The organism is Bradyrhizobium sp. SZCCHNS1022, from assembly GCF_032484835.1.
GTDB lineage: Bacteria > Pseudomonadota > Alphaproteobacteria > Rhizobiales > Xanthobacteraceae > Bradyrhizobium.
The window spans coordinates 397,115-451,665 of record NZ_JAUETT010000003.1; the positions used below are offsets into that span (position 1 = coordinate 397,115).

Consider the following 54,551-nt stretch of genomic DNA (forward strand, 5'->3'; position numbering starts at 1 on the left):
CACCTGTCCGATCGTGAACTTGGCTTCGATGGCGCTCATGCCGAACTCGCTGATCTCAAGGCGCAGGCGTATGGGTCTGGCAGTTGGTCGGACAGACACGGGCGCAGGCGCCGCAGCCGATGCAGGCACCAGTGTCATTCATGACCATGATCTTCTTCTCGACCTCGTCGTCTTCATCGTCGTCGAGTTCGACGAACTCGCCTTCATCGTTGATCCCTTTCAAGGTCATGACCTCGCGGCCACAGACCTTGTAACAGCGGCCGCAGCCGATACACTTTTGGGCATCGATCGCGACCAGATAATCTGGCCGCCAGTCGCGGCCGTCGCGAGTTGCATTCGACATGACGCTCTGTCCTTCTTGAACCACGTGGAGCGGATCAGGCAGCCTCGAGCTTCTTCAGCTCGGCACGCTTCTTCTCCAGTTCGGAAAACGCCTCGTGCGCCTTCTGCGCGGTCGGGAGAATCTGATCCCAGTTGATCGGGAGCTCCTCCGACAGATCATGAAGGTTCATCTTGGCCTGCATCGCACGTGCGGAAAGCTTCTTGATTTCTGCTTTCAGCGTTTCCAGGTCGCTCATCGCTTCTCCTCGCCGTTCTCAGTAGTTTGCGACGTCTTTGAACTTTTCGATCATCTCGACGCCGGACTTGACGAACTTGTCCCCCTCGTCGGCGAGCTTGCCGAGATTGTCGAAGCCGAAACGATGCACGTCACGGAGCTGCTTGTTGACGACGATCAGGCGGCCCCCGATCAGCACCATGCGACCAAAACCTTCATGGCTCATCTTGAGCATCGGCGAGATCATCACGCCCGTCGCCCTCTCGATCGAGAGTGCAACCGCGTTGTAGAACAGCTCCATCCGCCAGATCGTTTCGGGATCTGGATCTCCGATGATCGGCAGCGCCCGCCGCTTCTCCTTGTCCAGGATGTAGGGATCGAGCAGATCGACGTCGCTCTTACCCTCCCAGGCGCCGTGGGTGTCCTGCGCCCGCCAGATCTTGATCAGTTCCTTGACGAAAGGCCGCTCCAGATCAGGCACGGCTTCGATTACGACCGCTGTATCAGACATGATTGATCCTCATTCCTCGAAATCGAGTACGCGCTCCTGGCCCTTGGCCAGCGCCTTGCGCAGCCAAGGCGGCGGGTTGCCCTTCAATACATCCTGCAACTTGCCGAGCAGATCGGTGATCTCTTCGGGCTGATTGACTTTCATCGGATGGATGTTGTTGGCGACGACACGCGCAGCCCCCGAGCCGCCGATCGCGGCGACGTAGAGGATGGCGCAATCCTTGATCGCGTCGATCTTCGGCGCGAGCTTATCCTCGTTGCCATCCTCCTTCAGGTCGCCGTCGAACTCGACAGCTTCAACGAAGCGATGTCCTTCCGGGTTCACATCGTAGATCGCGATGTTCTTGGCCCAGCCGAAATGCGCGTCGACCCTCTTCAAGTCCTGGGTAGCGAATGCGACCTTCATGCAAGCGTCCTTTCTCTTGAAGTGGGCGATCAGTGCAGCGGCGCGACGACTGGGGAGTCCGGCTGCGCTCCAGCCGTCTCGTGCCAGGCATCCCGCCAGGTATCCGGGGTCGGCTGACGATTGTCCTCGCGATCGGCGATCACGAGGTTGGCCAAGGTGAAGATCAGGTCGCGGGTGCCGCGATAGCCGATCGACATCAAATGGCCGGCGCCGAGCCGATCGAACATCGGAAAGCCGACGCGATAGAATGGGATTTTCAGGCGCGCTGCCGCCTGGCGCCCATGCGAATGCGTCATCATCAGCTCGCACGCGCGGTCCTTGGCCTGGTTCTCGAGATCCTCAAGGTCGCCGATCAGGACCTCCTCGCACGGCATGCGCTCGAGTACCGGCGATTGGGTCGTCGTGATCGCCACCGCGATCTTGGCGCCCATCTCGTGCAGCATGCTGGAGACATCGAACAACAGATCCGGCTCGGCGCCGATCGCGAGCTTGCGGCCGCCGATGTGGAAATGCGCATCGAGCATCGCATCGGCCAGCTGGCCGCGCTGCCTTCGATATTTCGCCGGCACCGGGCGTCCCGAGATCTCGCTCAGGAACGTCATGAACTCGTCGTTCGGCAGCAACCCGCAGAGACGCTCGAACAGCCGGTACGGCACGCCGGTCTTGGCCTGCATGGCTTCGGCCGCCCGCTTCATCTGCGCGCCGATCGCGATCGTCCAGGCCGACCGGCCCATGGTCGCAATCTCGTCGATGCCGATACCGCCGATCGTGGTCGGCACGAAATCGTCCGGGATATGACCGTCAAGGGAGCCGCCGAGATCGGGGAGGAAGGACGGCTCCAGCCCGAAATCCTCGAAGATAGTCCGCAGCTCCTCGATGTCGCCGGGCGTCAGATGGCAGCCCGGCAGCACGTTGACGCGCGCCGGATCGCGGCGGGTCGAGGTCGGAGTCTCGACCAGCACCTCGATCATCTTGGCCACGGTCTTGTCCCAGCCGTCCTGGAACGCATCCTTGAAATCCGGAGTCGAGACATAGACCAGCGGATAGTCGGCCAGCTGCGGATGCTTCTCGCGGATCAGCTTGATGTAGCCGTCGACGTCATCGCCCTTGGTCTCGGTGACGCCGGTGGAGCAGATGCCGATAATCTCGGGCTTCTGCCGCTTATGGATGTTCAAGATCGCCTGCTCGACGTTCTCATAGCCGCCGAGCACGGTCGCAACCTCGCTCATCGCTGTGGTCTGCATCGGCACCGCTTCCTTGAAATGGCGCACGAACAGCGTCAGCCCGAACGAGGTGCAGCCCTGCGAGCCGTGCAACAACGGCATCGCGCCGCGCAGCCCGAGAAAGGCGAAGGCGCCGCCGATCGGCTGGCTCATCTTGAGCGGATTGACCGCGCAGGCCTTCTTTCCGATGGTGACCTTGGCCATGGCGAGCGCCCTACTCCGCTGCCTGCAGCAGGTTTGTGGGCGCGTTCATCGCGGCCAGAATATCCTCGACCCGGACCGCGCAGGCGCCGCAGCCCCCCGAAGCGTTGGTATGCTGCTTGACGCCGGCGACGTCGGTCAGGCCATGGGCCTTGATCGCATCCTCGATCGTGCCGAGATCGACCGTCTTGCAGAAGCAGATCTTTTTGGCCCGCCGTGCGGCTTCGGCCGCGACCGGGTCGGCCGCGAGTGCGGCTGCTTCGGCATTGGCCTGGGCGATTGCCCTGGCCTGCCAGTTGCTATCCGCTTTCTCCCAGGGCGCCGGCTTGCGCAGCTGCTCCCACATCGGGTTATAGATCGCCTTGTCGATTTCCTCGACCAGCTTCACCATGCCGATATAGCCCATATAGGCATGGGAACGCTCCTGGTTGATGTCGAGCCAGGGCATCGCCGCCTTCAGCGCCACGAATTGCGATTTGCCGCCGGACAGCATGATGTCGGCCTTGGCGTCCTTGAGCATCTTGTACATTTCGCGGGGCGCCATATCGTCGATCATATGCGCATCCTGGCCCATCAGCTCCTTGATGCGCTCCTTGTCCTCCTTGGTCGACTTTTTGACCGATGTGCCGACCAGCTCCATGCCGGCCTCCTGCAGAGCCGCCACCACCGACCATGACTTCACGCCGCCGGTGATCAGCAGCACCTTCTTGCCGGTGAGCCGCTTCTTGAAGGGCTCGATCGCAGCCCACGCCTTGGCCTCTTCGCGCGCGATCACGGCTTCGGTCCGATCGAGCAGATCGGACGGTGCGCCGCGCTCGACCAGGAGCCGCGCGATCTCGCGCAGCGAGTCCGAGGAATCCTGGATGCCGTAGAACGAGCCTTCGAAGAACGGAATGCCGTAGCGCTCCTCCATCTTGCGGGCGACGTTGATCATCGCCTTGGAGCAGACCATCATCGCCGCACGCGCACGATGCGAGGACGCCACCTCCTTGTAGCGGCCGTCGCCCGAGATGCAGGCCGAGATGCGGATGCCGAGTTCGTCGAACAGCGGCTTCACCTGCCAGAGTTCACCCGACAGGTTGTATTCGCCGATGATGTTGAGGTCGTAGGGCGTGGTGATTTCCGGCTCGACCGTGCCGATCACGTGCTCCAGCAGCGCTTCGCCGGCGAGCTTGTTGCCGAGGTTCTTCGGTCCGACGAAGCCGGGCGAATTGACGGGAATGCACGGCTTGCCGAACTTGGCCGACGCCGCCTTGCACACGGCGTTGATGTCGTCGCCGGTCATCGCCGGCACGCAGGTCTGATAGACGAAGACGGCCGGCGGATCGTATTTCTCGATAATCTCCTTGATCGCCTTGTAGAGGCGCTTCTCGCCGCCGAACACCACGTCCGTCTCATTGATGTCGGTGGTGAATCCGGTGCGCCAGATCGAGGAACCGGATGATGCCGCGCCACGGTTGTCCCAGGAATTGCCCTCGCAGGCGATCGGACCATGCACCAGATGGGCAACGTCGGTGAGCGGCTGGAGCGCGATCTTGGCGCCGTCGAAGGCGCAGCCACCGGCCGCGCCGCCCGGCTGCAGCTGCTTGGTGCAGCCCTTCTTGCGCTCGGCTTCGGACTTGTTGGCGTTCTTACCGCAACCAGGCTCGTTGAAGACGTTCTGGATGGTGGCCGAAAGCGAGCTCATTGGCTTCTCCTGTTGACGGACCGTAGCGCCTTCGAGCACGGCTCAGACAATCAGCTGTCTTCCCCAAGAGCCCTGCCCTGGTCAGAGCCGGAGCGCGGCGGCCATGCCACCGCGCTCCGTCGCGTCTTAGCGGATGATGTCGAAGCTGTAGTCCGACTTCGCCGGCACGTTGGTGTTGCGATCGATCTCGTCGAAGATCTTGTCGAGGATCGTAACCAGCACGTTGAGGCCGCCCTGATAGCCCCACACCGGATAGCGATGCTTATGGTGGCGATCGAAGATCGGGAAGCCGATGCGGATCAGCGGCGTTCCGGTATCGCGCTCCAGATACTTGCCGTAGGTGTTGCCGATCAGAAAATCGACCGGCTCGGTGAACAGCAGCGAGCGCATGTGCCAGAGATCCTTGCCGGGATACACGTGGCAGTTCTTGCCGAACGGCGAGCTGTCGAAGACCGCCTGCACCTTCTCGGCCCAGTCCCTGTTGCCATTTGTGGCAAGCACGTGGGTCGGCTCGGCACCGAGTTCGAGCAGGAACGAGGCCAGCCCGAGGCAGAGATCGGGATCGCCGTAGATCGCGAACTTCTTGCCGTGGATGTGCGCGCTGGAGTCAGCGATTGCATCGACCAGGCGGCCGCGTTCGAGCGCGAGCTCTTCCGGGATTTCCTTGCCGGTAATGCGCGACAGCGCCATCACGAACGCATCGGTGCCGGTGACGCCGACCGGGTGGTTGAACGCAACGACCTCCTGGCCGTGCGCCTTGATGAGCGGCAGGGTCTTCTCGGTGCAATATTCCTGCATCGAGATGGTCGCCTTGGCGTGGATCGCGTTGGCGGCGTCTTCCAGCGTCGTGCCGCCGGCATACATGCGGAACTCGCCGTCGGTCGGGGTGTCGAACACATTCTCGTTGTCGCCGAGGATCGTGTAGTCGATACCCATCACCTTGAAGATGCGCTTGATCTCCCGGAGGTTGCCGACGGTGTAGCCGTCGAAGCCGCCGATGAAGTTGATCTTCTCGTTCGGCTGGCGCTCGAGCTTCGGCGCGGTGCCAGCCTTGCCGTCCCAGAAATGCTCGATGATGCCCTTGAGCGCATTGTCGTAGCCGGTGACATGGCTGCCGACGAAGGCGGGCGTGTGCGCGAACGGCACGTCGTATTCGGCCGGCACCGAGCCCTTCTCCTTGGAAGTCTTGATGAACGCGTTCAGGTCGTCGCCGATCACTTCCGCCATGCAGGTGGTGGAAACCGCGATCATCTTCGGCTTGTACATGTTGTAGGTGTTGGCAAGACCGTCGATCATGTTGTTGAGGCCGCCGAACACCGCCGCGTCCTCGGTCATCGACGACGACACGCAGGAGCTCGGCTCCTTGAAGTGGCGCGACAGATGGCTGCGGTAATAGGCCACGCATCCCTGCGAGCCATGGACGAACGGCATCGTGCCTTCGAAACCGACGGCGACGAACACGGCGCCGAGCGGTTGGCAGGCCTTGGCCGGGTTGACGGTCAGCGCCTCACGGGCGAAATTCTTCTCGCGATATTCGGGCGTCTTGGCCCATTCGCGCACCCGCTCGACCTCCGCAGGATCGCGCGGATTTTCGAACATCTTCTTCTTGTTGGCCAGCATCTGCTGGTATTCGGGACCACGGAAAAGCTCGAAGTGATCGAGCACATGTTCGGCACTTTGTGTCATGGGACAACCCTCTCAATTTCCTGTGTCGATCGGGAGCACCGGCCCTCCGCCGATGGAGGGCCGGGCCGTGGAGCTAGTTGCGGTTACTCGGCTGCCTGCAGGAACGGCTTCGGCGCCTGCTTCCAGGGAGCCTTGGCCATCTTCCAGATCGGCGAGTTGATGGCCATGTCCATGTCGCGGGCGAAGATCGCGAACCCGTCATAGCCGTGATAGGGACCCGAGTAGTCCCAGGAGTGCATCTGGCGGAACGGTACGCCCATCTTCTGGAATACGTACTTTTCCTTGATGCCCGAACCGACCAGATCCGGTTGGATCTTCTCGACGAACTTCTCGAACTCATAGCCGGTGACGTCGTCATAGATCAGCGTGCCGTCCTTGACGTAGTGCTGGGCGGTGCGCTGATAGTCGTCATTGTGCGCGAACTCGTAGCCGGTTCCGACGACCTCCATGCCGAGGTCCTCATAGGCCCCAATCACGTGACGCGGACGCAGGCCGCCGACGAACAGCATGACGGTCTTGCCTTCCAGGCGCGGCCGGTACTTCGCGATCACGGCGTCCATCAGCGGCTGATACTTGGCGATGACGCGCTCTGCACCTTCCTTGATCTTGTCGTCGAAATAGCTGGCGATCTTGCGCAGCGACTCCGCGATCTTGCTCGGCCCGAAGAAGTTGTACTCGCACCACGGAATACCGTACTTCTCTTCCATATGGCGCGAGATGTAGTTCATCGAGCGGTAGCAGTGCAGCACGTTGAGCTTCGCCTTCGGCGTCGCTTCCAGCTCGGCGAGCGAACCGTCGCCAGACCACTGGGCGATCACGCGCAGGCCCATCTCCTCGAGCAGGATGCGCGACGACCAGGCATCGCCGCCGATGTTGTAGTCGCCGATAATCGCGACGTCATAGGGCGACGGCTCGAAGCGCGCCGGGGCATCCGGGGCGATCTTGTCGAACACCCAGTCCCGGATCGCGTCGTTGGCGATATGGTGACCGAGCGACTGCGACACGCCGCGGAAGCCTTCGCAGCGGACCGGCACGATGGTCTTGCCGTCATACTCTTTCGACTTGCTCTTGGAGACCGCCTCGATGTCGTCGCCGATCAGGCCGATCGGACACTCAGACTGCACGGTGATGCCGTTGTTGAGCGGGAACAGCTCCTGGATCTCGTCCATGATCTTGGCAAGCTTCTTGTCGCCGCCGAAGACGATGTCCTTTTCCTGGAAATCGGAGGTGAACTGCATCGTCACGAAGGTGTCAATACCGGTCGTGCCAATATAGTAGTTGCGGCGGGCCGCCCAGGAGTACTGGCCGCAGCCGACCGGACCGTGGCTGATGTGGATCATGTCCTTGATCGGACCCCACACCACCCCCTTCGAACCGGCGTAAGCGCAGCCGCGGATGGTCATGACGCCGGGGATCGACTTGATGTTCGACTTGACGCCGCAGTCGGACTTGCCGGACTCATGCACGTTCAGGTGCTTGGCACGACGCTTGGCGGTCTTTTCCGGATAGACCTTCAAGACCTCTGCGATCAATTCCTTGTTGCGTGCCTTGATCTCGGCAACGCTTTGTTTCTCGATGACGCTCATCTGGCTTTCCTCGATGATACGATTTGCGGACATCCACCCGGCCCTCTCGCGAAGGGCCGGGCGGCCTGTTTGGATTTAAGCCGTTGCGGCGAGGTCGGCGGCAGTCTTTCCGATCTGAGACTCGTCGACCGCTTTCATGATGCCGTGCTCCATCAGCATGTCTTCGAGCTCGTCCATCGTGATCGGGGTCGGGATGATGCCCTTGCCGGCATTGTTGTGAATCCGGGTCGCGAGTTCCCGGTAGTGGCCGGCCTGAACCGAATCCGGCGCATATTCCAGCACGGTCATGCGGCGCAGCTCGGCGTGCTGCACGATGTTGTCGCGCGGCACGAAGTAGATCAGCTTGGTGCCGAGCTTCTTGGCCAGGGCTTCCGCCAGCTCCAGCTCCTTGTCGGTCTGGCGCTCGTTGCAGACCAGGCCGCCGAGGCGCACGCCGCCCGAATTGGCGTACTTCAGAATCCCCTTGGAGATGTTGTTGGCGGCATACATCGCCATCATCTCGCCGGACATCACGATGTAGATTTCCTGCGCCTTGTTCTCGCGGATCGGCATCGCAAAGCCGCCGCAGACCACGTCGCCGAGCACGTCGTAGGACACGTAGTCGATGTCCTCATAGGCGCCGTTCTCTTCCAGGAAGTTGATCGAGGTGATCACGCCGCGGCCGGCGCAGCCGACCCCCGGCTCCGGACCGCCGGACTCGACGCAGCGGATGTTCTGATAGCCGACCTTCATCACCTCTTCGATCTCGAGGTCCTCGACGCTGCCCGCCGCAGCCGCCAGGCTCAGGATCGTGTCCTGCGCCTTGGCGTGCAGGATCAGGCGGGTCGAATCCGCCTTCGGGTCGCAGCCGACGATCAGGATCCGGTGGCCCATCTGGGCCAGCGCCGCCAGCGTGTTTTGCGACGTCGTCGACTTGCCGATGCCGCCCTTGCCGTAAAATGCGATTTGTCGCAGTGACATTCTGCTCTCCATCAACCGATTGCCAATGTCCCGCATGCGCCTGGCATGACGAGACCGCGTCCTCTCTCTTCGAACCGGCAGACGGGTTATTGGGAAGGAGAGCATCGCTCGTCCGAAGCGTCGGCGTGCACTCAGCCCTCAACCTTTGCCTGGCAACCCGTTTTGCAACCGACGTGCCAGAGCGACTAAATCGTTAAAACACCCGCAGTTATAAGGAGATGCGAAATTACTTCGGGTGCGAAACAGGTTGTTGCAAACCCGACATCGAAGGCCCTCACCCGACGCGCCGGAAGCGCGCTGTCCGAAACGACACAACAGCGTCTGGCGGTGCGTTTGAGCCGTTTCGGCACCAGCCCGTCGAGAGCGGCCGCGCATCCAACCCGGTCTCGGCTCCGCACACGGTATGGAGTTTGCTTGCCTCGGCATGAAGCGATGACGAGGAGATTGCGATGCTCAAGATGGCCCAGACTGCCGCCGCCAGCCTGCCCGATATCGAGGACATCATCGAAAACTTCTCGCTGCTGGACGATTGGGACGATCGCTACCGCTACGTGATCGAGCTCGGCCGCGGGCTCATTCCGCTATCCGATGCCGAGCGCAGCGATGCCAACAAGGTGCAAGGCTGCACCAGCCAGGTGTGGCTTGCGACCGCCGTGCAGCGCAGCCCGGACGGACCGGTGCTCGATTTCGTCGGCGACAGCGATGCCCATATCGTCCGCGGGCTGGTCGCGATCCTGCTCGCGATGGTCTCGGGGCGCTCGGCGTCGGAGATCCTGAGCGCCGATCCGGTCGCGCTGTTCGAGAAGCTCGGCCTGCGCGAGCATCTGACCCCGCAGCGTTCCAACGGCTTCCGCTCGATGGTCTCCCGCATCAAGACCGACGCACAGGCGGCGCTGGCGGGGGCTTAGATCATACGAGGGTTCCGTCATTGCGAGGCGCTCTTGCGCCGAAGCAATCCAGGCATTTCCGGGTGGATAGACCGGATTGCTTCGCTTCGCTCGCAATGAGCCGCGGCGACTATCTCAGCTTGTCAAACGATACGTGCGCCGATCGCGCAAGTCGAAAGCGGCAGCCTTCATCATTCAGGAAAAGAATTCCTGCGCCTTCTTCAGCGCGCGCACCAGCGCGTCGACCTCATCGCGGGTGTTGTACATCGCAAACGACGCCCGGCACGTCGCGGTCACGCCGAACCGTTCCAGGAGCGGCATGGCGCAATGGGTGCCGGCGCGGACGGCCACACCCGAGCGATCGATCACGGTCGCAAAATCATGCGCATGCGCGCCCTGCATCTCGAATGAGACGATGGCGCCCTTGTCGGCTGCATTTCCGATGATGCGCAGCGAATTGATCTCGCGCAGCTGCTCGGTCGCGTAAGTGACGAGATCGCGCTCATGCGCTGCTATCCGCTGCTTGCCGATCGAGGCGACGTAGTCGATGGCAGCGCCGAGGCCTGCGGCCTCGACGATCGGCGGCGTGCCGGCCTCGAATCGATGCGGTGGGTCGCCATAGGTCACCCAGTCCCGGCTGACCTCACGGATCATCTCGCCACCGCCGTTGAACGGCGGCATTGCCGCCAAAAGCTCGCGTTTGCCGTAGAGCGCGCCGATTCCGGTCGGCCCGTAGATCTTGTGGCCGGTGATGCAGTAGAAATCCGCATCAAGATCGCGGACGTCGACCTCGAGATGCACGGCGCCCTGCGAGCCGTCGACCAGCACCGGGATGCCGCGCGCATGCGCGATCTGGATCACCTGCTTGACCGGCACCACCGTCCCCAGCACGTTCGACATCTGGGTGATCGCCACCATCTTGGTGCGCGGGGTCAACAGCTTCTCGAACTCATCGATCAGGAAGTTGCCGTCATCGTCGACGGGCGCCCATTTCAGCACCGCGCCCTGCCGTTCCCGCAGGAAATGCCAAGGGATGATGTTGGCATGGTGCTCCATGATCGAGAGCACGATCTCGTCGCCCGGGCCGATCCGCTCGCGTCCGAACGTCTGCGCGACCAGGTTCACCGCTTCGGTCGCCCCCCGGGTGAAGATGATCTCCTCGGGACTTGCGGCATTCAGAAACGCGGCGACCTTGGCACGCGCGCCTTCATAAGCCTCGGTCGCGGCGTTGGCGAGGTAATGCAGCCCGCGATGCACGTTGGCGTATTCTGACGTGTAGACCTGGTTCATCCGCTCAAGCACCGCCTTCGGCTTCTGCGCCGAAGCGGCATTGTCGAGATAGACGAGCGGCTTGCCGTGCACCTGCAGGCCTAAAATCGGAAAATCCTCGCGGATGCGGCTGATGTCGTAGCTGTCTCCGTTCACCGCCGCATGCATCGCCTACTCCCGTCGCCCAAGCCAGCCCAACATCACGTCGGTCAGGGCGTTCCGCACCTGCTCGTCGGCCGCCCCCTCGATGATTTCGCCGACGAAGGCCTGGATCAGCAGCGCCTCCGCCTCCTTCTCGGGGATGCCGCGCGCCATCAGATAGAAGCGCAGCTCCTCGTCGATGGCACCGGTCGTGGTGCCGTGGCCGCACTGCACGTCATCGGCGAAGATCTCGAGCTCCGGCTTGCTGTCGGCCTCGGCCTCATCGGACAGCAGCAACGCGCGCGACATCATCTTGGCATCGGTCTTCTGCGCACCCGGGCTGACCGTGATCTTGCCTTGGAACACGGCCCGCGCACGGTCGCCGACGACCGCCTTGAAAGTCTCACGGCTCTGGCACTCCGCCGCGGCATGGTCGATCGCCAAGGTCGTATCGGCGTGCTGCGTGCCTTTGAGCAGGCTCGCGCCCTTGATGTCGACGATCGTGCCCTCGCCCGCCAGCCGCAGGAACAGCTGATTGCGGACAACCGCGCCACCGAGCACGAAGCCGAGCTGGTTGAAGCATGCCCGCGCCCCGACATTCGCCAGCAGCGAAGCGACATGCAACGCGCCATCCCCCTCGCGCGTCACCTTGATATGGTCGACACGTGCCTCATCGCCGACGACGAGTTGCATCGCGGTGTTGACCTGGTAGTCCGAGCCATCCGGCCCCTGATGTGTCTCGACGATGGTCGCGCTGGCCCCGCTGCCGACATTGACCAGCGAGCGGGTAAACATCGAGGTCGCCACCCAATTGGTCGTCACGAACGCCACATGGATCGGCCGCGCCAGCGCAGCTCCGGGAGCAACACAGATCACGACGCCGTTGCCGGCCAGCGCCGCGTTCAACGCCAGCGCCGGATCGTCCTCGGGAACGACGGCGCCGAGCCGCTGCGACAGCAGCGGCTGGTCGGATGCCAAGGCATCCGCCATCGCGTGAATGGTGAGACCGGTTTCGAGATCGGCAAGATCGGATAGTTCCGGAACGAATGCGCCATCGACGATCATCAGGCGGCGGAAGCCCACACCGGCGAACAGGTCCTGCACCTCGCGAGCCTTGGCCTTGGCCGCGTCATCCGGGAGCGAGGCGAGCCGCTTGGCTTCCTTCATCTGCCCGCGCAGATCGGTATATTTCCAGGCCTCGATTCGCCGATGCGGCAGGCCGACGGCATTGAAGCGGTCGAAGGCGGCGGAGCGGACCGCGGTGATCTCCTCGCCACCCGGCAAAAACTTGCGCGCGGTCTGGTAGAGGTCGGCCAGTCCCAACTCGGCCTTGGTCTTGCGGATGGCAATGCCCATGGTCGTTATGCCGCTTCGCTCTGATATTGCGCATAGCCGGTCGCCTCGAGCTCCCGGGCCAGTTCCTTGTCACCGGTGCGGACGATGCGACCGGCTGCGAAAACGTGCACGATATCGGGCACGATGTAGTCGAGCAGCCGCTGATAATGGGTGATCACGATCATGCCGCGCTCGGCCGAGCGCAGCGCATTGACGCCGTTCGCCACCACCTTCAGCGCGTCGATGTCGAGGCCGGAATCGGTCTCGTCGAGCACGCAGAGCTGCGGCTGCAGCAGTGCCATCTGCAGCGTCTCGTTGCGCTTCTTCTCACCGCCGGAGAAGCCGACATTGAGCGGCCGCTTCAGCATATCGGCATCGATGTTGAGCGTCTTGGCGACCTCGCGCACCCGCTTGAGCAGATCGGGCGACGATAGCTCCTCCTCGCCGCGCGCCTTGCGCTGGGCATTGAAGGCCGCGCGCAGGAAGGTCAGCGTCGCCACACCGGGAATTTCCAGCGGATATTGGAATGCGAGGAAGACGCCCTTGGCGGCCCGCTCATCCGGCGCCATCGCCAGCAGGTCCTCGCCGTTGAGATATACCTCGCCCGCGGTCACCTCGTAGCCGGGCTTGCCGGCGAGCACATAAGAGAGCGTCGACTTGCCAGCGCCGTTCGGCCCCATGATGGCGTGGATCTCGCCCTTGTTCACGGTGAGATCCAGCCCCTGGATGATCTTCCGCCCACCGGCGATCTCGGCGTGGAGTCCCTTGATTTCGAGCAGGGCCGTCATCGAACACTCCTTCTTTTCACCTTGCCGCGTGGCGGCCTATCCGACCGAGCCTTCGAGCGAGATCGAGATCAGCTTCTGCGCTTCGACCGCGAACTCCATCGGGAGCTGCTGCAGCACGTCCTTGACGAAGCCGTTGACGACCAGCCCGACCGCCTCTTCCTGGCTCAAGCCGCGCTGGACGCAGTAGAACAGCACGTCCTCGGAGATCTTCGAGGTCGTCGCCTCGTGCTCGAACACGGCAGAGGAGTTCTTGGCTTCGATATAGGGAACGGTGTGCGCGCCGCATTTGTCGCCGATCAGCAGCGAATCGCAGGCGGTGAAGTTGCGCGCGCCGCTAGCCTTGCGATGGGCCGTCACCAGGCCGCGATAGGTGTTCTGCGACTTGCCCGCCGCGATGCCCTTGGAGATGATCCGGCTCGACGTGTTCTTGCCGAGATGGATCATCTTGGTGCCGCTATCGACCTGCTGGAAGCCGTTGGAAATCGCGATCGAGTAGAACTCGCCGCGCGAATTGTCGCCGCGCAAAATGCAGCTCGGATATTTCCAGGTGATCGCCGATCCGGTCTCGACCTGCGTCCAGGAAATCTTGGAATTCGGGCCACGGCAATCGCCGCGCTTGGTGACGAAATTATAGATGCCGCCGACGCCTTCGGCATTGCCCGGATACCAGTTCTGCACCGTCGAATATTTGATCTCGGCGTCGTCGAGCGCGACCAGCTCGACCACCGCCGCATGCAGCTGGTTCTCGTCGCGCTGCGGCGCAGTGCAGCCTTCGAGATAACTCACATACGCGCCCTTGTCGGCGATGATCAGCGTACGCTCGAACTGCCCGGTGTTGCGTTCGTTGATGCGGAAATAGGTCGAAAGCTCCATCGGGCAACGCACGCCCTCGGGCACGTAGACGAACGAGCCATCCGAAAACACCGCCGAATTGAGCGTGGCAAAATAATTGTCCGAGGTCGGCACCACGCTGCCGAGATACTTCTGCACCAGCTCGGGGTATTCGCGGATCGCTTCCGAGATCGGCATGAAGATCACGCCCGCCTTCTTCAGCTCTTCCTTGAAGGTCGTGGCCACGGAAACCGAATCGAAAACGGCATCGACCGCGATCTTGCTGCGCGGCGCCGCCGGCTCACTCTCACCATCGCCGGCGGCCGACGGCTGCACACCTTCGAGAATCTCGACCTCGCGCAAGGGAATGCCGAGCTTCTCATAGGTCTTCAGGATCTCCGGATCGATCTCGTCGAGGGAGGCGACCTGCTTCTTCGGCTTCGGCGCGGCGTAGTAATAGAGATCCTGATAGTCGATCTTGGGATAGCCGACGCGCGCCCAGGTCGGCTCCTCCATGGTCAGCCAGCGCCGATAGGCGTCCAGCCGCCATTGCAGCATCCACGCCGGCTCATTCTTCTTGCCCGAAATGAAGCGGATGGTGTCTTCCGAAAGCCCCTTGGGGGCCTTCTCCGACTCGATGACGGTCTCAAATCCGTACCGATACTGATCGACATCGATGTCCTTGACCCGATCGATCGTCTCCTGAACGGCTGCCATGCGTCACTCCGCCTCTTTTCCCTCGTCACTCCGCTTGCGTCAGGCCGGCACGCAGGTATCTGGGACCGGACAGACCGCGGCGCATTGCGGCGCGTCGAAGTGACCTTCGCATTCGGTGCACTTCTTGGGATCGATGATGTACATGTCGTTCTTCAGCCGGATGGCTGCGTTCGGACATTCGAACTCGCAGGCACCGCAGACCGTGCATTGCGACGCGATGATCTTGTAGGCCATGAACCGCTCTCCGCGATTTTGCGACATCGGACGACGTCATTCGCGAAGAGGTCTTTCAAGCCGCATGCCAGACGCCATACGTCTGATATCGCAAGGTTATTCCTGATTACTTCGGAGCCGCCAAGCTGTCGCGCTCCCGACATGTCGCAAGTCCGACAGCGCAGTCATTCGCGGCCAACAACTCTGGTACGATGTCGGATCTGCGTAACTTGGTGCGCAAAAAAATCACGCGCCAACGCAAGCTGGCGCGTGAATCTCTGGAGCAAGTCGGGAACGCCGACGACGCGCGTGGCACGCGCTCGTGCCAGCGCGGATCAGAACCGCTTGACCTCGATGTTGTGCTTCTTCAGCGCGTAGCCGATTTGGCGCGGCGTCAGGCCGAGCAACCGCGCGGCCTTCGCCTGCACCCAGCCCGAACGCTCCATCGCCTGGACGATGCGGTCGCGCTCGAGCCCCGCTCCTTCGCCCACCATCTCGATGGTCTCGCCATCGATGCCGTCCATGGGCACTGTCGGCGCCGTGACTTCGACCGGCGCGGTCGCACGCGGCAGAATCGGCAACGGCACCATCGGCTGCGCACGGGGCGGTGGCGGGGTCACGGTGTTGCCCTTCCACAGGATCGCCGACATGCATTCGTTTCGGCTGCAGGCGAAATCATCCATCACGATCGAAGGGCCTGCCGCCATGGTCGCGGTCCGCTGCACGCAGTTCTCGAGCTCGCGAACATTGCCGGGGAAGCCGCAATGCATCAGCACATCGATGGCGCTGACGTCGAAGTTCAGGTCGCGCTCGTTCTCGCAATTGAAGCGTCGCAGGAACTCGCGCGCCAGCTGGGGAATGTCGCTGCGCCGCTCGCGCAGGGGCGGCAGCTTGATCGGCACGACGCTGATCCGGTAATAGAGGTCGGCGCGAAATTCGTTGCGCGACACGGCCTCTTCCAGATTGCGGTTGGTCGCGGTGACGATGCGCACATCGACCTTGATGGTCTGGTTGCCGCCGACCCGCTCGAACTCCTGCTCCTGCAGCACGCGCAACAGCTTGGCCTGGAACGCCGGCGAGATCTCGCCGATTTCGTCGAGGAACAAGGTGCCCTTGTCGGCCAGCTCGAAGCGGCCTTTGCGTGAGTTGATCGCGCCGGTGAACGCGCCCTTCTCATGTCCGAACAATTCGGATTCCAGCACGGTCTCCGGCAGCGCCGCGCAATTGATCTTGATGAAGGGGCGCTTGGCTCGGCTCGACAGCTCATGAATGGCCTTCGCGACCAATTCCTTGCCGGTACCGGACTCGCCGCGCAGCAAGACCGGCGCGTTCGACTTGGCCACCACGTTGATCTTCTCGAGCAGGGCACGCAGCGCCGGACTGTCTCCGACGATCCCATCGACCAGGACCTTCTTGCGGTCCTTCGGCGCAGGCTTCAGTTCCGACAGCTCTTTCTGCAGCCGGTGGCTTTCAGCCATCAGCCGCTCGCGGTCGCGCGCCACCACGCAATGCAGCTTGATGGTCTGGCCGATCAGGTTCGCAACCATTGTCAGGAAGCGCACGTCGGCGTCGAGACGAAAGATCGATCGGCCGTCCCAGACCCGGTCGATGGTCAGCGTACCCACCACCTTCTGGTCGATCCGGATCGGAACACCGAGAAACGACACGCGCACGTCGGAGCCGGCCCCGAGGATGGTCACGTCGGCTTCGCCGAAGGCCGGATGGTCGGCGACGTTCTCGGCGATCAGCGGCACCGCCGTAGCGACGATTTGATCGAGGGCTTTCTGCGGCAGGCGTTCGCGGTAGCGCTGATCGCTGCCTTCGCTCCAGCCTGCCCCCACCGCGATGTCGGGGATACCGTCATCAGCCAGCAGCGACACCACACCATGACGCATCTGCATGAACGACTGCAGCAGGTTGACGACATTGGCGAGGGTGATTTCAAGCCGGGTCGGCGCGGCCAGGATTTTCGAGATCTCGAAGATGCCGGTCAGCGCGATCTCGCTCAGCGGGATGGGAGCTGCATTGGACCGCGCGTCTTGAGCTTCGACCTTAAGTGCTTCCGATTGGATCATGGTCGCATCTCTATCGTCACGGACGCTTCCTTCGGATCGCCCGATTTTGTAGATGTTCTAACATCCTCTCTCATCCGCAACTGATTGTCGTGCCTAACTTTGCTGCACTGCCGTAGAATGAGTGGGCAGATACCGACCAGAAAAGTCGCAAAGCTATCAGGGCATTAATAGTTCGAGCGGGCGCAGGGCTGCAGCCTCGGCCGCAGCGCATCATTGCCGAGCAATAAAGGCGGCCGATGGTCTCGATCGGATTGTCGTGCCGGTCCTTCGCGGAATTCAGAATGGTTCGCAGCTGCGACTAAAGATGCTGCCCCCCGTTGATCTGAATTTCCTCGCCGGTCACGTAGCTGGCGGCATCGGAACAGAGAAAGAAGATCACCTTGGCGACTTCGTCCGGCAGGCCGATCCGGCGCATCGGGATCAGCGGCGAAAACCGCGCCTCGGTCTCCGGCGACACCATCTCGGTCTTGATTTCTCCCGGCGCGATCGCGTTGACGCGAATGCCATGCGGCGCAAAGTCGTGAGCCATTTCGCGGGTGAGACAGGCGAGCGCCGCCTTCGAAGTGGCGTAGGCCGTGCCGGCGAAGGGGTGGACACGAGAGCCGACGATCGAGGTCACGTTGACCACCGCGCCCTGCCCGAGCTTGAGTTCCTCGAACAGCCCGCGGGCGAGCAAAATCGGCCCGAGAAAATTCACGTGAAAGACGGTCATCCAGGCCTCGACCGAGGTCGAAAGCGAATCGAGCCGGGAGCCGTCCGTCGCCTTGGGCGAGATCGCGGCATTGTTGATCAATGCATGCAACGAGGCACCCGCCAAGCGCGCCTTGATATCGGCGATGGCACGCGGCACCGCCTGGCGGTCACTCAGGTCGACCTGGACGTGATTGTCGGGGCCTGCATCCCACGGACAGCGCCCGCCGTCGAACGGCTGTCGCGAGCAGGTGATGATCCGCCAGCCGGCGTCCGAAAACAATTTCGCGGTGGCGTGCCCGATCCCGCGTGAGCCGCCGGTCAGCACCATCGTCTTCTGCTCTTGCGTCTTCTGCTCTTGCCGGGCCCCCGCGCCGACAGACGCGGCGCCATGGAACGGACATAGCAAAGCAGCCGAACCAGGCTCAGCTTCGGCTTGTCGTTCGCCTTGTTCGAGATCGAGACTCACACGCGCTCCCGGTTTTGCGCTCCAGGCGACCGATCCTCGCCCCTGAGAGGCTGCTCGGTGGTCTTGTGGTAGTGTTGCAGGATTTGGGCCAGCAAAAGACGAAGCTGGTGCGGTGAGCTTGAGCTTCGCGAACAGCCGCTGGAACTTCGAAAACGAACATCCAATCCTCAACACCTACTCATAACAGTCGCTTAGCTCCTGCGCTTTCGCGCCACCGAAGCGCAGCTCTGAGCACGAGTGAATGTCGGCGCCGGAACACGCGCGAGCAGCCATCGCTGTCGGATTCACGACAGCTTGGCCGGTTTCAGACATCAAGAGCGACGCCGTCGTGGCGGCAATTCGCATAACCCATTGACGTAAGGCACATTCTCCGAGCTCCACGGAGCTGGTCCAACTCTTGCTCTCATTCTGACAATCAAGTTCTCACAACCAACTTTCCAACAACACTGCCGCCGTCTGTCCGGCCGGCCAGACGCTGAACGCTGCAGGGCCTTTTTTCGATGGGATTGAGCGCCGTCAGGCTCGCCGTCATTCTCGGCACGAACGAAATTGCATCGGCGATCGCCGTCCATCTGCATCGCGCAGGCTACTGCGTGGTGCTCTCGCACGATCCCAATCCGCCCGTCATGCGCCGCAAGATGGCGTTCCACGATGCGCTGTTTGCGGATTTCGCGCGGGTCGAAAATGTGATCGGCGAGCGCATCGAGGGCAGCATGGATGTCTTCAAGGCACTGCGCGCGCCGCGGCACGTCCTCGTCACTTGGCTTGGTCTCCTCGACTTGCTCCCAGTGGGCGAGATCAACCTGCTCGTGGATGCGCGCATGCAGCGGCGCAACATCACTCCGGACCTCAGGGGGATCACCCGTTTCTCGATCGGATTGGGACCGGGGTTCTCGCCCTCGGCCAACTGCGATGTCGCGATTGAAACCAAGCCCGGGCAAAGCGGCCTGATCGTGCGTGAGGGCTGGACGGCCGCGGCCGACGGCGTGCCGCCGCGGTTGGGTGGCGTGGGCGCCGAGCGTTTCGTCTACTCGCCTTATGAAGGCCGCTGGCACACGCCGGTCGAAATCGGCACGCGCATCTACAAGGGTTTCGTCGTCGGCCACTTGTCCGGTACCGCCCTTGTCGCGCCGTATGACGGCGTTCTGCGCGGCATCGTCCGCGACGGCAGCGACGTGCCCGCAGGCATCAAGCTTCTGGAGATTGATCCGCGCGGCCGACATGCGCAATGGACCGGGATCGACGATCGCGGACAGGCGATCGCGGCAGCGACGCTCGCCGTCGCCCAGCAGCATGCGGCGGAGCACGCCGTCGACACAGCGCACGATCTCGCCGCGCCGGCCAAGACGGACTGATGCGGATCGCGCAGAGAACCACGTGGCGCTGAGGCGCGTCGCGATGAGGCCGGCAGAAGGTAACGCATCATTCTGGACTGCTCTCCGTTCGCTGCCAGGCAGTCGAAGACGAGGGCTTGGTTTGGGGCAAAAATGACAGCCCCTCATGGTGAGGAACGCCGCTTGCGGCACGTCTCGAACCATGAGGCCCGGTCCAGTTTGGGCCATAGGCGATCGTTCTGCCTGTCACTGCAAGGCACCTGATTGCATCGGAGCGAGACGTCTTCCTCCTGGCCACTGTTCCACCGCTTCTCCGATTGGCACCGTTGTTGCTTATGGCTTGCAGAAGCGAGCCAAGACACCATGATCATCTGCTCTTGCAATGTCATCAGCGACCGCGCGATCCGCGACATCGTGACCACGGCCGATGTCGCGTTCGGCTCACCGGCTCAGGTCTATGACTGTCTGGGATGCGTCGTCCAATGCGGACTCTGCTCGCGCTCGGTCAAGAGCATCCTTGAAGAAAGACAGGCGAAAACTGCACGCAGGACACAGAGTGGACAGCCGAACATGGTCGTTCCGCCGGCCCCTTGCACACAGCTTGCGATCTCATGAACCTTCAAGTTCCTTGAAGGCCTCGCGGGCATTGCGGAACGCGTCGATGCCGGCCGGCACCCCGCAATAGACTGCGACCTGCAGCAGCACTTCCTTGATTTCGTCCTTGGTCAGGCCGTTCTTGATTGCGCCCTTGACGTGAAGCTTGAGTTCGTGCGGACGGCCGAGCGCGCCAAGCATGGCCAGATTGATGATGCTGCGGGTGCGCCGGTCCAGTCCCGGGCGGGTCCACAATGCGCCCCAGCAGAACTCGGTCGACCATTCCGCCATGGTACGGGTGAACTCGTCCGCGCCGGCGATGGATTTGTTGACGTAGTCCTCTCCGAGCACCTCCTTGCGCACCTTGAGACCTTCTTCGAACAGCGGGCTCTTGCTCATGATGTATCCTTGTCATGGTTGAACGGAGATGACGCGCCTGCGCAGCGCGTAAGACATGGCGCATGTGCGAAATCCCACACTTGCAGGTTAGCCGACAATCTGGCCACTTCGCTACCTGCGCCAAACCAACAAGAACGCTCCCGCCGAACGACGCGGGGCAAAATAACGGGGAGTGAACGATGGCAGGCGATGCCGCGAGCCAGGTGATCGGATTTGTCGGAACCGGCCGCATGGGCGGCCCGATGGCGGGCAGACTGCTCGACGCCGGTTATAAGCTTTGCGTCTACGACACCCGGCCTGAGGCGATGGCGCCGCTGCTTGCGCGTGGCGCGCAAGGCGCAGCCTCTCCGGCGGAGGTCGCCTCCTCGGCGGATATCGTGCTGACCAGCCTGCCCACGCCCGACATCGTCAGGGCCGTCGCGCTGGGCCCGGACGGAGTAGTCGCGGGTACGCGGTCCCGCATCATGATCGATCTGTCGACCACCGGTCCCAGTGCGGCCAGGCAGATCGCCGAAGGGCTGCGGGCGAAGGCGATCACGCTCGTCGATGCACCCGTCAGCGGCGGCATCAAGGGCGCCGTGAACGGCACGCTCGCCGTCATGGTGTCCTGCCCGCGGCCCACCTACGATGTCATCGAACCGATCTTAGCGAATTTCGGCCGGCTGTTTCATGCCGGCGAGACGGCGGGACTCGGACAGACCGCGAAGCTCGCCAACAATCTGATGGCGGCGGCCGCGCTCGTGATCACGTCTGAAGCTGTGGCGATGGGCGTGAAGGGCGGGCTCGATGCCAAGGTGCTGATCGACATCATCAATGCCAGCACCGGCCGCAACAGCGCCTCCCAAGACAAGTTTCCGCGGTCGGTCCTGCCCGGCACGTTCGATTTCGGCTTCGCCACCGGACTGTCCTACAAGGACGTGCGGCTGTGCCTGGACGAAGCGGAAGCCATGGGCGTGCCGATGGTGTGCGGCGCGGTGGTCCGCCAGATGCTGGCGATCACCAACGCCAAATACGGCCCGACCTCCGACTTCACCTCGATCGCGCGCGTGGTCGAGGAATGGGCCGGCGTCGAGATGCGAGACAAGAGCGCGGCACTCAAATGAACGGCTTGCCGCCGGTCACCGCGACCGTCGTCCCCGAGGTGTAGCTGGAGAGCGGATCGGCGAGCATCACACAGGCGGTGGCGACCTCACCTCCGCCTTAGCCGGGCAGAATGGTCGGCGGCGGCGCCTCGGCCTGCTCGCGCAACTGCTCGGTCTCGCGCAATTCCTGCTCGGCCAGGTACCAGAACTCATCCTGTCGCCCCTCGGGCCGGCCGGCTTGTTCCCACAGCTGATGCGCGCGCTCGCGGATTCTCTCGTCTGTCGGCTGGTCCATGAGCACGATCTCACGCGAAACGAGGCGCACGGCCCCGCCCCTCCGGGGGCTGGCACAGCGAGGCAAGGCCGTGCAGGCACGTCCCTTGGACGCGACCTACGACGGCAATGCGCAACGTCCGATGAAGTTCCAGCACGTCGGCGGCGGGCAGCGGCTCGCTGTTGTGATCGAGATCGGTCATTCGTCCCTATTGTCGTTCTTCAACCGAGAGTTCCCGGCATGAAGCAGCGGATCGAGGTGCCGAGCGATCCCTTGATCGGCCACACCATGGTGCGCCCCGAGCGGTTGGGCTCGGTGATCACGGCATCGTCGGGCACGACGACCCACTCGCCATCGAGGCGAACGCGATAATGTGTGCCTTCCATATCCCAGTCGGGATCCGAGACGGCCAAGCCGTCGGCATCGGAGCAACACGGGCCGCGTCCGCTTTTCAAGCTGTCAAACCAGGCCTTCAGCGGCGAGTTGGCATAGCGGCCGTCATCGCGCGCCAGCGCAAGGTGCAGCGGCCACGCCGTCGACAGGAGGGCGAAGCTCAAAGCGATCAACCTCTTGGTCATTCGAGCACCGCAAGCATAGCAGTCACGGTCCCGTGAATACGGGTCACGTCTGTCGCATCGTGCTCATCAAATGCGCTGATCCCAAGATGGTTCCTGTCGGGATGATGCCTTCGGAATCAGCAAACGCCGTCGAACGCGATCATGAGCGAGAAATGCTCCCGATTTCAGAGGCAGGCTATGTCAGGCCGCGTCCGCAGGCACCATGGCTTCGACGACGACGCCGCTCCCGGCCGAGACCACCGTGAGACTGCCGCCCAGCGCGAGCAACCGCTCGCGCATGCCGGTCAAGCCAAAACCGAGTCTGTGGTCCGGCTGCAAGCCGCGGCCATCGTCACTGATCAGGACGCGCGTGTAGCTGCGGCCGCTGCGCGATTGCATCTCCTGCGCGGCCGGCTCGATGGTGACATCGACCAGGCTCGCCTCGGCGTGGCGAAACACGTTGGTGAGCGATTCCTGCACCACGCGGTAGATGGTGAGGTCGGCGGCCTCGCCATGCGCACCGAGCGCATCCGATATCCGGGTCTTGATCGCGATATCCGGGCGCGCCTCGCGCCACAGTCGCACCAAGGCGCCGACAGCTTCGCGCAAGCCAAGCTCGGCCAGGCCGACCGGGCGCAGCCGCTCCAGGATGCGGCGGTTGAACTGCTGCACGGCATTGACCTGATCGAGGATCGCCTGGCCATGCTTGCGCAGCGCGGCGACATCGATCGCGCCGGTGTCGGCGAGCCGCATCAAGGCGCTGGCATGTGCACGCAGCGCGAACAGGTGCGGACCGAACTCGTCATGCAGATCGCGGGCGATCTCCTTGCGTTCATGGTCCTGCAGCGACACCGTGCGCTCGGCGAGGCGCCGTTTTTCCTCCACGGCGTCCCCGAGCACTGCAGCGAGGTGGTTGAGCTTCTGGCAGATCGCAGCGAGCTCAGGCGAGCCGCCCGGCTTCACCCGCGCGTCGTAGGCGCCGCCTTCGATCTGCGCCATCGCGCGCGACAGGTCGCCCAGCGGCGAAAGCGCCCGGTCCACCACCAGCATGGTGATCAGGAACGAGGCGGCGGCGATCGCCGTGCCGACGATGAGCTGGGTCAGTATGCCATCCCAGATCTCGGCAATCTCGTCGTCCGGATGCGACGTGATCACCAGCGTGTCCGGCCGCCCCGCAACCATAACGGGAACCACGACCGATCGCTTCTCCGGATGCACCAGCGCGACGAACCAATCCGGCGCTGACCGCGTGCTGGCTCCGCCGGGCCGATCGGAAGTCTGCAAGACGGATGCGTTCCGACTCATGACGCTGACATGACGAAGCTGGCTCAGATCGCCCACGATCCGCCTCAGCTGCGCATCGGGGTCCGGCGCCTCGTTCAACCCGGCGACGATGGTCTCGACAAAGCCGCGCGCGAGCCGGATCACGCTCTGATCCTCGGCGCGCACGCGCGGACCGGCTTCCCAGACCAGCCGGCCGATATTGATGCCAAGTCCCAGCGCCAGCACCAACGCGAGCAGCAGGTTGATCCGGGCGCGTAGCGACAAATTCTGCCACATCTTATTGATCCGTGGTGCGTCTCATTCACATGTCCGCCGACATTGACAGGCAAATTGGCGGGCGATCTAATCCAACCATGAGATCGCGCGCGATGCATCTTTGATGCACTGCAACAAGCGATACGAGAATTGCGGGAACCCAGGGCATGCGCGTTCTGATCGTCGATGATCATCCCATTGTCGCATCGGGCTGCCGCGCCGTGCTCTCCGGCGAGGCGGATGTCGTGCTGCTCGAAGCCTCGGATGCCGAGAGTGGCGAGCAAACCTTTCTTGCCGAGCGCCCGGATGTCTCGGTCATCGACATCAACCTGCCGACCGTGTCGGGCTTCGAACTCGCGCGCCGCATCCTCGCCCATGAGGCAGGCGCCCGCCTGATCATGTTCAGCATGAACGACGACCCGGCCTTCGCGGCGCGTGCCATCGATATCGGGGCCAAGGGGTACGTCTCGAAAAGCGGCGACCCGAACGATCTGGTGGAGGCGATCCGTCAGGTCCGTCGCGGAGATACCTATCTGCCGCCGGCCATCGCCCGCAGCATTGCCTTTGCCGGCCCGGCCTTCGCCCAAAGCCCGCTGGCGAAGCTGAACCCGCGGGAGATGGAGATCTTGCGTCTGCTCAGCGCCGGCAAGAGCCTGTCGGAAATCGCCTGGCTCATTCAATCCTCCTACAAGACGGTCGCCAATACCGCCTCGATCATCCGTCACAAGCTTGGGGTGAAGACCTCCGGCGAACTGGTCCGTCTCGCCATTGCGCATGGCGTGAGCTGAAACACCCGGGCCGCACTCAACAGGATACGACATCATGACGCTCACCACCGTTTCGACCAACAAATCCCATGGCGGCACGCAGGGCGTCTATCGGCACGCCAGCGCCGAGACCAAGACCGACATGACCTTCTCGGTGTTCGTGCCGCCGCATGCGGAGGGCGCGAAATTGCCGGTGGTCTGGTATCTGTCTGGCCTGACCTGCACCCACGCCAATGTCACCGAGAAGGGCGAATTCCGCGCCGCCTGCGCCGAGCTTGGCCTGGTGTTCGTCGCGCCCGATACCAGCCCGCGCGGCGAGGGCGTTCCGGGCGATGCCAACAATGCCTATGATTTCGGCCTTGGCGCCGGCTTCTACGTCGATGCCAGCAAGGAGCCGTATGCGCGCAATTATCGCATGTGGAGCTATGTTACCGAGGAACTGCCGAGCGTGCTCGCCGCCAATTTTCCGATCGACCCGCGACGGCAATCGGTGATGGGCCATTCGATGGGCGGGCACGGCGCGCTGACGGTCGCCTTGCGCAATCCCGATCGCTATCGCGCGGCCAGCGCATTTTCGCCCATCGTTGCGCCGTCGCAGGTGCCCTGGGGCATCAAGGCGCTCGGCGGCTATCTCGGCGATGACAAGGCGGCATGGCGCAAGCACGATGCGGTGGCGCTGATCGAGGACGGCGCACACTTCTCCGACCTCCTGGTCGATTATGGCGATGCCGACCAGTTCCTCACCGAGCAGCTTCGCCCGCAGCTGTTGCAGGCCGCCTGCGAGAAGGCCAACATCCGTTTGCTGTTGCGTCGGCAGGAGGGGTACGACCACAGCTACTACTTCATCTCCACGTTCATGGCGGATCATCTGCGCTGGCACGCCGCGCGGCTCGGGAGCTGAGGAATAAGCCCGGAAACGGAAGCAGCCGTCGTCACCCGGACCGGTGTCGACAAGCTCGGCGTCATTGCGAGGAGCGTAAGCTCCGAAGCAATCCAGAATCCCCGTGCAGGCTGGATTGCTTAGCTGACGTACGCAATGACGTGGCAGGTCGCCATGGACGGAGGCCAGCCATTTTGCCCGTCGTGCCAATCTGTCGCAGGCATCAAACCTTGCCGTGTCGGGCAAATCAGAACGATCATTCCGCCCGTCTCGCGCTCACAAGAGGGGCGGATCGCGATCGTCACGGACGTCGAGCGCGGGATGCGATGGACGCGTCGGGGCCGCAGCATGATCGCTCATGCAGGCGAACGGCACCGATGCGGACGGCGAAATTGCGTGGTCCTGGCGCCCCGACGCTGGCGCTAAATCGGCAGGCGATGATTCCTGCCGGTGACGGTGGCTAACAAGCCCGGCACACCGAGGAGAGCGCGACATAAGCGTTAAAACCATCGCGCAGGGAAGGCCGGCGTGTCCGGCTCGTACCTGTGGTGACTGCCGCCTGCTTTTTTCTTGCAGGCGGGCCATGGGTGCGACCAGCACCCGGCCTTCCCGGCGCCCTCTCCTTCAGAGGGCCGCGCTAACGCAAAGCTCGGACGCGAATCGCGCCGCGAGAACGTGTTGTTGCGTTCGATCGTTGTCACGTGTCGATTTCAGATCACTTCATTGCTTCTGCGGCAGACCGTAGTTCGCCGCCAGCATGCGGTTGCGGATCAGCCAGGCCATGGTGCGCGACCAGGACTCGTCGGTATTGCCGCGCATGTCGGCGCTCATCGCCGCAACGGGCTGGCCGCTGCGCACGTCGCGCAGATAGAGGTTCATGTTGAGGATGAGGTTGGAGACCTTCTGCACGACGCCGGTGATCTCGAGATCGGCCCCGAGCTGCGCCGCCAGCTTGATGTCGCAGCCGCCGCAGGCCTGCAGATTGCTATTGTGCGCCGCACTCTTCACCGGTTCGATATCGAGAACGCGATATTGGCCCGACTCCTGCAATGCTTTGCGCAACTGTTCCGCAGCCCGCGCCAGCCGGGCCGCTTCGTCCTGCCGCGGTCCCTGCATCTCGCCCTGCAGGCTGCTATCGATCAGTTCGAAGTCGAACACCGCGACCTTCGGCGGTTCGGCACGCAACGGGGCTGCAACAAGCAGCATCATCGCGGTCAGCAGAAGAACAGATTTCACGGTCGTGATCCGAAATGGCGTAGTGCGAACAAAAGTGGGGTTGCAAGCTAGGCCAATTCGGTCATGTTGCAAGGGCAAACGCTCAGTGAGAAGCGGAGGCAGGACCATTGGGAGGACATATGATCCGGTCGCTGATCGGTGCGATCAGCCTTGTCGCCTTCGCTGCAGTTGCCTTCGCCGTAGGCGCGGCAGCGGCGGAGCCGGTCAACATTGCCATTGGTTATCTCGGCCGCGCAACCGTGCCGCAGACCTTGTCGCCGGTCGACCAGCCGGCCGCCGATGATGGCATTGCCGGCGCAAGGCTCGCGATCGAGGACAACAACACCACCGGGAAGTTCCTCAACCAGCGCTTCACCCTGCTCGAGCATCGCGTGAAGGACGAGGAGGATCCGACGCAGGCCGCGAACGATCTCGCCGCCAAGACCGGCTTCATTCTCGCCGATCTGCCGGCCGACGCGCTGTTGAAGGTCGCTGACGCGCTGCGTCCGCGCGGCGTCACGCTTCTCAACGTCGGCGCCACCGACGATCGCCTGCGCGAGCAGGACTGCCGCGCCAATGTGATCCATGTCGCGCCGACCCGCTCCATGCTGGCCGATGGCCTTGCGCAATATCTGGTCTGGAAGCAGTGGAAGCGCTGGCTGCTGGTGACCGGCTCGCACGACAATGACAAGCTGTTTGCCGATGCGTTGCGCCGCGCCGCCACCCGCTTCGGCGCCAAGATCGTCGAGGAGCGCACCTTCGAGGACACCGGCGGCGCCCGCCGTACCGATTCCGGCATGACGTTGATCCAGCGCCAGATGCCGGTCTTCACCCAGCGCGCACCGGCCTACGACGTGCTGGTTGCCGCGGACGAGAGCGAGGTTTTTGCGTCCTACTTACCCTATCGCACCTGGGATCCCCGTCCCGTGGCCGGCTCGGCCGGCTTAAAGCCCACCAGCTGGGATCCCGCGCAAGATCAATGGGGCGCGACCCAGCTGCAGAACCGGTTCGTGAAATTGGCCTCGCGGCGCATGAGTGCGCTGGACATGCAGGCCTGGACCGCGGTGCGGATGATCGGCGAAGCCGCCTCGCGCGTGAATTCCGGGGATCCCAAGGCGCTCGTCGACTTCATGAAGGGACCGAACTTCTCGATCGCCGCCTTCAAGGGCACGCGCCTGACGTTGCGCGACTGGAACCTGCAGCTTCGCCAACCCATTCTTTTAAGCGACGGACGCATGATCGTCTCGGTCTCGCCGCAGGAAGGTTTCCTGCACCAGGTCTCCGAGCTCGACACGCTCGGGGGCGACCGCCCCGAAACCAAATGCAAATTGCAGTGAGGCGTGATCCGGACATGTCGGCCGATAAAGTTGTTGCAAGAATTTGGATCTCATTGGCCGGAGCGCTGTGGCTCATGACGGTCGCTCCCGCGTCCGCCTTCGTCGCCTATGTCTCCAATGAGAAGGGCAACACGGTCTCGGTGATCGATACCGACTCCTGGACGGTGACCAAGACCATCAAGGTCGGGCAGCGGCCGCGCGGCATCGAGTTCACCCGTGACGGCAAGTTCGTCATGGTCGCCGTCGGCGACGACGATACCATTCAGGTGATCGACACCAAGACGCAGGAAGTGACGGACACCCTGCCCTCCGGTCCCGATCCCGAACTGTTCACCCAGGATGCCGCCGGCAAGACGCTCTATGTCGCCAATGAGAACGACAACACGGTCACCGTGATCGACCTTGCGAAGCGGGCGCGCATCGGCGACGTCCAGGTGGGAGTCGAGCCCGAGGGCATGACCGTCAGCCCCGACGGCAAGACCCTGATCTGCACGTCCGAAACCACCAACATGGCGCATTTCATCGACACCGGAACGCGCCAGATCGTCGCCAATGTGCTGGTCGACGCCCGGCCGCGCTTTGCCGAATTCAAGCGGGACGGCTCCGAGCTCTGGGTTTCCGCCGAGATCGGCGGCGCAGTCTCGATCATCGATCCGGCCAAGCACGAGGTCATCGGCAAGATCAAATTCGCCATTCCCGGCCTACGCAACGAAGCGATCCAGCCGGTCGGCATCGGCATCACCAAGGACGGCAAAACCGCCTTCGTCGCGCTTGGCCCTGCCAACCGCGTGGCCGTCGTCGATACCGCCAGTCGCGAGGTGAAGAAATATCTGCTGGTCGGCCAGCGCGTCTGGCACATGGCGTTCACGCCGGACGAGAAATATCTGCTCGTGACCAACGGCGTCTCCAACGATGTCTCGGTGATCGACGTCGCCGCACAGAAGGTGATCAAGACCATCCAGGTCGGCGAACTGCCCTGGGGCATTACGATTGCACAGCCATGATGACGCGCGACGCCTCCGCCATCGACCAGATGTCAACCGCGGCGCAGCAGCCCGCGCCAGGTGCCGTGTCCGCGCTGTCGATTGCCGGCGTCAGTCACTCCTACGGCGCGCGCAAGGCGCTGGACGATGTCAGTTTCGACGTGCAGCCAGCGAGCTTCACCGCTCTGCTCGGCCTCAACGGCGCCGGCAAGAGCACGCTGTTTTCGCTGATCACGCGGCTGTTCGGGGTTCAAAGCGGACAGATCGGCATCTTCGGTCATGACATTGGGAAAGCACCCAGCGAGGCCTTGCGCCTGCTCGGGGTCGTGTTCCAGCCGCGCACGCTCGATCTCGATCTGTCGCTGATGCAGAACCTGCTCTATCACGCGGCCCTGCACGGCATCTCGCGCCGCGAGGCACGCGCGCGCGCCGACGAACTGCTGGCGCGGATCGGGCTTGCCGACCGGTCCGGCAACAAGGCGCGCGATCTCTCCGGCGGCCAGATGCGTCGGCTGGAGATCGCCCGCGCGCTGCTGCACCGGCCACGCCTGCTGCTACTCGACGAGCCGACGGTCGGGCTCGACGTCAAGGCACGGTCCGACATCGTCAGTCACGTCCGGCAGCTGGTGGCCGAGCAAGGCATCGGCGTGCTCTGGGCCACGCATCTGTTCGACGAGATTGCGCAAGGCGACGATCTGGTGGTCTTGCATCAGGGCCGCGTGCTCGCGCAAGGGCCCGTGCAGCACGTGGTGGCGGAAGCCGGCGCCTCCGACCTCAATGCCGCCTTCGCGCGCCTCACCACGCAGCCGAGCCCGCTGCGGAGTTCTGAACCATGAGCGTGACCACACTCAATTCGCCGCGCCGCGGCTTCTCGGCCGGCGAGTACATCACCTGCCTGACCGGCATCGTCTGGCGCGAGGGCCTGCGCTTCCTGCATCAGCGCGAGCGCTTCGTCTCGGCGCTCGTGCGGCCGCTGGTCTGGCTGTTCATCTTTGCCGCCGGTTTCCGGCAGGTGCTCGGCATCTCGATCATCCCGCCTTACGAGACCTACATTCTCTACGAGGTCTATATCGCGCCCGGCCTGATGGCGATGATCCAGCTCTTCAACGGCATGCAATCCTCGCTGTCGATGGTCTACGACCGCGAGATGGGCAATATGCGCACGCTGCTCGTGAGCCCGCTGCCGCGCTGGTATCTTCTGTTCTGCAAGCTGCTAGCGGGCACCGCGGTCTCGGTGCTGCAGGTCTACGCCTTCCTGCTGATCGCCTGGTTCTGGGACATCACGCCGCCGCCGATCGGCTATCTCACGGTGTTGCCGGCGCTGATCCTCTCCGGCCTGATGCTCGGCGCGCTCGGCATGCTGATCTCCTCCGGGATCAAGCAGCTCGAGAATTTCGCAGGCGTCATGAACTTCGTGATCTTCCCGATGTTCTTCGCCTCCTCCGCTCTCTACCCGCTGTGGCGGGTCGAGGAAGGTAGCCCGTGGCTCGCCTATCTCTGCGAGGCCAATCCCTTCACCCACGCGGTCGAGCTCATCCGCTTTGCGCTCTACGGCAAGATCAACTGGATCTCGCTCGCGGTGGTCGCCGGCTGCACCGCCGCCTTCATGATCGGCGCGATCCTGGCCTATGATCCGTCGCGCGGCTTCGTCCGGCGCGCTCCCGGAGGCGAAACATGAGACGGCAGATTTTGATGGCGGCCATTGCCGTGTTGGCTTCGGCGCGGGCGGGGCTTGCTGCCGACCCGCGCTATCCCGACTGGCCCTGCCCGCAGGCCAAGGTTCCGGACATTTCGATTGCCGCAGTCTGGACCGGACCGCCGCTCGACGATGTCGGCACCAGCTGGAAAGACGACGCCAAGGTCTCCGCACTGGTCAGCAAGCTGGCGGCGCGGCGCACGCCGCTGGAGGAAGCGCAAAAGGACATCGCAGATTTCCTCACCGGCACGCCCGAGGAGAAGACCCGCAAAGGCAAGCTGTTGTTCGCCGGGCTATTCGATACGCTCAATGCACAGCGGACCACGGTGATGAACGGGCTCGAGCGCACCATGCGCAAACAGCGCGAGGCGGTCGAGAAGGTCAGGGCCGATACGACGACGCTCCAGCAGCTGCAGAGCGCCCCTTCGCCTGACCAGGCCAAGGTCGATGAGCTCAGCAATCAGCTGACCTGGGAGACCCGCATCTTCGAGGACCGCAGGCGGGTCTTGAAATTCGTCTGCGAGGTGCCGACCACGATCGACCAGCGCCTGTTCGCGCTTGCGCGCGAGATCCAGCAGGACATGGAGTAGCCGACCGATGCCAGCCGATCGCACAGGTCGAGTTGAGCTCGTTCCCATAGCGGCACCGATGCGACCTCGCCCCGCTGCCGGGGAGAGGTCGCGCACCGTATTCTTTGCCAGCTCACTCCTCCGACCGCGGCTCCGGTTGCACCTCGGCCAACGGCAGATCCGCAGCCGCCCAGCCGTCGGTGCCTTCGGGATACCAGGCGACGTTCGCGTAGCCATAGGACAAAGCGCGCTTGGCGGCATTCCACGACATCCAGCAATTGGCCAGACAGTAGAACACCAGAAGTCTCGCCCGATCGCCGCCGGAGGCCTGCTCAAGCCCCCGCTTCAGGTAGGCTTCGGTCGCCGGCGCGATAACACCGTAGCCGGTATCGGGCAGCCAGGTGCTGCCGGGAATGTCTTGCCGCGGCTGGTCGCGCCAGACGGTGCCCGCCGGCAGGTTCTTCGGCTTGGGCGCACGCGGCAGCACGTCGATGAAAGCGCCCGACTTCGCGCGCCAGATCGCCTCGGCCTGGTCAGTCGAGAGTACGCGCGCACCGGCCAGCGTCGTCGGCACCGGCGCACGATAGTTCTCGGTGCGATAGTCGTCGGGCTCGCGAACACCGTCGTCCGCATGCGCGGCAGCGATCAGCAGCACAGCGGCCACGCCGACGCGGAGCGGTCGCCGGCTCATGGCGACTTCGCCGCCGCCTCCGCGGTGATCAGATGATTGCTCTCGTCCAGAAGCGGCACGCCGAACTCCAGCAGGATCTTGTTGATGTCCGGCTGGCTCTCCTGGATCAGCCGATTGAGCTGGCGTCTCCAGTTCACGTCCGTGGCGCGCACGCCCATGGCGATGCGATAGACCAGCTTCGGCCCGGTCGTCTCGTTGATCAGCGGCGTCACGTGCAACGGCGGATTCGCCTGCTTCGCATAATAACCGGCCATCGGTCCCCACAACACGCCGGCGTCGATCTCGCCGGATTTCAGGTCCTTGATCATGGCTTCGGCCGACGAATCGACGCGGGTGTCGATCATCAGCGGATAGGGCTTTGCGGTCGTCATCAGGCCGGCAGCGGCCATATTGGTTGCCGGCGGCGTGCCGGCGACGATGCCGATATGCTTGCCCTTCAGTCGCGGATCTTCCAGGGTCGCGACGTCGCCGAGATCGGACCCCTGCCGGGTGACGATCGCATAGGACGTCCGGTAATAGGGGGTGGTGCTCTGCACCAGCTCGTCGCCTTGGGGGAACCCCATGATGACGTCGCAGCGATGCGAGCCCAGCGTCATCCGCACGAAGCCGGTGGCCTGCGGATAAAACGCGTAGTCCAGCTTCTTCTGCAGCTTCGCCGCAAACAGCTCGGCGATCTTGTTCTCGAAACCCTGGCCCTTCTCGTCGGAGAATGGCAAGTTGCGCGGATCGGCACAGACGCGCAGCACATTGGGATCGACGAGCTCGATCGAGAGATCGGCGTGGTCGCTACTCTGCGCAAACGCTGCCCAAGAGCCGAGCAAGGCAAGGCCCGCGGCGACAGCCATCAAAGAGCGGACATAGGTCTGACATTCCATCATTATTCTTTCCGTCCCCGTTGCGCGCAAAGCGTGTTTTTTGAAAATGCTAAGCTGCAGCATCGGCGCGCGCAACAGGCGAAATCATCGCGAAGGCGTGAGTATCTGCTGCAGTGCAAACAGCACCATTCGTCACGTTCGTGTCACGGCATCGGAGCGAAACCATGACTCGCCTCCGCGTTTGTCTCGTCGCACTCCTCGCAATCATCGCAGCCACCGGTGCCAGCGGTCAGCAGCGGGAGCTCGATGTCAGCGAGATCGCGCCGGGCGTCTACGTTCATATCGGCCAGATCGCGCTGATGACGGCGGAGAATGAAGGCGCGATCGCCAATCTCGGCTTTATCGTCGGAAACGAAGCGGTTGCGGTGATCGATACCGGCGGCAGCGTCCGCGAGGGACGGCAACTGCTCGCCGCGGTCCGGGCGCGGACCGACAAGCCGATCCGCTATGTCATCAACACCCATGCCCACCCGGATCATATGTTCGGCAATGCGGCGTTCCAGCAGGCAGGCACGACATTCGTCGGGGCCAAGAACCTGCCGCACGCGCTGGCGGTGCGCGGCCCCCACTACATCGAAGCCTTCCGGCAGATCATGGGCGCGAAACTGGTCGACGAGGTCCGTCTCGTTTCCCCTTCCGTACTCGTGGATGACAGCAAGTCCCTTGATCTCGGGGGCAGAACCATCGTCCTGAAAGCCTGGAATACGGCGCATAGCGACTGCGATCTGACCGTTTATGACGAGCAAAGCCGGATCTTGTTTTCCGGCGATCTGGTATTCTTGCGCCATATTCCGGTCGTCGACGGCAGCCTGCGCGGATGGCTCGGCGATATGGCGGGGCTGTCCGCAGTTCAGGCCGAGCGCGTCGTGCCCGGCCATGGCCCCGTGAGCCCATGGCCTGGAGCATTGGCGGATGAGCGCCGTTACCTCGACATATTGGCCGGTGACATCAGAGGACTGATCGCGCGCGGCCGGCCGATCGCCGACGCCGCCACGGCGGGCGCCTCGGAGCGTCCGAATTGGGAGCTGTTCGACGATTATCACGCCCGCAACGCCACTGCGGCGTTTTCGGAACTTGAATGGGAATGACGATGACCCCACGCTATGGTGGGAGTTGACCTCACGAGATCAGGAGGAACGCGACATGACACGGTTGTGCTTCGGCCCCTTTTCCGCTGCGCTTCTCGGCACCCTGCTCGCAGTTGCCTTCGCACCTGCGAAGGCCGCCGAGAGCTATGACCCCTGGCCGGGCCTAGTGCAGGACATCTTCAACAATCGCCCGATGCAAGATGGCAGTGACGTGATCGCCATCGACATGCCGGCGCGCGCGGAAGATGCCTCGGTCGTGCCCGTCACCCTGCAGAGCAAGCTTGGTCCGACCGATAGCCGCCGCATCAAGACGATCACGCTGGTGATCGACCAGAACCCGGCGCCGATGGCCGCGAAATTCACCCTCGGCCCGGACGCCAACGTGACGGCGATCTCGACGCGCGTGCGGGTCAACAACTACACGAACGTGCATGCGGTCGCCGAACTCAGCGACGGCCAGCTTTACGTGACCAAGATCTATGTGAAGGCCTCCGGCGGCTGCTCGGCGCCCGCAGCGAAGAACCCCGAGGAGGCCAAGGCACATATCGGCCAGATGCGCTACCGGCAGTTTACGCAGGCGTCGGACGGCGCCACGAGCGGCACGCGCGAGGCGCAGGTGATGATCGGCCATCCCAACAATTCCGGGCTGCAGATGGACCAGCTCACCCAGCTCTATATCCCGGCCTTCTTCATCGACCAGTTGCGCCTGTCTCAGGACGACAGTCTGGTGCTCGCGATGGAGGGCGGCATCTCGATCTCGGAAGATCCGAACATCCGCTTCACTTATGTGTCGAATGGCGCCAAGCGATTCCGGGCCGAGGCCAAGGACACCCAGGGCCACGTCTTCGAGCATGAATGGCCGGTCGACGGCTCAGGCACGTAATGGGGAAGCGCGGAACGAGCTCAGAAACACCTCACCTCGCCCTCCGCCTGGGCGCGCCGGAGATCGTTGAGAGCGTTGGTTGCCTGCTCGGACGTGCGGAACTGCGCGCCGAGAGTGCTATGCACTTGCGACATGCTGAGCACCGTCTCGGCGGTGACATAGCGGTCATAGGGAAGGATCGAGGCGATCACGTCGATCGAGCAGGAGCACTGCTCGATCGCCTGGCGCGTTTCGCCATTGGCCTTCATACAGCCGAAGACATATTCGGCCCGCGCCGAGGTCGGATAGTCGTTGATATCCTCGGCATGCGCCGCCACAACCATGCCGGTCAGGATAACCCATGCAGCGACGATCGGTCGTAGTGAAGCAGCAGACGTCATACTGGTCCTCCCGCGGTACACGTGGGAAGCTATGCTATGATTGACGGTCTGAAAAGACGATACCGACGGAAACGGCGTACCGCCTGATGAAGCAGCTCCTTGGTTTGTTGTTTGTTTTTTTTATCTGCGCCGCCGCCCCCATCTCGGCATGTGGCGCCGCCGATACGATTCGCGTTGCAGTGCAAAAGACGGGGACCTTTGCCTGGGAATTGGCGGTGATCCGGGCGCACGGTCTCGACAAGAAGGCCGACCTCGCCATCGAGGCGATCGAACTGGCAAGTCCGGAAGCCGGCAAGGTCGCATTGCGCGCGGGCAACGCCGACCTGATGGTCTCCGACTGGCTGTGGGTGTCGCGGGAACGAGCTCTCGGCGCCAGGCTACAGTTCTATCCCTATTCGAGCGCGCTCGGCGCCGTGATGATCCCGCCGTCCTCCCAGATCCGGCAGCTTGCAGATCTGAAGGGCCACAAGCTTGCAGTGGCCGGAGGGCCGCTCGACAAGAGCTGGCTGTTGCTGCAGGCGGCAGCCAAGCGCGGCGGCCTCGATCTCAAATCGCAGGCGACCGTGACTTATGGTGCGCCGCCTCTGCTCGCGGCGAAGATGGCTGATGGCGAAATGGACGCCGGCCTCAACTTTTGGAATTTCTGTGCCGCGCTCGAAGCCAAGGGCTTTCGCCGCCTGATCGGCATTGAGGACCTGCTGCCGCAATTCGGCGCCAAGGGACGCGTTGCGATGGTCGGCTATGTCTTTGACGAGGATTGGGCCAAGGCACATCGCGACCTGATGGCGCGCTTCCTGGACGTGACCGCAAAGGCCAAGAACATTCTCGCCAGCTCCGACGCCGAATGGGACACGATCGCACCGCTCACCGGCGCATCGGATGCTGCGACCCTGCGCGCCTATCGCGACCGCTACCGAGACGGTATTCCGCGCCGCGCGATAGCCGACGAAGAAGCGGATGCCCGCCTGCTCTATCGCGTGCTGGCGGAGACCGGCGGACGCGACCTGGTGGGCCCCGCTGAGCAGCTCAGCCCCGGCACCTACTACAATCTAGATCCGAGGGACTGAGGTGCTGCGGCTCGTATCCTCTGTGCTGTTTTTAGCGACGTGGTGGATCGCAGCCGCGCTCGCCGGCAGCGCCAAACTGCCGCCCCCCGCCGCGGTGCTCCGCGTCGTGCGGCAGGAAGCGGAGTCCGGCGCATTATTCCTGCATCTTGGCGCGACGCTGGCGCGCGTCGTGCTCGCCTTCACGCTGGCGATGGCCGTCGGCTCCGTGCTCGGCTACCTGATGGGGCGCCATCGATTGGCCGATCGGCTCGGCGATCCCTGGCTGATCCTGCTGCTCAACCTGCCGGCGCTGGTGGTGATAGTGCTGGCCTATATTTGGGCGGGGTTGACCGAGGTCGCAGCGATCAGCGCCATCGCGATCAACAAGCTGCCGACCGCGGTCGTTACCTTGCGCGAAGGCGCCCGCGCGCTCGACCCGACGCTCGACGAAATGGCGAACGTATTCGCCTTCTCGCGCTGGCGCAGCTTCCGGCACGTGCTGCTGCCGCAGCTTGCGCCCTACATTGCAGCCGCGGCGCGGTCCGGGCTGTCGCTGGTCTGGAAGATCGTGCTGGTCGCAGAACTGCTGGGGCGGCCGAACGGCGTCGGCTTCGAGATCGGCGTAGCCTTTCAGCTGTTCGACATTCCGCTGCTGCTCACCTATTCCTTGAGCTTCGCGGCGGTCGTGCTTGTGATCGAGACCTCATTCGTACAGCCGTTCGAGCGGCGCGCATCGCGGTGGCGGCTTCGTGCGGCTTGACGTCGACATCACCGGCAAGAGCTTCACGAACGCCGCGGGCAAGCGGCAAGAGGTGCTCGCGCGCATCGAGTTCTCGCTCTATTCCGGCGAAGTCGGCGTCGTTGTCGGCCCCTCCGGTTGCGGCAAGAGCACGATGCTGCGGATTCTTGCCGGTCTCGATTCCGATTTCGAAGGTCACGTCGTGCGCCCCGAGACCGCCCGGCTAGCAATGGTATTCCAGGAGCCGCGGCTGTTGCCGTGGCGCTCCGTCGAGCAAAATGTCCGCCTGGCGGCGCCCGATATCGATGCGGCCAAGCTCGATGCGATCTTTGCGGTGCTCGAGTTGAGCGGCCACCGCGAGCATTATCCGGGCGAGTTGTCGCTCGGTCTTGCCCGCCGGGTGGCAATTGCTCGGGCAGTTGCGGTCGAACCTGACTTTCTGATCCTGGACGAGCCGTTGGCCTCGCTCGATGAAGCCTTGGCCTCGCGACTGCGCGAGGAGATCGCGACACTGGTCGGCAGCCGGCCGATGATCACGTTGCTGGTGACGCACAGTCTGGAAGACGCGGTGCGGCTCGGGGACCGGCTGTTCTTTCTGTCCGCCCGCCCAGCCCGTCTCCTCCACGCCGTTCCGATCCAGACGCCACGCGCGGCAAGGACGGATGAGGTGATCACCGCGACCAAGGCCGATCTGGCACGATTGGACCTTGCAGGACAATGACGCACGTCGATAACAGCTGGTGGACAGGAACCACGTTTCGGGAGGACGTGATGCCAAGAATACTGGCGCTCACCGCAGCCTTGTGTCTGACCATGCCGGCTGCCCTGCTGGCGCAAGGCAAGGGCATCCGTCTTTGGAATTTGACGACGGCGACCATCACCGGTTTTCAACTGTCCCCGACGGGCCAGAACAATTGGGGCCCGAATCAGACCCTCAATGACAAGGACAAGGAGGTCGACCACGACGAGCGGCTGCGACTCACCGGCGTCGAGCCAGGGCGCTATGACGCCAAGATCAGCTATGCCGGCTCAAAGCAGTGCTTCGTGCGCGACATCGAGATCAAGGCCGACGCCATCGTCTCGATCGCCGACAAGGATTTGATGGACTGCACGAACTGAGATCGAATGCAGCTCAACCCGCCGGATTTGCGCTCGCGCCTTCGGCCTTATCGTCGCTGTGCGGATATTCGCAGCGCCACTTCACGGCCGTCCATTTCGGATGCTCGCCGACCCACTGCGCAATATAGGGAGGTGCCTGCATCGCGCACTGGCGCAGCGAGCCGCCATCGGTGAACACGAGATGGGTCTCTTCGCAAGTGGTCGGCGAAAGGACCGCACAGATGGTGATGACGAGGTCGATTGGGCTCATGCCTGCAATCCTTCGAAGCTAGTGAGTACTCCGATTCCGAAGTTCGTATCCTATCGGGGCAAGCTCATGTGCCAACTTCGGAATTGAAGAGCATGAGCAAACCCTTGATTTCAGTGCTGCTTTGAATTCGATGCTCCGATCAGCGTACGCGGAGTCGGCTGATCGGAACTCAAGTTTCCGCCGCACCCGTTCAGTAAGTATACCAAATACGATTTTGGGACGATGGGGTTTCTAACGCCCGACGGAATAAACGCCGCCTATCACAGATCCGCGATCCGCTGCCGGCGAGCGGGCGCTTGATCCGCGAACCGAGGACTGCGATGGTAACAGTCATCATAACTTGAAGAAAACGGGGAGGATGACGCAATGGCCAAAGTTCTGGTGCTGTACAAGACGCCGAAGAGCGCCGAAGCATTCGACAAGCACTACACGAATATTCATATCCCGCTGGCAAAGAAGATTCCGGGTCTGACGGCCTATGATATCAGCCGTGGTCCGGTCGCCGGGCCCGCGGGTCCGAGCAATATCCATCTGGTCGCGACGCTGACATTCGACACGATGGACGCGTTGAAGGCTGGAATGGGATCGTCCGAAGGGAAGGCCGCAGCAGCAGATCTTCCGAATTTCGCCGATGGCGGCGTCGATCTCTACTTGTTCGACACACAAAACGTCTGAGCACAGAGCGTCTGAATACTAAAGCGCGAGATCGCGATACCAAACAAAACTGCCAAGCCCTCGTGAGCACAATCCGGCTCAGTCGGGCTTGGCAGATCGTTCATTTTTGATTTGCGAGCCGCTTACTTGCGGGCCGCGCAGGCATACATGTTGATTTCCATGCCCACCGGCACTTCGACGATCTTCGGGGTTCTCCAGGCCATTTCAAGCTCCCAAGTTCTGACACTTTCATTTCTGGCGCGCTCATCGCACCGATGTTGAAGCTAGGACCGCATCAAGTCAAACGCAAGACCCGCGGCTAAGCCACGGAAAGCTCAGCGTCTATCGTCGCAACGGAGGCACCAGCCTATGCCCGGACGGCCGCGCCAACTCCCTGGCGTCGAGGGTTCCGTCGCTGTCCGCGTTCGCTGCATTAAACCGTGCCGTGACGACGTACTCGTCCAGCAGCTTCAAGGCACGGCGGCCTGACATCCGTCAAGATCGGGTCAGCGCTTGGGACTTGCCGTCAAGGCTCGTCGCGCGTTCGCGCCTTCGCAAGTGCGAGTCGCGAAGGGTGCCGACAGGATTCCAGGCAAATCCGAAGTAGCCGGCTGCAATCACGCCGATCTGACCGGAGCAGGCCGGTCATCCGTAACGACCGCATAGGTCTTGCCCTCGCTCACATGAATCTCGTCCGCGAAATAGGCGTCGGCCTCGCCACAACATGACGCGGGACATCGGGCTGCATCAACGCCTGATCCCATTCGCGCAACGCCAGATTCGAGGAATCAAGCTTCATGTCGCATCGCAACACAGAGGCGGTGCGATCATGCCAATTCCGTTTTCCCAGGAGCGGAATGAGTTAGAGCTAATGGAATAAGTACATCTGGCTCAGCGTCGTCACTGCCCTGCCTCGAATTGCGCTGCTTACGTTTTCGTATTGACGCTTTTTCGTTTCGAGCAGAGTGTTGTGCGTGCAGCGTCAGAATAGGCGCGCGAGAAAAGACTCGGGAGGAAATGAATGAAACGGATTGCGCTGGCCGCTGGCCTCGCGATGTTTGCATCGTTTGGCGCAAACGCACAAACCGCCGATCAGTTGGTGAAGGGTGCGACAGATACGTCGAACGTGCTGAATTATGGGATGGGCTATAATCTGCAGCGGTTTAGCCCGCTGACACAGATCTCCAAGGACAACATCAAGAATCTCGTCCCAGTTTGGAATTACAGCCTTGCCGACGACCGCAGCGAGGAATCGCAGCCGCTGGTGTACCAGGGCGTCATCTATCTCACGACGCACAACGCCACGATGGCAATCGATGCAAAGACCGGCAAGCAGATCTGGAAAAGCAAGATCGAATATCCGGCCGAGACCCCGCGTATCGTCTGCTGCGGCATCATCAATCGCGGCGCCGCACTGTTCGACGGCAAGGTCTTTCGGACCACGCTCGATGCCAATGTGATCGCGCTCGACGCGAAGACCGGCAAGGAGCTATGGCGGCAGAAGGCCGCCGACATCAAGGAAGGCTATTCGATGACCGTCGCGCCGCTGGTTGCGGACGGCATCGTGCTGACCGGTGTTTCCGGAGCGGAGTTCGGCACGCGCGGCTTCATCGACGGCTGGGATCCGGCGACGGGCAAGCATTTGTGGCGGACACATACGGTGCCGAGCCCGGACGAGCCCGGCGGCGACACCTGGAAGGGCGACACCTGGAAACTTGGTGGCGGCTCGACCTGGATCACCGGCTCTTATGATCCGGAGCTCAACACGGTCTATTGGGGTGTCGGCAACCCGGGCCCGTTCAACGCAGCGGTGCGTCCTGGCGACAACCTCTACACTTGCTCGGTGCTGGCGCTCGATCCGAAGACCGGCAAGATCAAGTGGCACTACCAGTTCTCGCCGAACAACCCGTTCGACTATGATTCGGTCGCGGAAATGGTGCTCGCCGACATCAAGGTCGAAGGCAAGCCGACCAAGGTGCTGATGGACGCCAACCGCAACGGCTTCTTCTATGTGCTCGATCGCACCGACGGCAAGCTGCTGGCCGCCAATCCATACGTGAAGGTGAACTGGGCTTCCGGCATCGACATGAAGACCGGCAAGCCGATCGAGACCGACGTCACGCGAGACGCGCGGGAAGGCAAGAAGGTCGTCGTCTTCCCGTCGATTCTCGGCGGCAAGAACTGGGAGCCGATGTCGTATAATCCGCAGACAGGCTTGGCTTATGCCAATACGCTGGTGTTCGGCGGTCACTACAAGACGGAGCCCGCGACCTACAAGGCTGGCGAATGGTATCTCGGCATGGACCTGACCGACCTCTGGGAATGGGGTAATGGTCCGCGCGGTCAGCTCAAGGCGATCGATCCCATGACGGGGAAGAGCAAATGGGAGCAGCCGAGCGATATTCCGCGCTTCTCAGGCGTGCTGTCGACCGCCAGCGGCCTCGTCTTCTCAGGTCAGTTGACCGGCGAATTCGAAGCCTTCGACGCCGACAGCGGCAAGAAGCTATGGCAGTTCCAGACCGGCTCGGGGATCGAGGGGCAACCCGTGACCTGGCAGCAGGACGGCGTACAGTATGTCGCGGTCACGTCAGGCTACGGCGGCGTCTACTCGCTATTCTCCGGTGACGAGCGCCTGGCCAACGTTCCGGCCGGCGGTTCTCTCTGGGTCTTCGCGGTCAAGAACTAAGTATGGAATGCCCGTGAAGATAGATGCATTGATGTCGACGGCGGCGCATTTCGCCGCCGTCGGGGCGATTGCCGTCGTGCTTTGCACGACCGCGGTTGCCCAGCAGCAACAGGACGAAGGCGAAGCGCACGGCAAAATCGACCAGGGCAAGATGACGTTCGCGCAGAAGTGCTCGCACTGTCACGGTCCCAACATGGTCAATTCTGGCACCATCACGCCTGACCTCCGGCGGTTTCCCGATGACCCGCCGCGCTTTGTCACGACGGTGAAGCAAGGGAAGAACGGCCGTATGCCGCCGTGGGGCGACATTCTCACGGACGACGACATCGCGGCGCTCTGGGCCTATGTGTCCAGTCGGAGGGCGCAATGAGCAGCGCGTTGAAAGCGGTCTGTTCCGCCGCCCTCCTCCTGGCGACGCTCCTGCCGGTGCAGGCCGCCGACAAGCCGCTGCGGGTCTGCCTGGATGAGGACCTGCCACCGCTCTCGACACACCACCGGGGCAAGCCCGGCGCGGGCTTCGATGTCGCACTCGCGCAAGCCGTCGCCGATCGCCTCGGCCGCCAACTCGAAATCCAATGGTTCGAGAGCAAGCTCGACGAGGACTCGAGCCCTTCACTCGAAGCCAATGCGCTGCTATCCGACGGCCGTTGCGAACTGCTCGGCGGCTATGCCTTCACCCAGGACGCGCTGGTCGTGCCGGGGGCCAAGACCGCGAAGTTGCCCGACTTCGACGGCGCCACGCGGGAGGATCGGCGCCGACGTGTCGCGCTCGGCGTCCTGACGCCGAGCAAGCCTTACATGTTCTCGACGCTCACCGTGGTGCTGGGTCCGGACGCGAAGCAGCGGCACGTCGCAGGAATCGGCGATCTCGCCGGGCTGCGCATCGCAATCGAGAGCGGTACGCTTGCCGATGCGATCCTGATGACCTTCGACAAGGGGCGCCTGATCGACGACATCACCCATGTCGTGCCCGGGCGCGACGATCTGCTCGGTGCGCTGGAGCAAGGCAGATTCGACGCGACCCTGCTCGACCTCAGACGTTTCGATGCCTATCGCGCCGCCCATTCCGACACCAAGCTGATAGGCTCCGGCTATCTTTATCCGATTGGGGCCAACCGCGGCTATGTCGCCCTGGCCGGCAATCCGGATCTGCTGACTTCGGTGGATCGTGCGATTTCGGAACTGCAGGATGCGGGCACCCTGCCCGAACTCGGCCGCGCGGCCGGCCTCACCTATCTGCCGCCGCGCGAGCCGATGATCCTGGGTGATGCATTCCAGAAGGTGCTGCACAGCGGCGCCCGATAGCGCCGCCCCCGGCATGACGAGAGCGGCAAGGGCGGTTGGGCCTGCGCCAAGAGCGTGAGTTACTTCAAGAGAGTCAGCCAGCCGTCGCCGCGCGGCCGCCCTTGTGGACGGATGACGGGACCACGCCGAAATACTTCCGGAACACACGGCTGAAATGGGACGAGCTGGAAAAGCCCCAAGAGAACGCTACGTCCGTGATTGTCTTGCCGGACTGGGTTTCGAGTTCCTGACGACAGTGTTGTAACCGAGCGCGCCAGATATAATCGCTCACGGTCATGCCACGGTCGCTGAACACCATGTGCAGATAGCGCTTGGTACAGCCAAGAGCCGCTGAAATCTCATCGATGCACAGATCGGGATCGCGCAGGTGCTCGCGGATGAACGCCTGGGCGCGGATATAGATGGCCTCCGGGCCGCCGCGATCGAACATCGCATCGGCTTCCCGCAGCGGCAGCAGCAGCAAGTCGATCAGCGATTCCGCCACGCCGACCGCGCTGTGCGGAGACAGCTTTGTGGCTTCGTCAAACGCGGCGTGCGCGACGTCATGCGCAATCCGTCCGGTTCCACTGCGGGCAGACAGCTTGCAGGCGACCATCTTGTCCAAACGAAAGCCGCGCTCGTGAAGCAGTTCCTTCGGCACGATGACGACCTCATGGCGCGTCAATCCGGGGCTGACGATCGTGTGCGGGCTGGATACGTCATAGGCCAGACAATCACCGGGCCCGATTTCGATGCGCCGCTCATCCTGCTCGAAATAGGAGATGCCATAGGTCTGGAACAGGATCTTGATATAGGGATGCTCGGTGGATCGGGCTCGTGCCAGCGTATGAGCGATGCGATGTTGGCTCGCTTCGATCTGGCAAAGCTTCAGTCGAGACATCGTCGTGTAGTTAATCCGGCCGTTGAATGACGATCCCTCCAGCGGATCAACGTCAAATCGGCCACACAGATCGGTCAGTGCGTCTGACCATCGCTGGAGCTGGGTTCTGGGCGTCAAGCCCGTCGTGTTGAGCGAGCGGATCGTATCGGGCATGTCCATCCACCGATTTCGAGATCGAACGCAACGGCCCGCCGCATAAAGGCGGGTGACGAAAGTGAAGCTAAATTACTCCCTTTTTTGGGCAGCCGATTTGCTTTGTCCACCGGCTGCTTTGCCCACTCGCCGCTGCTCGTGCCGCACCACGAGCCCGAGAACGATCCTCGGACTTCATTTCAAAGCCGTCAAGAAGAACATCAACCTTCAGTCGAAGGTCGGGGGCATCCGGACCGTTGGTGCTCTGCAACATTCACATGCAGCCGTATGTTGCGGGCCAGCAAAGCAAAACTGTTTCGAAAAACTTCACTTCGGTTCACTCTAGAGCAAACGAGTTTCACTCTTGGGCAAGTTTCCCGATTTCGAACTGGATATGGATGAGTGCTGAAGAATGAGACTGGGCCGCGTCCTGCGGACCTTTGTTCAAAATGGGAGGATGGACGATGCGAAATGTACTGCTCGCAACCTGTCTGACGTCGGTCGCGGCGCTTGCCGCGGGTGGCGCATTGGCCAGCGATGAGCTGGTCAAGATGTCACAAAACCCCAAAGACTGGGTGATGCCTGCGGGCGATTATGCCAACACCCGCTACTCGAAACTCAACCAGATCAACGCCCAGAACGTTGGGAAGCTGCAGGTCGCATGGACCTTCTCGACCGGCGTGCTCCGCGGTCACGAGGGCGGCCCGCTGATCATCGGCAACATGATGTACGTGCATACGCCGTTCCCCAACAAGGTGTATGCACTCGACCTGTCGCAGGACAACAAGATCGTCTGGCGGTATGAGCCCAAGCAGGACCCGAACGTCATTCCGGTGATGTGCTGCGATACGGTCAATCGCGGCCTCTCCTATGGTGACGGCAAGATCTTCCTGCATCAGGCCGACGACAAGCTGATTGCTCTCGACGCCAAGACCGGAAATCTGGTCTGGAGCATCGTCAATGGCGATCCGTCCAAGGGACAGACCGGCACTTCGGCGCCTTACGTGATCAAGGACAAGGTCCTCGTCGGAACCTCCGGCGGCGAATTCGGCGTGCAGTGCAGCATGACCGCCTACGACATCAAGTCCGGCAAGCAGGTGTGGAAGGCCTATTCCGAGGGGCCGGACGACCAGATCCTGTTCGATGCCAGCACGACCTCGCTCGGCAAGCCGGTCGGCAAGGACTCCAGCGTGAAGACCTGGCAGGGCGATCAGTGGAAGATCGGCGGCGGCTGCACCTGGGGCTGGGTGTCGTATGATCCGCAGCTCGACCTCGTCTACTACGGGTCCGGCAATCCGTCGACTTGGAATCCGAAGCAACGCCCCGGCGACAACAAATGGTCGATGACGATCTTCGCGCGCAACCCGGATACGGGCGTGGCGAAGTGGGTCTACCAGATGACGCCGCACGACGAATGGGACTATGACGGCATCAATGAGATGATCCTCACTGACCAGCAAGTCGGCGGACAACCCCGCAAGCTGCTGACGCATTTCGATCGCAACGGTCTCGGCTATACGCTCGATCGCGCAACCGGCGAGCTCCTGGTCGCCGAGAAGTTCGACCCGAAGGTGAACTGGACCACCGGCGTCGACATGGACAAGAACTCGCCGACCTATGGCCGTCCGAAGGTGGTCGCTCAATATTCGACCGACCATAACGGCGAGGATGTCAACACCAAGGGGGTCTGTCCGGCAGCGCTCGGCTCCAAGGACGAACAGCCGGCAGCGTATTCTCCCGACACCCAGCTGTTCTACGTGCCGACCAACCATGTCTGCATGGACTACGAGCCGTTCAAGGTGAGCTACACCGCGGGTCAGCCCTATGTCGGCGCCACCCTGTCGATGTATCCGCCTCAGGGCGACACCAACATGGGCAACTTCATCGCCTGGGACGGCAAGACCGGCAAGATCGTCTGGTCGAACAAGGAGCCCTTCTCGGTGTGGTCGGGCGCACTCGCAACCGCTGGCGGCGTGGTGTTCTACGGCACGCTCGAAGGCTATCTCAAGGCGGTCGACGCCAAGACCGGCAAGGAGCTCTACAAGTTCAAGACTCCGTCCGGGATCATCGGCAACGTCACGACCTATGAGAACAACGGCAAGCAGTATATCGCAATCTTGTCGGGTGTCGGCGGTTGGGCCGGCATCGGTCTCGCGGCGGGCTTGACCGATCCGACGGCCGGTCTCGGTGCGGTCGGCGGTTACGCGGCGCTCTCCAACTACACTGCGCTGGGCGGCACGCTCACCGTGTTCTCCCTGCCGCAGTAACCCGGGATTGCCAGCTTCCGGCGCATGAACTTGTTTCATGCGCCGGTTTGCCTGCCACCGAAATCAAGGATCAAGCTCTTGCGTAAAATCTGCTTTGCGGTCGCTGCGGTTTTCTGCGTGGCAGCCGGAGGAATGGGTGCGACGGGAACGGGAAATGTCTTTGTGGGAATTGCCATGGCGGACGGATCCGGCGATCCGACTGCGGTGAAGTCCGAAGATGGCAAATATTTCGATAAGGACGGAAACCCGACCTACAAGGTTGCCGCCGACGGCACCGTCGACTGGTACACCTACTCGGGATACCGCCGCTACCATTCGGAATGTCACGTCTGCCACGGCCCGGACGGAATGGGATCGACGTACGCACCGGCACTGAAGGATTCGCTGAAGACGATGAGCTATGGCGATTTCCTCGGCGTCGTCGCCAGCGGTCGCAAGAACGTCAGCACCGCCCAGGAGAACGTCATGCCAGCCTTCGGCGACAATCCAAATGTCGCCTGCTACATGGATGACATCTATGTCTATTTGCGCGCTCGCGCTAATGATGCGTGGGGACGTGCACGTCCTGCCAAGCACGAGGATAAGCCGCCAGCCTACACGGAAGCGGAAAATTCCTGCATGGGCAAACACTGATGGGGGATCGCGGCGTTTCAGCTGCCGGTCCTGGGAAAGAATAGGAGTTTAGAGATGAAAACGCGCGCCGCGGTCGCCTTCGAAGCCAAGAAGCCGCTCGAGATCGTCGAGGTCGACCTCGAAGGTCCGAAGGCCGGCGAAGTGCTGGTCGAGATCAAGGCGACCGGCATCTGCCACACTGATGCCTACACCCTGGACGGCTTGGACAGCGAGGGCATATTCCCTTCGATCCTCGGCCATGAAGGCGCCGGTATCGTGCGCGAGGTCGGCGCCGGCGTGCTGTCGGTGAAACCGGGTGACCACGTGATCCCGCTCTACACGCCGGAATGTCGCCAGTGCAAAAGCTGCCTCAGCCAGAAGACCAATCTGTGCACCGCAATCCGCGCGACCCAGGGCAAGGGCGTGATGCCGGACGGCACCTCGCGCTTTTCCTACAAGGGTCAGACCATCTACCATTACATGGGCTGCTCGACGTTCTCCAACTTCACCGTGCTGCCGGAGATCGCGGTGGCGAAAATCCGTGAGGACGCGCCCTTCGACAAGAGCTGCTACATCGGCTGCGGCGTGACCACCGGCGTCGGCGCGGTCGTGAACACCGCAAAGGTCACCCCCGGCTCCAATGTGGTGGTGTTCGGCCTTGGCGGCATCGGGCTCAACGTGATCCAGGGCGCCAAGATGGTCGGCGCCGACAAGATCGTCGGGGTCGACCTCAACGACAGCAAGGAGGAATGGGGCCGCCGTTTCGGCATGACCCATTTCGTCAATCCGAAGAAGATCTCGGGCGACATCGTCCAGCACCTCACCGCACTGACCGACGGCGGCGCCGACTACACCTTCGATTGCACCGGCAACACCGCGGTGATGCGACAGGCTCTGGAAGCCTGTCATCGCGGCTGGGGCGTCTCGATCATCATCGGCGTCGCCGAGGCCGGAAAGGAGATTTCTACCCGTCCGTTCCAGCTCGTCACCGGCCGCGTCTGGAAGGGCACCGCGTTCGGCGGCGCGCGCGGCCGCACCGACGTGCCCAAGATCGTCGACTGGTACATGAACGGAAAAATCGAGATCGATCCGATGATCACCCACACGCTGAAGCTCGAAGAGATCAACAAGGGCTTCGACCTGATGCATGAGGGCAAGTCGATCCGCTCCGTCGTCGTCTACTAACTCACCAACGGCAAGCACTAGGAGGATTGCGCCATGACTGTTCACATTCACCCCTCGGTCGACAACGGTGTCAAGCAGGGCTCGGGCCACTTCGCGGGTGGGACCTTGGTCTGCAAGTGCAAGGACAGGCCGGTCAAGGTCGGCGTCAAGGGTGACGTCGCCCACAATCACGCCTGTGGCTGCACGAAGTGCTGGAAACCCCAAGGCGCGATCTTCTCCGTCGTCGCGGTGGTACCGCGGCAGAACGTGACCGTGCTGGAGAACGGCGACAAGCTGCAGATCGTCGATCCCTCCGCGGTGATCCAGCGCTATGCCTGCCGGGAATGCGGCACGCATATGTACGGCCGAATCGAGAACACGGGCCACCCGTTCTATGGCCTGGACTTCATCCATCCCGAGCTGTTCCAAGAACAAGGCTCGGCTGCCCCCGGGTTCGCTGCCTTCGTCTCCTCAGTCATCGAATCCGGCGTCAAGCCGGAGCAGATGGGCGCGATCAGAGCGCGGCTCAAGGAGCTCGGGCTTGAGCCCTATGACTGCCTGTCGCCGGCCCTGATGGATGCAATCGCCACCCACGTGGCGAAAGCGAAAGCAGCGTAAGCCACGACGCTGCTGAACTAGGGGAACGCCGACGGGCGTCCCTTTTGGAAGCGTTCCTTCCTGACGACTTGGTGCCCCGCTTGTGCTTCTTGCGAGCGGGGCATTTTCTTGTCAGCGCACACGCATACGCCGGGTTGGCACGCCTATACGATCTTGATCGACATGTCCGGCAGGCCCTCGAGCTTGCACAACAATACGTCGCCCTTCACCACCGGACCGACATTCTCCGGCGTGCCGGAATAGATGATGTCGCCGGCCTTCAGCTCGAAGGCCTCGGACAATTTCGAAATCTGCTCGGCAACGCTCCAGATCATCTTGTCGAGGTTCGAGTTCTGCCGCACCACGCCGTTCACGGCGAGCGAGATTGCTCCCATTTTCAGATGCCCGACCTTCGCGACCGGATGAATCGGCCCGAGCACCGCGGCATGATCAAAGCTCTTGCCGATCTCCCAGGGCTTCTTCTCCGCGGCCATGCCGTTCTGCAGGTCGCGCCGGGTCATGTCGAGACCGACCGCGTAGCCATAGACGTGGTCGAGCGCCGCATCGGATGGAATATTGGTGCCGCCGGACTTCAGCGCGGCAACCAGTTCGACCTCGTGATGATAGTTCTTGGTCAGTGACGGATAGGGGTGATCGGCCACCTCGCCGATCGCGACGTTCTGGATCGCATCGGTCGGCTTCTGGAAGAAGAATGGCGGCTCGCGATTCGGGTCGGAGCCGCGCTCGATCGCATGCGCCGCATAGTTGCGGCCGATGCAATAGATCCGGCGGACCGGAAACACCCCGTCCTCGCCCGCGATCGGGATCGTCGTTGCCGGCACCATAAAGATCGGCTTAGGGCCGCCCTGGGCCGCAGCAGGGAGCGCTTCCGAGGCGACAGCCGCAGCCGCGCCCGCAGCCGCCGTGAGAAGATTGCGTCGAGAGGTGATGGTCATGACAAACTCCATTTTGAATGATCACGGACATCAATGCGCGAGCGGATCAGGCCGCATCTGGACCTTGAACACCTTGGGATAAGCCTCCTTCCCGCCCTCGCCATGGAAATTGGCACGGGTGCCGGACGTGGTCCAAAGGCCGCGCCCCTTCCAGCCTGCTGTGGGATCGTCGATCCGACCATCGACGTTCTTGGTGAAGAAGCCGAGCGGATACGGCACGCGTAAGGTGACGAATTCGCCGTTCACCAGGGCAAGCAGCGACTCGCCGCCGTTAGCGGAAGCGATCGGCACGTTGGCGCCGAGGCCGAGAATGTTGAAGCGATCGACCCAGAGATAATAGGCGTGATTGGCGCTGCCCTTTGGATCCAGCCCTTTGAACTGCGGACCCGGCATCCGGTACACTTTCCAGCCTTCCGGACATTGCTTGCCCTCGGCAGTGCCTGGCCCGTTCAGCGGACCCTTGCACAGGCTGCGGTCGAAGCTCGCGAGATGCCCGCTGGAGAGTGCAGTCCATACCACACCATCCAGCCCGATATCGATACCGCGTGGTCCAAACGTGCCCTCCGGCGGCTGATAGATCTCAGCGAGCGCCGTGTTGGCCGGATCGGCTCCGGGCACGACGCGGATGATGTAGCCGGGCTGGTCCATGCGCGAGAAGCCGCGGTCCATCGATTGCCCCCAGATCGAATCATCGACCGGACTCGGCATGATGCCGTAGAAGGAGGCGACGACACGCTTGTCCTTGGCCGGGTCGAGCGGATCCTTCGGCCCGACGTAAACATCGCGCTTGCCGTTGCCATCGGTGTCGATCACAAGCGGTGTCCAGCCTTGCGCGGCGACACCATCGCGCGTCTCGCGGAACTGTTTCACATTCAGCCAGCCGACGAGACCACCGCCGAGGCCGGGACCACCCGCGCTCATCCACAGCGTATCGTTCGGATCGTGCCCGAAGTAGAGATGGTGGGTCGAGAAACAGGTGTTGATCAGATCCCATTGTCCGGTCGCGGGATCGAAGCGCGACAGCTGGCGCACCGAGGTGGCCTGCGGGTCGACCTGCGCGGACGGATGGCTGGAGCCCTGCTTGCAATAGTCGGGATTCTGCGGCGGCCGCAGGCGCGCGGTAAACCAGACCTTGCCCTGCTCGTCCATGATGACGTTATGAATGCTGGTGTGGCCGTCCCAGATCGGATCGTCACCCCAATAGGCCGAGGTGCCACGTGGCGCATCCGTCGACGACGGCGTGTTGGGATCGAGATAGGGCTCGGTGATGGTCGAAGCCACGTTCTTGACCGGATCGAGTGTCGGGATCAGGTCGGTGCTCTCCTCCGGCGAGCCGTAGATGAGACCATTGGCATTGACGCTCGGATTGCGCTTGTCGGTCGAGATCGCATCATGCTGATAGTGCGTCGGCGACGCCCAATCCCACATGGTGTAGACGACGTTGCGCTCGACGCCCCTCGGCCGCTCCGGCTTGTCGAACGGCAGCTCGCCGGCCGCGATGCGGTCGGTCCATTGTGAGAATAGCGCATAGACCTTGTCCGGTCCCATGCTGCCAACCACCGTGGCCATGTATTCCATCGCCTGGCCGGCCTGGGTTCGAATCGCCCAGGCCTCCTGCGAGTTGTGCCCTTCCAGGAAGACCTTCGGCACTTCGCGGATACCGCGCGATCCCAACGCATGACAGGACTGGCAGGCATTCTTGACCGTATCCACCCACTGCGCCTGCGACTTCATCGTCTCAGGCATCTTGTTGCCCTTGTCGCCCGTGCCGGGAAATTCCTCGGGCGCGGGAATGTCGAGCATCGAATACCAGTACATACCGGGATAGAGCTGCGCAGCAGCGGCTGGCGATGCTGACGGCACCGCATTGAAATCGACCGCCCTGCCCGGCCGCACCTCGATCTGCGCGGTGTCCTGCAGTCCGTAGCCGCGGACCCAAACTTTGTAGGTCGCATCGGGGAGTTCGGGGATCACGTAGCGACCTTGGTCATCGGTGACGACGACCTTGGCGTATTTGGTCGGCAGATCGCTGGTCTCGGCAATCACCCAGACGCCGGCTTCTGGACCGTTGGTCCCACTCACCTGGCCGCCGATGTCGTGGGCAGAAATCTCGATCTCGGCTGCGGCGGCGACATCGCTTGACATGAGCGGCATCGTCGCCATGCAGCCCATCAAGATGGCCTTGAGCTTCATGTTTCTCCCCTTTGTCGCCGTTGCCGCCATTTGTCTGGCGGCTCTTTTTTTCTAGCCGGAGCGCCCTTCGGACCTCGCGTGGCCGGCTGCTAGGCGGAAACAGACTTCTTCGCGATCTCCGTGGCGCTCGGCAGATTCTCGCTCGTCCAACGGGCGACCATTACGCCTGGCCGGCATCCCCGTTTCATTCGCATGGGTTGCGGAGCGGGATCAACCTGGTCTCGACTCATGCCGCATTGCAACGCCGATGAACTCCGCGTGAGGAGGTTAAGACTGGACGACCAATTCGCCGATCTGAAGCGCGACAAACTACGCGGCGACAAGCTCGCGACGCCAGGCGAGATCGCCCCCATGAATCGCTTCGTGTGCGCCGCTCCCGTCTCGCCGCAGGGCTATCGCCGGGATTGCCCCATAACGCCGCTGTGCCATTCTGCGCGCTCGACGCATCCCGCGGCGGAGCCATGGACGCGCGGTACACTTGATAGAGCATCAGCCGTCGAACTCGTCCACAAGGACCAAGGACTACGTGATGCCCGTCGACAGATCAGCCGCGTTCTGGGCGGACTTCGGAGACCTCCACGCCAAATCATCAAGATTCTCACGTCCGGCTTGGCAGTGATGTATCAGCGCGGCTGACGAGCTCTTCATTGGTGTAGAGAGGCGTTATCACATGCGCCCCAAACACGCGGGCGCGCGCGACCATTCAACTCATTATCGGGATCGATCGCCGTGATGGCTTGTCGGCCGGGCCGGGGATGCAATCGTCGCTGCGGCTCGCGATCGCTAGCTAAACGGCCGAAGCATCGGCCCGCACTAACACGAATCGACATTTGCCGATTGCTCGCTAGCCGACGAATTCCATCGCCCGGATTTGACGTAGATCAATTTGATGCAGATCAAAAAGAGAGGCCGCCTGCACGATTATGCAGGCGGCCCAAGTCCAGGGAGGAAACGCCCAAGAGGGCTACGCTATGTCTAGCGCAGAGTGGCCGTCATGGGTATCCGGAGGATACCGGAGGTTGTCAACAACTACAAGTTACATTTTACAGCTAAACACCCCAAAAATCGCGCGACGGCCAGCTCGCAGGCCGTTGGTCGCCTCAAGCCTAAGTCAGAGCACTGGTCTTCGGTTCCTGATCCTTCCGTTCGCGTTGTGCGGCGCTGGCGGGGGGCGCCAGCCCGAATCGGTCGCCCCGGGGCTCGAAGCCCTCCACACATGGTAAATTGTCCCTTTCAATCGGCGGATCGCCCCTGGCAGTAGGAATCCGAAGGCGTCCCGCTCCGGTCCCATGAACATGTCGGCCAATTCGCTCGCCTCCTTGCTACGGTCGGAGCCGTTCGGAATTGGAACTGATGAGGACCTGATCCTCGACAATCGCAAGCCACGTCTGCCGCGACTGCGGACAGATACGGATTTCACCTTCCGCATCGCGAAGCTCAAGATTCAACTTAAAGGCGAATATCGGGATCTGAGCTTTCGACCGCGACTGATCATGGCCGCCGTTGTCGAAGTGGGACATGCGATGGTCTGCCGTCGAGATAACTCGCGCTATGACGTTTGCGAACGGCATCGAGTTGCTGTCGTCGCCACTGTGCAAATTCGTCGGGTGACGCGGCTTTGACGTGCGGTTTCGGAATCAAATGTTGTCGCAATATGACTCCCGCTCAATCGAACTGGATCGCGACCGCCAAGCTCGGGCAGGAATGGCACGGCCTCAGCGATCCCAGGCTGCGCGTCATGGCGCATGCGATCCGCCACGAGCAGCAGGGCGAGATCGCGCTGACGGACGGCGAACGGGTCTACCTCGCCTTGGACATTGGTCCCTTGAGCATCCGACCCGACGGGCAAACCATCAGTACGACGTTGTGCGGCCGGCACTTGCTATGCCTGCCCGTCGGCGATATGTCGCCGCCGAATGGCGCGCCCTGAAACATTCATTTCGTGAAGCCGTTCAAATAGATCGGCCGATCCGCCCCCCATCGGCGCAAAATTTTTCTTTCGCTTTTTCAGAATTCATGTTTCTATTCTGCCATCCCGCCTCGTTGAGGGACGTATCGCGATCGTCACGGACGTTGAGTGCGGGATGCGGTAGGCGCACCGGCGTTGCAGCATGGTTCATCCATGCCGACGAACAGCATCGGTGCGCATGGCCAAATCGTGTGGTTCTGGCGCCTCGGTGCTGGCGCTAAGTTGGCGAGGATGCGGATGATGCATCGCGCCGATGACGGGGACAAGAAAGCCGATCCCCGGGGAGATCACGTATACGCCGTCAAACTATCGCGCAGGGAATGCCGGTTGATCCGGCTAAACCTGTGGTGACTGCCGCCTGCTTTCTTTTCTGCAGGCGGGCCATGGGTGAGGCCTTCACCCGGCATTCCCGGCACCCTCTTCGTGGTGAGAGGGTGAAACGAAGTTGATAGCTCGGACGCAAACGCGCCGCGAGACGGTGAAATCGTGCGCGGAGATCGCGTCGGCCTGCGTCGCGGAACGGCGCCTCCATGCGTCAGGCTACTCGGCAATAAGGCTGGCGTCCTTCATGAACACAGTCTCCGGCATGCCCTCCGCCATCGCGCCGTT

General features: G+C 62.6%; 58 protein-coding genes and 2 pseudogenes (2 of these 60 running past the window's edge). 27 read left to right on the forward strand and 33 right to left on the reverse strand.

Annotated elements, in window-relative coordinates:
- The 10 genes from hspQ to nifH all read right to left on the reverse strand — a co-directional run.
- A protein-coding gene (hspQ, locus tag QX071_RS21455) for a heat shock protein HspQ (RefSeq protein ID WP_315704669.1) crosses the window boundary here: on the reverse strand, window positions 1-39 show its 5' end (the start). It extends 288 nt beyond the left edge of the window; the window shows 39 of its 327 coding nt (coding positions 1-39); the start codon lies at window positions 37-39; the stop codon falls past the left edge of the window.
- A gap of 16 nt (window positions 40-55) precedes the next feature.
- Window positions 56-343, reverse strand: coding sequence for a ferredoxin III, nif-specific (gene fdxB, locus QX071_RS21460; RefSeq protein WP_315704670.1), 288 nt, complete (start codon window positions 341-343; stop codon window positions 56-58).
- Window positions 344-377: 34 nt separating this feature from the next.
- A complete protein-coding gene (locus tag QX071_RS21465) occupies window positions 378-578 on the reverse strand; it encodes a CCE_0567 family metalloprotein (RefSeq protein ID WP_315704671.1) in 201 nt (66 codons plus the stop codon).
- An 18-nt stretch (window positions 579-596) separates the two neighbouring features.
- Window positions 597-1,067: a NifX-associated nitrogen fixation protein gene (locus tag QX071_RS21470; RefSeq protein ID WP_315704672.1), complete on the reverse strand. Its 471-nt coding sequence runs from the start codon at window positions 1,065-1,067 to the stop codon at window positions 597-599.
- A gap of 9 nt (window positions 1,068-1,076) precedes the next feature.
- The gene (gene nifX / locus QX071_RS21475) at window positions 1,077-1,472 is read right to left on the reverse strand and encodes a nitrogen fixation protein NifX (RefSeq protein ID WP_315704673.1); all 396 of its coding nucleotides are present in this window, start codon (window positions 1,470-1,472) and stop codon (window positions 1,077-1,079) included.
- Between the two features lie 29 nt (window positions 1,473-1,501).
- The gene (gene nifN / locus QX071_RS21480; RefSeq protein WP_315704674.1) at window positions 1,502-2,899 is read right to left on the reverse strand and encodes a nitrogenase iron-molybdenum cofactor biosynthesis protein NifN; all 1,398 of its coding nucleotides are present in this window, start codon (window positions 2,897-2,899) and stop codon (window positions 1,502-1,504) included.
- A gap of 10 nt (window positions 2,900-2,909) precedes the next feature.
- Window positions 2,910-4,583 carry a nitrogenase iron-molybdenum cofactor biosynthesis protein NifE gene (gene nifE, locus QX071_RS21485; RefSeq protein ID WP_315704675.1) on the reverse strand — a complete coding sequence of 558 codons (1,674 nt, stop codon included), beginning with the start codon at window positions 4,581-4,583 and terminating at the stop codon, window positions 2,910-2,912.
- A 126-nt stretch (window positions 4,584-4,709) separates the two neighbouring features.
- Window positions 4,710-6,269 carry a nitrogenase molybdenum-iron protein subunit beta gene (gene nifK / locus QX071_RS21490; protein WP_315704676.1) on the reverse strand — a complete coding sequence of 520 codons (1,560 nt, stop codon included), beginning with the start codon at window positions 6,267-6,269 and terminating at the stop codon, window positions 4,710-4,712.
- 83 nt (window positions 6,270-6,352) lie between these two features.
- Window positions 6,353-7,855 (reverse strand): nitrogenase molybdenum-iron protein alpha chain, encoded by a 1,503-nt coding sequence (gene nifD / locus QX071_RS21495; RefSeq protein ID WP_315704963.1) that lies wholly within the window; start codon window positions 7,853-7,855, stop codon window positions 6,353-6,355.
- A 75-nt stretch (window positions 7,856-7,930) separates the two neighbouring features.
- Window positions 7,931-8,827 carry a nitrogenase iron protein gene (nifH, locus tag QX071_RS21500; protein WP_315704635.1) on the reverse strand — a complete coding sequence of 299 codons (897 nt, stop codon included), beginning with the start codon at window positions 8,825-8,827 and terminating at the stop codon, window positions 7,931-7,933.
- 437 nt (window positions 8,828-9,264) lie between these two features.
- Between nifH and QX071_RS21505 the strand changes: the two genes are divergently transcribed.
- Window positions 9,265-9,723: a SufE family protein gene (locus QX071_RS21505; protein ID WP_315704677.1), complete on the forward strand. Its 459-nt coding sequence runs from the start codon at window positions 9,265-9,267 to the stop codon at window positions 9,721-9,723.
- A gap of 174 nt (window positions 9,724-9,897) precedes the next feature.
- On the opposite strand, the gene QX071_RS21510 is transcribed toward QX071_RS21505, so the two are convergent.
- The 7 genes from QX071_RS21510 to QX071_RS21540 all read right to left on the reverse strand — a co-directional run bounded on the left by QX071_RS21510 (window position 9,898) and on the right by QX071_RS21540 (window position 18,230).
- On the reverse strand, window positions 9,898-11,139 hold the full coding sequence (locus QX071_RS21510) for a cysteine desulfurase (protein WP_315704678.1): 1,242 nt from the start codon (window positions 11,137-11,139) through the stop codon (window positions 9,898-9,900).
- A gap of 3 nt (window positions 11,140-11,142) precedes the next feature.
- Entirely contained in the window at window positions 11,143-12,468 is a 1,326-nt protein-coding gene (gene sufD / locus QX071_RS21515; protein WP_315704679.1) for a Fe-S cluster assembly protein SufD, read from the reverse strand.
- A 5-nt stretch (window positions 12,469-12,473) separates the two neighbouring features.
- Window positions 12,474-13,235, reverse strand: a complete 762-nt coding sequence (sufC, locus tag QX071_RS21520) for a Fe-S cluster assembly ATPase SufC (protein ID WP_315704680.1) — start codon at window positions 13,233-13,235, stop codon at window positions 12,474-12,476.
- A 36-nt stretch (window positions 13,236-13,271) separates the two neighbouring features.
- The gene (sufB, locus tag QX071_RS21525; protein WP_315704681.1) at window positions 13,272-14,783 is read right to left on the reverse strand and encodes a Fe-S cluster assembly protein SufB; all 1,512 of its coding nucleotides are present in this window, start codon (window positions 14,781-14,783) and stop codon (window positions 13,272-13,274) included.
- Between the two features lie 39 nt (window positions 14,784-14,822).
- Complete coding sequence (locus tag QX071_RS21530; RefSeq protein ID WP_008961670.1) at window positions 14,823-15,017, reverse strand: 4Fe-4S dicluster domain-containing protein; 195 nt, start codon at window positions 15,015-15,017, stop codon at window positions 14,823-14,825.
- A gap of 314 nt (window positions 15,018-15,331) precedes the next feature.
- A complete protein-coding gene (gene nifA / locus QX071_RS21535) occupies window positions 15,332-17,071 on the reverse strand; it encodes a nif-specific transcriptional activator NifA (RefSeq protein WP_315704682.1) in 1,740 nt (579 codons plus the stop codon).
- Between the two features lie 298 nt (window positions 17,072-17,369).
- Window positions 17,370-18,230 (reverse strand): SDR family NAD(P)-dependent oxidoreductase, encoded by an 861-nt coding sequence (locus QX071_RS21540; protein WP_409997624.1) that lies wholly within the window; start codon window positions 18,228-18,230, stop codon window positions 17,370-17,372.
- A gap of 500 nt (window positions 18,231-18,730) precedes the next feature.
- Here QX071_RS21540 and QX071_RS21545 point away from each other — a divergent pair, with 500 nt between their 5' ends.
- Complete coding sequence (locus QX071_RS21545) at window positions 18,731-19,585, forward strand: xanthine dehydrogenase (protein WP_315704683.1); 855 nt, start codon at window positions 18,731-18,733, stop codon at window positions 19,583-19,585.
- A gap of 588 nt (window positions 19,586-20,173) precedes the next feature.
- On the opposite strand, the gene QX071_RS21555 is transcribed toward QX071_RS21545, so the two are convergent.
- On the reverse strand, window positions 20,174-20,557 hold the full coding sequence (locus tag QX071_RS21555; protein WP_315704685.1) for a carboxymuconolactone decarboxylase family protein: 384 nt from the start codon (window positions 20,555-20,557) through the stop codon (window positions 20,174-20,176).
- Between the two features lie 179 nt (window positions 20,558-20,736).
- Here QX071_RS21555 and QX071_RS21560 point away from each other — a divergent pair, with 179 nt between their 5' ends.
- Entirely contained in the window at window positions 20,737-21,660 is a 924-nt protein-coding gene (locus QX071_RS21560) for an NAD(P)-dependent oxidoreductase (RefSeq protein WP_315704686.1), read from the forward strand.
- On the opposite strand, the pseudogene QX071_RS34105 reads toward QX071_RS21560, so the two are convergent.
- Both QX071_RS34105 and QX071_RS21565 read right to left on the reverse strand, forming a co-directional pair.
- Window positions 21,653-21,748 (reverse strand): annotated as a pseudogene (locus tag QX071_RS34105) (NAD(P)-dependent oxidoreductase); the annotation flags it as partial. The gene QX071_RS21560 and the pseudogene QX071_RS34105 sit on opposite strands and share 8 nt — an antisense overlap.
- A 9-nt stretch (window positions 21,749-21,757) precedes the next feature.
- A complete protein-coding gene (locus QX071_RS21565) occupies window positions 21,758-21,934 on the reverse strand; it encodes a DUF2934 domain-containing protein (protein ID WP_315704687.1) in 177 nt (58 codons plus the stop codon).
- Between the two features lie 70 nt (window positions 21,935-22,004).
- On the opposite strand from QX071_RS21565, the gene QX071_RS21570 reads away from it, so the two are divergent.
- Entirely contained in the window at window positions 22,005-22,157 is a 153-nt protein-coding gene (locus tag QX071_RS21570) for a hypothetical protein (RefSeq protein WP_315704688.1), read from the forward strand.
- Here the strand turns inward: QX071_RS21570 and QX071_RS21575 are convergent.
- Together QX071_RS21575 and QX071_RS21580 are read right to left on the reverse strand one after the other, a co-directional pair.
- Window positions 22,135-22,491: a hypothetical protein gene (locus tag QX071_RS21575; protein WP_315704689.1), complete on the reverse strand. Its 357-nt coding sequence runs from the start codon at window positions 22,489-22,491 to the stop codon at window positions 22,135-22,137. The genes QX071_RS21570 and QX071_RS21575 overlap by 23 nt on opposite strands.
- 180 nt (window positions 22,492-22,671) lie before the next feature.
- On the reverse strand, window positions 22,672-24,030 hold the full coding sequence (locus QX071_RS21580) for a histidine kinase (RefSeq protein WP_315704690.1): 1,359 nt from the start codon (window positions 24,028-24,030) through the stop codon (window positions 22,672-22,674).
- 146 nt (window positions 24,031-24,176) lie between these two features.
- On the opposite strand from QX071_RS21580, the gene QX071_RS21585 reads away from it, so the two are divergent.
- Both QX071_RS21585 and fghA read left to right on the forward strand, forming a co-directional pair.
- Window positions 24,177-24,797: a response regulator transcription factor gene (locus tag QX071_RS21585; RefSeq protein ID WP_315704691.1), complete on the forward strand. Its 621-nt coding sequence runs from the start codon at window positions 24,177-24,179 to the stop codon at window positions 24,795-24,797.
- Between the two features lie 34 nt (window positions 24,798-24,831).
- A complete protein-coding gene (fghA, locus tag QX071_RS21590) occupies window positions 24,832-25,677 on the forward strand; it encodes an S-formylglutathione hydrolase (RefSeq protein ID WP_315704692.1) in 846 nt (281 codons plus the stop codon).
- Window positions 25,678-26,376: 699 nt separating this feature from the next.
- Here the strand turns inward: fghA and QX071_RS21595 are convergent.
- Window positions 26,377-26,862: a DUF3280 domain-containing protein gene (locus QX071_RS21595; RefSeq protein WP_315704965.1), complete on the reverse strand. Its 486-nt coding sequence runs from the start codon at window positions 26,860-26,862 to the stop codon at window positions 26,377-26,379.
- A gap of 149 nt (window positions 26,863-27,011) precedes the next feature.
- Here QX071_RS21595 and QX071_RS21600 point away from each other — a divergent pair, with 149 nt between their 5' ends.
- From QX071_RS21600 to QX071_RS21620, 5 genes are all read left to right on the forward strand, one after another.
- Window positions 27,012-28,208, forward strand: a complete 1,197-nt coding sequence (locus QX071_RS21600) for an ABC transporter substrate-binding protein (protein WP_315704693.1) — start codon at window positions 27,012-27,014, stop codon at window positions 28,206-28,208.
- A 74-nt stretch (window positions 28,209-28,282) separates the two neighbouring features.
- Window positions 28,283-29,212 carry a YVTN family beta-propeller repeat protein gene (locus tag QX071_RS21605; RefSeq protein ID WP_315704694.1) on the forward strand — a complete coding sequence of 310 codons (930 nt, stop codon included), beginning with the start codon at window positions 28,283-28,285 and terminating at the stop codon, window positions 29,210-29,212.
- A gap of 29 nt (window positions 29,213-29,241) precedes the next feature.
- Window positions 29,242-30,027 (forward strand): ABC transporter ATP-binding protein, encoded by a 786-nt coding sequence (locus QX071_RS21610; RefSeq protein ID WP_315704966.1) that lies wholly within the window; start codon window positions 29,242-29,244, stop codon window positions 30,025-30,027.
- A complete protein-coding gene (locus QX071_RS21615; protein ID WP_315704695.1) occupies window positions 30,024-30,869 on the forward strand; it encodes an ABC transporter permease in 846 nt (281 codons plus the stop codon). Before QX071_RS21610 ends, QX071_RS21615 begins: the two co-directional genes overlap by 4 nt.
- Window positions 30,866-31,477, forward strand: coding sequence for a hypothetical protein (locus QX071_RS21620; RefSeq protein ID WP_315704696.1), 612 nt, complete (start codon window positions 30,866-30,868; stop codon window positions 31,475-31,477). The genes QX071_RS21615 and QX071_RS21620 overlap by 4 nt, the downstream gene beginning before the upstream one ends.
- A 112-nt stretch (window positions 31,478-31,589) precedes the next feature.
- On the opposite strand, the gene QX071_RS21625 is transcribed toward QX071_RS21620, so the two are convergent.
- Together QX071_RS21625 and QX071_RS21630 are read right to left on the reverse strand one after the other, a co-directional pair.
- Window positions 31,590-32,147: a PQQ-dependent catabolism-associated CXXCW motif protein gene (locus QX071_RS21625; protein ID WP_315704697.1), complete on the reverse strand. Its 558-nt coding sequence runs from the start codon at window positions 32,145-32,147 to the stop codon at window positions 31,590-31,592.
- Window positions 32,144-32,992: a substrate-binding domain-containing protein gene (locus QX071_RS21630; protein WP_409977581.1), complete on the reverse strand. Its 849-nt coding sequence runs from the start codon at window positions 32,990-32,992 to the stop codon at window positions 32,144-32,146. The genes QX071_RS21625 and QX071_RS21630 overlap by 4 nt, the downstream gene beginning before the upstream one ends.
- 194 nt (window positions 32,993-33,186) lie before the next feature.
- Here QX071_RS21630 and QX071_RS21635 point away from each other — a divergent pair, with 194 nt between their 5' ends.
- Window positions 33,187-34,110 carry a quinoprotein relay system zinc metallohydrolase 2 gene (locus QX071_RS21635; RefSeq protein WP_315704699.1) on the forward strand — a complete coding sequence of 308 codons (924 nt, stop codon included), beginning with the start codon at window positions 33,187-33,189 and terminating at the stop codon, window positions 34,108-34,110.
- A gap of 55 nt (window positions 34,111-34,165) precedes the next feature.
- Window positions 34,166-34,993 carry a quinoprotein dehydrogenase-associated SoxYZ-like carrier gene (locus QX071_RS21640; RefSeq protein WP_315704700.1) on the forward strand — a complete coding sequence of 276 codons (828 nt, stop codon included), beginning with the start codon at window positions 34,166-34,168 and terminating at the stop codon, window positions 34,991-34,993.
- 20 nt (window positions 34,994-35,013) lie between these two features.
- Here QX071_RS21640 and QX071_RS21645 read toward each other — a convergent pair whose 3' ends face one another.
- Entirely contained in the window at window positions 35,014-35,373 is a 360-nt protein-coding gene (locus QX071_RS21645) for a hypothetical protein (RefSeq protein ID WP_409977572.1), read from the reverse strand.
- 86 nt (window positions 35,374-35,459) lie between these two features.
- Here QX071_RS21645 and QX071_RS21650 point away from each other — a divergent pair, with 86 nt between their 5' ends.
- From QX071_RS21650 to QX071_RS21665, 4 genes are read left to right on the forward strand one after another with little or no spacing between them, the layout of a single operon-like run.
- The gene (locus QX071_RS21650; protein WP_316201066.1) at window positions 35,460-36,440 is read left to right on the forward strand and encodes an ABC transporter substrate-binding protein; all 981 of its coding nucleotides are present in this window, start codon (window positions 35,460-35,462) and stop codon (window positions 36,438-36,440) included.
- 1 nt (window position 36,441) lies between these two features.
- Window positions 36,442-37,179 (forward strand): ABC transporter permease, encoded by a 738-nt coding sequence (locus QX071_RS21655; protein WP_315704702.1) that lies wholly within the window; start codon window positions 36,442-36,444, stop codon window positions 37,177-37,179.
- Window positions 37,169-37,879, forward strand: coding sequence for an ABC transporter ATP-binding protein (locus QX071_RS21660; RefSeq protein WP_315704703.1), 711 nt, complete (start codon window positions 37,169-37,171; stop codon window positions 37,877-37,879). Before QX071_RS21655 ends, QX071_RS21660 begins: the two co-directional genes overlap by 11 nt.
- Before the next feature lie 50 nt (window positions 37,880-37,929).
- Window positions 37,930-38,277 carry a hypothetical protein gene (locus tag QX071_RS21665; RefSeq protein WP_315704704.1) on the forward strand — a complete coding sequence of 116 codons (348 nt, stop codon included), beginning with the start codon at window positions 37,930-37,932 and terminating at the stop codon, window positions 38,275-38,277.
- A 13-nt stretch (window positions 38,278-38,290) separates the two neighbouring features.
- On the opposite strand, the gene QX071_RS21670 is transcribed toward QX071_RS21665, so the two are convergent.
- Window positions 38,291-38,527 (reverse strand): hypothetical protein, encoded by a 237-nt coding sequence (locus QX071_RS21670; protein WP_315704705.1) that lies wholly within the window; start codon window positions 38,525-38,527, stop codon window positions 38,291-38,293.
- 366 nt (window positions 38,528-38,893) lie between these two features.
- Between QX071_RS21670 and QX071_RS21675 the strand changes: the two genes are divergently transcribed.
- The gene (locus QX071_RS21675) at window positions 38,894-39,202 is read left to right on the forward strand and encodes an EthD family reductase (protein WP_315704706.1); all 309 of its coding nucleotides are present in this window, start codon (window positions 38,894-38,896) and stop codon (window positions 39,200-39,202) included.
- Between the two features lie 122 nt (window positions 39,203-39,324).
- On the opposite strand, the gene pqqA is transcribed toward QX071_RS21675, so the two are convergent.
- Window positions 39,325-39,405: a pyrroloquinoline quinone precursor peptide PqqA gene (gene pqqA, locus QX071_RS21680; protein WP_083841505.1), complete on the reverse strand. Its 81-nt coding sequence runs from the start codon at window positions 39,403-39,405 to the stop codon at window positions 39,325-39,327.
- 118 nt (window positions 39,406-39,523) lie between these two features.
- A pseudogene (locus tag QX071_RS21685) lies at window positions 39,524-39,646 on the reverse strand (calcium-binding protein); the annotation flags it as partial.
- 556 nt (window positions 39,647-40,202) lie between these two features.
- On the opposite strand from QX071_RS21685, the gene QX071_RS21690 reads away from it, so the two are divergent.
- From QX071_RS21690 to QX071_RS21700, 3 genes are read left to right on the forward strand one after another with little or no spacing between them, the layout of a single operon-like run.
- Window positions 40,203-41,867 carry a methanol/ethanol family PQQ-dependent dehydrogenase gene (locus QX071_RS21690; RefSeq protein WP_315704707.1) on the forward strand — a complete coding sequence of 555 codons (1,665 nt, stop codon included), beginning with the start codon at window positions 40,203-40,205 and terminating at the stop codon, window positions 41,865-41,867.
- A 31-nt stretch (window positions 41,868-41,898) separates the two neighbouring features.
- Complete coding sequence (locus QX071_RS21695) at window positions 41,899-42,237, forward strand: cytochrome c (RefSeq protein WP_315704708.1); 339 nt, start codon at window positions 41,899-41,901, stop codon at window positions 42,235-42,237.
- Entirely contained in the window at window positions 42,234-43,172 is a 939-nt protein-coding gene (locus QX071_RS21700) for a transporter substrate-binding domain-containing protein (RefSeq protein ID WP_315704709.1), read from the forward strand. The genes QX071_RS21695 and QX071_RS21700 overlap by 4 nt, the downstream gene beginning before the upstream one ends.
- Before the next feature lie 73 nt (window positions 43,173-43,245).
- On the opposite strand, the gene QX071_RS21705 is transcribed toward QX071_RS21700, so the two are convergent.
- Complete coding sequence (locus QX071_RS21705; RefSeq protein WP_315704968.1) at window positions 43,246-44,205, reverse strand: helix-turn-helix domain-containing protein; 960 nt, start codon at window positions 44,203-44,205, stop codon at window positions 43,246-43,248.
- Window positions 44,206-44,648: 443 nt separating this feature from the next.
- Here QX071_RS21705 and xoxF5 point away from each other — a divergent pair, with 443 nt between their 5' ends.
- The 4 genes from xoxF5 (at window position 44,649) to gfa (ending at window position 48,845) form a co-directional block, all read left to right on the forward strand.
- Window positions 44,649-46,451 carry a lanthanide-dependent methanol dehydrogenase XoxF5 gene (xoxF5, locus tag QX071_RS21710; protein WP_315704710.1) on the forward strand — a complete coding sequence of 601 codons (1,803 nt, stop codon included), beginning with the start codon at window positions 44,649-44,651 and terminating at the stop codon, window positions 46,449-46,451.
- 132 nt (window positions 46,452-46,583) lie between these two features.
- Window positions 46,584-47,084: a c-type cytochrome, methanol metabolism-related gene (locus QX071_RS21715; protein ID WP_315704969.1), complete on the forward strand. Its 501-nt coding sequence runs from the start codon at window positions 46,584-46,586 to the stop codon at window positions 47,082-47,084.
- Between the two features lie 54 nt (window positions 47,085-47,138).
- Window positions 47,139-48,248, forward strand: coding sequence for an S-(hydroxymethyl)glutathione dehydrogenase/class III alcohol dehydrogenase (locus tag QX071_RS21720; RefSeq protein ID WP_315704711.1), 1,110 nt, complete (start codon window positions 47,139-47,141; stop codon window positions 48,246-48,248).
- 33 nt (window positions 48,249-48,281) lie between these two features.
- Entirely contained in the window at window positions 48,282-48,845 is a 564-nt protein-coding gene (gfa, locus tag QX071_RS21725; RefSeq protein ID WP_315704712.1) for an S-(hydroxymethyl)glutathione synthase, read from the forward strand.
- A gap of 143 nt (window positions 48,846-48,988) precedes the next feature.
- On the opposite strand, the gene QX071_RS21730 is transcribed toward gfa, so the two are convergent.
- Together QX071_RS21730 and QX071_RS21735 are read right to left on the reverse strand one after the other, a co-directional pair.
- Window positions 48,989-49,780: a fumarylacetoacetate hydrolase family protein gene (locus QX071_RS21730; protein ID WP_315704713.1), complete on the reverse strand. Its 792-nt coding sequence runs from the start codon at window positions 49,778-49,780 to the stop codon at window positions 48,989-48,991.
- 30 nt (window positions 49,781-49,810) lie between these two features.
- Window positions 49,811-51,925, reverse strand: coding sequence for a carboxypeptidase regulatory-like domain-containing protein (locus QX071_RS21735; protein WP_315729479.1), 2,115 nt, complete (start codon window positions 51,923-51,925; stop codon window positions 49,811-49,813).
- A gap of 1,337 nt (window positions 51,926-53,262) precedes the next feature.
- Here QX071_RS21735 and QX071_RS21740 point away from each other — a divergent pair.
- Window positions 53,263-53,595 (forward strand): hypothetical protein, encoded by a 333-nt coding sequence (locus QX071_RS21740; RefSeq protein WP_315704715.1) that lies wholly within the window; start codon window positions 53,263-53,265, stop codon window positions 53,593-53,595.
- Between the two features lie 32 nt (window positions 53,596-53,627).
- Window positions 53,628-53,903: a hypothetical protein gene (locus QX071_RS21745; protein WP_315704716.1), complete on the forward strand. Its 276-nt coding sequence runs from the start codon at window positions 53,628-53,630 to the stop codon at window positions 53,901-53,903.
- Between the two features lie 579 nt (window positions 53,904-54,482).
- On the opposite strand, the gene QX071_RS21750 is transcribed toward QX071_RS21745, so the two are convergent.
- On the reverse strand, window positions 54,483-54,551 hold the 3' end of the coding sequence (locus QX071_RS21750; protein WP_315704717.1) for a hypothetical protein. Its footprint extends 120 nt past the window's final position; only the last 69 of its 189 coding nucleotides appear in the window; the start codon falls outside the window, past its right edge; the stop codon is at window positions 54,483-54,485.

Excerpts from the sequence above, each read along its gene's own strand:
- nifA (WP_315704682.1), bottom strand. The coding sequence starts at position 17,071 with ATGATCCAATCGGAAGCACTTAAGGTCGAAGCTCAAGACGCGCGGTCC.
- QX071_RS21510 (WP_315704678.1), bottom strand. The coding sequence starts at position 11,139 with ATGCATGCGGCGGTGAACGGAGACAGCTACGACATCAGCCGCATCCGC.
- nifD (WP_315704963.1), bottom strand. The coding sequence starts at position 7,855 with ATGAGCGTCATCGAGAAACAAAGCGTTGCCGAGATCAAGGCACGCAAC.
- QX071_RS21665 (WP_315704704.1), top strand. The coding sequence starts at position 37,930 with ATGCCAAGAATACTGGCGCTCACCGCAGCCTTGTGTCTGACCATGCCG.
- nifN (WP_315704674.1), bottom strand. The coding sequence starts at position 2,899 with ATGGCCAAGGTCACCATCGGAAAGAAGGCCTGCGCGGTCAATCCGCTC.
- QX071_RS21575 (WP_315704689.1), bottom strand. The coding sequence starts at position 22,491 with ATGACCAAGAGGTTGATCGCTTTGAGCTTCGCCCTCCTGTCGACGGCG.
- QX071_RS21605 (WP_315704694.1), top strand. The coding sequence starts at position 28,283 with ATGACGGTCGCTCCCGCGTCCGCCTTCGTCGCCTATGTCTCCAATGAG.
- QX071_RS21745 (WP_315704716.1), top strand. The coding sequence starts at position 53,628 with ATGACTCCCGCTCAATCGAACTGGATCGCGACCGCCAAGCTCGGGCAG.
- QX071_RS21730 (WP_315704713.1), bottom strand. The coding sequence starts at position 49,780 with ATGACCATCACCTCTCGACGCAATCTTCTCACGGCGGCTGCGGGCGCG.
- QX071_RS21675 (WP_315704706.1), top strand. The coding sequence starts at position 38,894 with ATGGCCAAAGTTCTGGTGCTGTACAAGACGCCGAAGAGCGCCGAAGCA.
- QX071_RS21565 (WP_315704687.1), bottom strand. The coding sequence starts at position 21,934 with ATGGACCAGCCGACAGACGAGAGAATCCGCGAGCGCGCGCATCAGCTG.
- QX071_RS21740 (WP_315704715.1), top strand. The coding sequence starts at position 53,263 with ATGAACATGTCGGCCAATTCGCTCGCCTCCTTGCTACGGTCGGAGCCG.
- QX071_RS21595 (WP_315704965.1), bottom strand. The coding sequence starts at position 26,862 with ATGCTGCTTGTTGCAGCCCCGTTGCGTGCCGAACCGCCGAAGGTCGCG.
- QX071_RS21505 (WP_315704677.1), top strand. The coding sequence starts at position 9,265 with ATGCTCAAGATGGCCCAGACTGCCGCCGCCAGCCTGCCCGATATCGAG.
- QX071_RS21610 (WP_315704966.1), top strand. The coding sequence starts at position 29,242 with ATGTCAACCGCGGCGCAGCAGCCCGCGCCAGGTGCCGTGTCCGCGCTG.
- QX071_RS21530 (WP_008961670.1), bottom strand. The coding sequence starts at position 15,017 with ATGGCCTACAAGATCATCGCGTCGCAATGCACGGTCTGCGGTGCCTGC.
- QX071_RS21695 (WP_315704708.1), top strand. The coding sequence starts at position 41,899 with ATGTCGACGGCGGCGCATTTCGCCGCCGTCGGGGCGATTGCCGTCGTG.
- QX071_RS21555 (WP_315704685.1), bottom strand. The coding sequence starts at position 20,557 with ATGAGCAAGAGCCCGCTGTTCGAAGAAGGTCTCAAGGTGCGCAAGGAG.
- pqqA (WP_083841505.1), bottom strand. The coding sequence starts at position 39,405 with ATGGCCTGGAGAACCCCGAAGATCGTCGAAGTGCCGGTGGGCATGGAA.
- fghA (WP_315704692.1), top strand. The coding sequence starts at position 24,832 with ATGACGCTCACCACCGTTTCGACCAACAAATCCCATGGCGGCACGCAG.
- QX071_RS21630 (WP_409977581.1), bottom strand. The coding sequence starts at position 32,992 with ATGGCTGTCGCCGCGGGCCTTGCCTTGCTCGGCTCTTGGGCAGCGTTT.
- nifX (WP_315704673.1), bottom strand. The coding sequence starts at position 1,472 with ATGAAGGTCGCATTCGCTACCCAGGACTTGAAGAGGGTCGACGCGCAT.
- QX071_RS21720 (WP_315704711.1), top strand. The coding sequence starts at position 47,139 with ATGAAAACGCGCGCCGCGGTCGCCTTCGAAGCCAAGAAGCCGCTCGAG.
- gfa (WP_315704712.1), top strand. The coding sequence starts at position 48,282 with ATGACTGTTCACATTCACCCCTCGGTCGACAACGGTGTCAAGCAGGGC.
- QX071_RS21700 (WP_315704709.1), top strand. The coding sequence starts at position 42,234 with ATGAGCAGCGCGTTGAAAGCGGTCTGTTCCGCCGCCCTCCTCCTGGCG.
- sufC (WP_315704680.1), bottom strand. The coding sequence starts at position 13,235 with ATGACGGCCCTGCTCGAAATCAAGGGACTCCACGCCGAGATCGCCGGT.
- QX071_RS21735 (WP_315729479.1), bottom strand. The coding sequence starts at position 51,925 with ATGTCAAGCGATGTCGCCGCCGCAGCCGAGATCGAGATTTCTGCCCAC.
- QX071_RS21650 (WP_316201066.1), top strand. The coding sequence starts at position 35,460 with ATGAAGCAGCTCCTTGGTTTGTTGTTTGTTTTTTTTATCTGCGCCGCC.
- fdxB (WP_315704670.1), bottom strand. The coding sequence starts at position 343 with ATGTCGAATGCAACTCGCGACGGCCGCGACTGGCGGCCAGATTATCTG.
- xoxF5 (WP_315704710.1), top strand. The coding sequence starts at position 44,649 with ATGCGAAATGTACTGCTCGCAACCTGTCTGACGTCGGTCGCGGCGCTT.
- QX071_RS21615 (WP_315704695.1), top strand. The coding sequence starts at position 30,024 with ATGAGCGTGACCACACTCAATTCGCCGCGCCGCGGCTTCTCGGCCGGC.
- QX071_RS21670 (WP_315704705.1), bottom strand. The coding sequence starts at position 38,527 with ATGAGCCCAATCGACCTCGTCATCACCATCTGTGCGGTCCTTTCGCCG.
- QX071_RS21625 (WP_315704697.1), bottom strand. The coding sequence starts at position 32,147 with ATGAGCCGGCGACCGCTCCGCGTCGGCGTGGCCGCTGTGCTGCTGATC.
- QX071_RS21645 (WP_409977572.1), bottom strand. The coding sequence starts at position 35,373 with ATGACGTCTGCTGCTTCACTACGACCGATCGTCGCTGCATGGGTTATC.
- QX071_RS21600 (WP_315704693.1), top strand. The coding sequence starts at position 27,012 with ATGATCCGGTCGCTGATCGGTGCGATCAGCCTTGTCGCCTTCGCTGCA.
- nifE (WP_315704675.1), bottom strand. The coding sequence starts at position 4,583 with ATGAGCTCGCTTTCGGCCACCATCCAGAACGTCTTCAACGAGCCTGGT.
- QX071_RS21580 (WP_315704690.1), bottom strand. The coding sequence starts at position 24,030 with ATGTGGCAGAATTTGTCGCTACGCGCCCGGATCAACCTGCTGCTCGCG.
- QX071_RS21620 (WP_315704696.1), top strand. The coding sequence starts at position 30,866 with ATGAGACGGCAGATTTTGATGGCGGCCATTGCCGTGTTGGCTTCGGCG.
- QX071_RS21705 (WP_315704968.1), bottom strand. The coding sequence starts at position 44,205 with ATGCCCGATACGATCCGCTCGCTCAACACGACGGGCTTGACGCCCAGA.
- sufB (WP_315704681.1), bottom strand. The coding sequence starts at position 14,783 with ATGGCAGCCGTTCAGGAGACGATCGATCGGGTCAAGGACATCGATGTC.
- nifH (WP_315704635.1), bottom strand. The coding sequence starts at position 8,827 with ATGGAGAGCAGAATGTCACTGCGACAAATCGCATTTTACGGCAAGGGC.
- QX071_RS21635 (WP_315704699.1), top strand. The coding sequence starts at position 33,187 with ATGACTCGCCTCCGCGTTTGTCTCGTCGCACTCCTCGCAATCATCGCA.
- nifK (WP_315704676.1), bottom strand. The coding sequence starts at position 6,269 with ATGACACAAAGTGCCGAACATGTGCTCGATCACTTCGAGCTTTTCCGT.
- QX071_RS21470 (WP_315704672.1), bottom strand. The coding sequence starts at position 1,067 with ATGTCTGATACAGCGGTCGTAATCGAAGCCGTGCCTGATCTGGAGCGG.
- QX071_RS21640 (WP_315704700.1), top strand. The coding sequence starts at position 34,166 with ATGACACGGTTGTGCTTCGGCCCCTTTTCCGCTGCGCTTCTCGGCACC.
- sufD (WP_315704679.1), bottom strand. The coding sequence starts at position 12,468 with ATGGGCATTGCCATCCGCAAGACCAAGGCCGAGTTGGGACTGGCCGAC.
- QX071_RS21585 (WP_315704691.1), top strand. The coding sequence starts at position 24,177 with ATGCGCGTTCTGATCGTCGATGATCATCCCATTGTCGCATCGGGCTGC.
- QX071_RS21465 (WP_315704671.1), bottom strand. The coding sequence starts at position 578 with ATGAGCGACCTGGAAACGCTGAAAGCAGAAATCAAGAAGCTTTCCGCA.
- QX071_RS21690 (WP_315704707.1), top strand. The coding sequence starts at position 40,203 with ATGAAACGGATTGCGCTGGCCGCTGGCCTCGCGATGTTTGCATCGTTT.
- QX071_RS21545 (WP_315704683.1), top strand. The coding sequence starts at position 18,731 with ATGGGATTGAGCGCCGTCAGGCTCGCCGTCATTCTCGGCACGAACGAA.
- QX071_RS21560 (WP_315704686.1), top strand. The coding sequence starts at position 20,737 with ATGGCAGGCGATGCCGCGAGCCAGGTGATCGGATTTGTCGGAACCGGC.
- QX071_RS21715 (WP_315704969.1), top strand. The coding sequence starts at position 46,584 with ATGGGTGCGACGGGAACGGGAAATGTCTTTGTGGGAATTGCCATGGCG.